Genomic DNA, 47,981 nt, shown 5'->3' on the forward strand with positions numbered 1-47,981 from the left:
GAGCCCGGGCGGTATATCGTCGCCGATGCGGGGCTCATTCTGACGACCGTCAACACGATCAAGGAGACCCCGGCAGCGACCGTCGTCGGCGTCGACGCCAGCCTCGCCACGCTGATTCGCCCGGCGATGTTCGGCTCCTACCATCCGATGCGGAACGTCACCGCGCCCGACCGCGCGGCCGACCCCGTCACTGTCGGTGGGCCGGTCTGTACGAGCGCGGACGTGTTTGCGACCGACCGTCCCATTGCACGTCCCGAGCGGAACGATATCCTTGCGATCGGCAACGCCGGCTCCTACGGCTACGAACTCGCCAGCCAGTTCCACTCCCAGCCGCGGCCCGCCGAAGTCGCGCTTGACGATGGTGATGACCGCGTCGTTCGACGACGTGAAACGCTCGACGATGTGACGCGAGTCGAACAGTGACCGCGGCAACGGCCGGCTTCGATATCGAAGCCTTCCACGCCAACGCCGTCCAAACCCCATCCGACGAGCGCGTTGATGAGATGCGCGACCTTCTCGTCGCGACGCTGACAGACGCAGGCCATCCGCCACGTGTTGATGATGACGGCAATGTCGTCGTCAGTCGCGGCGCGGGTGACGCTGTCGGCGACGACACAACCCGCGACGACCCGGCGAGCCCGCATCTCGTGCTTAACACCCACATTGATACTGTCGCTCCGCATATCGCCTACGAGCGCGACGGCGACACCGTCGGCGGGCGAGGTGCCTGCGACGCGAAGGGCCCGCTGGCAGCGTTGCTCGCGGCGTTTTTACGAGCCGACCCCGACGAGGGCACACTCACGCTGGCGATCACACCCGATGAGGAGACTACCCAACTCGGCGCGGCCGCCCTTGCCGACCGACTGTCGGCCGATGGCTTCATCATCGGCGAGCCGACCGATCTCGATGTCTGTATCGCCGCCCGCGGGCAGTGTGAAGCCGAGATCACGGTGTCGGGCGCCGGCGGCCACGCGGCCAGCGTTTCAGCCGACGACAATCCCGTTTTCGGCCTTAAACACGTGCTGGCGGGGCTTGCGAGTTACGACGATGTGGTTGCTCCCACCAGCCACGAGCTCCTTGGCGACCCGGAACTCACCCCGACGATCGTCACCGGTGGCGACACGCCAAACCGCGTGCCGGATGCGTGTCGACTCACTGTTGACCGCCGGAGCGTCCCGCCGGAAACAAGCGAAGACTTCGCGTCGTCGCTGGCGACACATCTCGCCGAACAGGTGCCCGACGAGCAGACTGTTTCAGTTGACCTCATTGACCCAGAGACACCGTTTCCCGATCCCTTTGTCACCGACAACGACGCCGCCATCGTCGACGCGCTCCAGACCGCCAGCGGCGGCGACGTGCGAGCCTTTGGGGCGGCAACGGAGGCCTCTCATTTTGCGCCGACCGCGCCGACGGTCGTTTTCGGGCCGGGCGTGTTGGCCGACGACGAGGGCGCGGTCGCCCACGCAGACCGAGAATACGTTCGCCTCGCCGATGTGCGGGCGGCCGCCGATGCCGTGACGGCTGCTCTCGACACGCTGTACTGAGACCGTCGCGGTCATCGCGTCGATCGTGTAGACACGCTTATTAGTAATCATTCAATACTTTCGACAATGTCAACGCTTCGCGTGCTGCATGTCGGGCCGGCTGCCCCACCCGACACGCTCACCAACGGGGCTGAGCCGGCGGCGGCCGACACCGATTTCTCGGTCGCCAGTGCCGACACGGCTGACGCGGGACTGCGTGCCTACGAGGCCGAGCATGCGGACTGTCTCGTCGTTGAACCACCGCTTGAGAATGATATCGTCGACTTTCTCTCTCGGATCCGCGAGCGCGATCCGGAGCTCCCGATTCTCCTCTTTGCCTCACCGGATGATATCGATGTTGTGAGCCAGGTGTTGGCTGCCGGGGCCGACTACGTACCGAAAACTGACGGCGACAGCGAGGCCGAACTGTTGGCCGCCCGCATCGAGACGCTGGGCGGTGTCGGCGGCGAGCATCACTCCGCGGATCCGTGGCGACAGTCGACGGCAGCGATCTCGCGGCTGTACTCGATTACGAACCAATCGGAGCTCTCCTTTTCTGAGAAGCTTAATCGCGCCCTTGCGGTCGGCACCGCTGAACTCGGCTACCCGTTTGGGTATGCGACCCGGATCGAAAACAGCGATGTCGAGGTGTTGGCCGTCGCCGGGGAGCACGACGACATCGCCGTCGGGCAGACGACCGCGCTATCCGACAACTACTGCCAACTGACGATCGCCGAAAACGAACCCGTCGCCATCGGCAACGCCGGCACCGACGACGCGCTCGCAGCACTTCCAGCGTACACCGAAATGGGGTTGGCGTGTTACGTGGGCGCGCCGATCACCGTCGACGGCGAGGTGTATGGCTCGCTGTGTTTTGCCGGCAACGACCCCCGCGATCCGAAGTTGATCGAAGCACAAAAGCTGACCGTAAAGACGCTGGCCCAATGGGTTGGCTACGAGCTCGAACGCAGCCAGCGCGAACAGGAGCTCAAACGCCAGATCGACCGACTTGAGGAGTTTTCCCATATCGTCTCGCATGACCTCCGAAACCCCCTGAACGTCGCCCAGGGTCGGCTTGAGATCGCCCAATCCGAATATGACAGCCCACATCTCGATACCGTGGTCGACGCCCTTGATCGAATGGAGGATATCATCGAGGATACGCTCATGCTTGCCCGGCAGGGGCAATCCGTCGACAACATCGAGCCCGTTGAGATCACCGACCTTGTCAACGACTGCTGGGATGTTATCGAAAGCCCCACCGCTGAACTCCGTGTGGTCGATGATTTCACCGTTCACGGCGACCGAAACCGGCTCTCTCACGTCTTCGAGAACCTCTTTCGGAACGCGATCGATCACAATGAGGGGTCGATCACGATCCGTGTTGGCCTGAAAAATGTGATGTACACAAACACGCGCGCGCCAGACAGCGGCACCTTCAGCTTCTTTGTTGAAGACGACGGCTGTGGGGTGCCGGAAGGCCGTCGGGAATCCGTTTTCGATGCCGGCGAGACGACCCGCAAGGACGGCACCGGGTTTGGCCTTCCGATCGTCAAACAGATCGCCGAAGCCCACGGCTGGGAGATTGGACTCACCGATAGCTTCGATGGCGGGGCGCGCTTCGAGTTTACAAGCGTCAGATGAGACTCTACGCCGTCGACTCGTCAGTGTCGTCGTCAGCGGTGTCGTCGTTGTCCTGCTTGTCTGCTGTCTCGTTTTCACCGTCGCCGTCGTTGTGGTCAGCTGCCTCGTCATCGTCGCCATCGGCAGCCTCGTCGACAGCGTTGGCCGTTTCCTCGGGTGTGTGGTCACCGTCGCCGTGATGTTTCGGTTCGGCTTCCGCAAGCCCGGCCTGCCCTTGAGCGTACACCGGCTTCGTCTTTTCATCGCCGGCGATCGCCTTTGCCGAGATATACGTCAGAATCGCTAGGGCGACGAATGGGACGACCATCAGTCCAAGCATCACGCCGGAGGTTCTGACGTTGAAGCCCCACGGTGTGACCACGACGAAGAGCGCGATGAAAAACAGAATAATCCCTAGTGGGATGAAGTTGACCACCAGATCGAGCATCGTTTCTCGATCGAAGATCTTGGCTTCCATACTATCTGATACCTTAGGACGCACAAATAGGTTTCCGGTTTGGATCGAGTTAGGCCGGCTGGCGGCGATTCGGAACGAGCAGCGTGCCGGCGATAACGCCGGCGAGTAGCACGGCTGCACTGGCCAAGACAGCGTAGGCCCGCATCGTCATGTCGGCTCCGACCCGTGGGTTGACATAGAGAATGGCCCCGCCGAGGCTGACCAGTAGGATAGCCATCACCCCAAGGGCACGCCACGGTGTTTCGATGTAACCGGCTTCTTGGAGCATCCCGGCGAGACAGCCACAGAACAGCAGTAATCCGCCAACGGCAATCGGCAACACGTTGAACACGAGCCCGATCTCGGAGATCGGCACGCCGAGGGCGATAAACAGCGGCCACGGGCTTGCCTTGCGGTACTGCTCGCTGAGTCCCGGCGTCTCGTCCATGGGTGTGTTAGTGGGTGCAGGCTAAAACGCGCTTCGGAAGCAACAGCGGGTGGTTGGAGCTACGGTAGTGTCACACCGTGTCGGCTCAGAAAGTCGCTGGCGGCTTTGATCTCGATGGGGCTGCCGATGATCCGGCACGGTTGGCCCTCCGGTTGGATAACAGTCACCGTGTGTTCGGCTTCGAGATCATCCTGAATCCCCTCCAGGGAACGACAGGGGAGTTCGATCTGCGTGCTGTCACGCAGTCGGGTTGGGTTCGGCATATCAGCTCATTTGAATGTTGGGCGGACAGCGTATAATGATACCGAAGTCGTTGTTTGTGCTCTCTCGTGTGGTTGAGTTGCTTTTGCGTACGCCGTGTTATCGACTGTACACAGTATTTCCGTTCGCACTCGCCGTTACTGTTTTTAATACACATCTAATACACACAAGTATGGAACGCAAGAATATTACAATCCGCGAAGATCAGGCCGCGTGGATCGACACCACCGACCGCAACCTTTCGCAACTTGTTCAAGCCGCGATCGATGACAAAATGGGGCCCAGTGACGACGAATTGGCTGCGGCGTATCAGGCCAACGCTGAGGATGCCGCCGAAACGGCCGAACAGTGGGCGACAGCCTCACGGGAGGCAACTGATCGTCTCGGTGAGCACCCGACCGACGGATGACACCTCATCGTGGGGATATCGTCCGCGTTGACCTCGGCGGCCCAGACGATGACGATACCCGGGGTAGTGAACTGTATAAATCGCGTCGAGCCGTCGTGATTCAAAACGATACTGGCAACAAGTTTTGCCCGACGACAATTGTTGCACCGCTCTCGAAAGGCCATACGGAGTACCCGTTTCACATCAACCTCCCTGGATCGATGGCTGAACTCGAAGTTGACTCCCATGTCCAACTCGATCAGATCCGGACAGTCGATATCGAGAACCGGATCACCGATCACTTTGGCCGTGTAACTGATAGCCAGCTGGCCGATATCGATGATGCGATTCGTGTGTCGTTGGGGTTGTTGGATCGCTGAGCCAGACCGCGACTCCCCGAATGAACAGCCTTTTCGACGGCGATAGTCCACTGATCGATAATGGGACTGGAGGAGGAGATCGAATCGATCCGCGAGGAGATCGCCGAAACCCCGTACAACAAGTCGACGGAGGCCCATATCGGTCGGCTGAAGGCGAAACTCGCCGAAAAGAAGGAAAAACTCGAAAACCAGTCCTCCGCCGGCGGCGGTGGCGGCTATGCCGTCGAGAAACACGGCGACGCGACCGTCGCGCTTGTCGGCTTTCCCAGCGTCGGCAAATCGACGCTTATCAACGCGCTGACCAACGCCGACAGCGAAACCGGCTCCTACGAGTTTACCACGCTGGATGTCAATCCCGGGATGCTCAAATATCGCGGCGCGAACATCCAGATTCTCGATGTGCCCGGCCTGATCGAGGGCGCGGCCGACGGTCGTGGTGGTGGCCAAGAGGTGCTGTCGGTCGTTCGTACGGCCGACCTTGCTGTGTTCATGCTTTCTGTCTTTGAGATCGACCAGTACGAACGCCTGCGTGAGGAACTCTACAACAACAATATTCGGCTCGATACGGAGCCACCGAGCATCCACATCCGGCAGCGACACAAAAACGGAATTCAGGTCAACAAAAGCGACAGCGTCAGCCTTGACGAAAATACGATCACGGAAGTGCTCCGACAGAACGGCTACGTCAACGCCGAGATCACGGTTCGTGGCGACCCTTCGATCGACGAGCTGGTTGACGGGATGATGGACAACCGGGTCTACATTCCCTCGATGGTGACGGTCAACAAAGCCGATCTGATCGATGAGGAGTACCTCCCGACCGTCCACGAGAATCTTCGGGAACACGACATTGACCCCGAGGAGTGTATCTTCATCAGTGCCGAAGAGGAGAAAGGCCTTGATGGCTTGACCGAGCGGGTCTGGGCTGAACTCGGCCTCGTTCGGATCTATATGGACAAACCCAGCCGCGGCGTCGACTACGACGAACCACTGGTGTTGCGAGAGGGTGATACTGTCGGTGATGCTCTCACCAAACTCGGCGGCGAGTTTGCGGATCGCTTTCGGTTCGCCCGCGTCAGCGGCCCGAGTGCGAAACATGACGAGCAGCAGGTCGGAACCGACCACGAACTGGCCGACGAGGACGTGTTGCGGATCATCAAGAGTCGGTGACGATTGTGGATCGCTTTTCGGTCGATCGTCGATAGACATAGGTATTTGTGTACACAATATGTGTCTATGAGCTCGAGTACTCGTGTCCACTTCAGAGCCCCTAAGCGGCTGATCGAACAGGCCGACGCACTTGCGGTCGCAGAGGACAAAAATCGAACCGATGTCCTCGTTGAGGCTCTTAGAACATATTTGTCCGAGGCGAGCGATGAGGAGCGTATCCAGCAAGCGATTGCAAACGCCTACTACGAGGATCGCCTCGATTTCGAGCAGACGAAAGCCATTGTTGGCATGGAGACAGCTCAGAATTTTCGGGTGCTCAAACAGCAGCTGTCGGATGACACGATCAGCGAGGAGCTTGCTGACGCCATCGACGAATGAAACTGGTTGCTGACACCTCCGGGCTCGTGAGTATCGCAAGCACGGCCGCAGCACGGCAGAAGCTATTGCCGTTGTTATTGGATAGCTACGAGGTGACGGTTCCACAGCAGGTCATCGACGAACTCGAGACTGTTGGGGGGTACGAGGATGAGCACGCGACCGCCGCGAGTGCTGTTCTTGATGACGAGGCCCGTCTCACGGTTGCGTCGATCGATCTCGATTCAACGTTCCCGCTTGATGATGGCGAAAACGCGGTCGTCCAGCTAGCGAACCGTCTCGATGCACCGTTTTGTTACTGTGACGAGTACAATCAGCTATCGTTGATCCATGCCTCTCTGTCGGAGACACAACTTGTGACAACGCCGCGGCTGCTCAAGGCGTTTGTCGCCCGCGGATTGATTTCGAATGACACCGCCGAAGAACTACTGGATGGCATCGCGACCGCTCGAAGTTGGGGTGGTAACGCCTACGTACAGCAGGCGACACAGCTCTTTGAGGCGTGATAATGCGACATTCATCGTCTTTAGGCTTAGTCGCCATCGCAACGCTGGCTGTCGTTCCGTGGGTTCTCCAACTCAACGGTGCCGGTGATCTCACAGCGGTGATGAGTTGGGGGCTGGTCAATACGAATCCGTGGCATGCGCTCCCTCTGCCGTCGTATCTCAATGCGACACAGGGGTTTTCGACGCTCCCGCAGTCATTGCAGGTGTGGCCGCTGGGCCTCGTTTTCTACGGTGGCGCGTTGCTGAGTGCGGCCATGGGTGTGTTCGCTGGGCGTGAGGATGTCCGCGTGACTGCTGGGTTGCTCGCGCTGTCAGCGATTACGTCTGTTGTAGTCTGGTGGGGCCTCCTCGGTCGTGGGGCTGCTAGGACGGTTCCGGTCGGTGTGATTGCGACAGCGATGGTGGCCTGGTGGTTTTACTATCCGGTGCTTGGATCGGTCGGCGCGCCACCGACCCGACCGCGGGAGTGACATGTGCTATCGTCGAGATTGTCGCTCTTGATGGCTTTTGTCCCTGTATTTATATTGGGGTCTCTCCTATATTAGGTATGACTTTCAACGGGCTCGACGAGCCGGTCGCCGATGCTGTTCGGGACGTACTTGCCGATCAGCCGGTTCGACTCGGTGTCCTCTTCGGTTCATTGGCATCGGGAACCGCTGGCAGTCACAGCGATGTCGATATCGCCGTCGAGTTCGAGTCTGACGTTACCGACGCCGACCGGTACCGTGCTCGACTGTCACTCGTTGTTGCCCTCTCGCAAGCCCTCGGGACTGATGATTTCGACCTCGTTGATCTCGAAACGGTACGTCCCGAAGTCGGGCGCTCGGCGTTGGAAGACTGTATCGTTCTCGTCGGTGACACCGAGCGAGTTACGCATCTCCTCGCAGCGTTCGAACGCCGAGCTGAACCGCCGACAGCCGATCAACGCCGTGCTCGCTTCGATGCGGCTCTTGAAGGGGTGGAGGAGCGCGTGTGATCGACGCGGAAACCGAGACTCGGATCGTCGAGAAAGCCGAATACATCGACGAGGCCGTTACCGTTCTCGCCCGTAAACAAGATCTCGATAGAGAGACGTATCTCGCTGACCGCGAGCAGCGTGCTGTCGTTGAACGCGAGTTCCAAACTGCGATCGAAGCGTGTCTTGATATCGCTGAACTCCTTATAGAATCTCAAGGAGAATACCTGCGACTTTAGGCGCAGGATGAATCCGACAACTCCTACCACATCCACTGTCGATAGCAAGGCCGGATATTCCACGCCAACCGATACTATTAACAAAACAGCGTTCATAACTGGTTATAAAGCCAGAAAATGAGTCGAACCGTCCGAACCTTCGAGGCCACAATCACGAACCAGCAACAGGTTCGTGACGACCTCGACCAGCTCGGATGGGCCGCCTCAAAACTCTGGAACGTCGGTCGCTACCACGCACAAGAACAGTGGGATGAAACGGGCGATATTCCCGATGACGGGGAACTCAAAACCGAACTCAAAAGCCACGAACGCTACACGGACTTGCATTCTCAATCCAGTCAGCGCGTTCTCGAAGAACTCGCTGAAGCGTTCAACGGCTGGTTCGAGAAGCGTCGGAACGGCGATGACCGTGCCCGACCGCCCGGCTACCGCAAAAACGGAGACGCCCACCCACGTTCAACTGTGTCGTTCAAACCGGCTGGCTTCAAGCACGACGCACAGTTCACCCGTGTTCGTCTCTCGAAAGGCCGTAACCTCAAAGAACACCGTTCGGACTTCATCCTGTGTGACTACCAGACTCGTCCTGATGTTGACCTGACCGAATGGTACATTCAACAGGTTCGCGCCGTCTACAAGCGCGACGAGTGGCGGCTACAATTCGTCTGCCGCACCGTCATCGACCCGGAACCGCCGGGGGATGAAGTGGCTGGTGTTGACCTCGGGATTTGCAACTTCGCCGCCGTCTCCTTCGGCGGTGAATCCCTGTTGTATCCCGGTGGCGCACTCAAAGAAGACGAGTACTACTTCACGAAGGAGAAAGCGAAGTGCGACGATTCCTCGTCGCGTGAGGCGACTCGTCTTGACCGGAAGCGAACTGGTCGCCGGACGCACTTCTTGCACGCACTCTCGAAAGCAATCGTAGAGGAGTCCGTCGAACGAAGTGTCGGTAGGCTTGTCGTTGGCGACCTCGGTGGCATCCGAGAGGACGACGAGAACGACGAACCGCAGAATTGGGGCGACCACGGCAACTTGGACTTGCACGGATGGGCGTTCGACCGCTTTACGACGCTTCTCGACTACAAGGCGGAAGCCGAGGGTATCGACGTGGAGTTGGTGTCGGAACATGACACGTCGAAGTCGTGTTCGGCGTGTGGCCACACCGACGACAATCAGCGTGTTGAACGTGGACTGTACGTGTGCGAGAGGTGCGATACGGTTGCGAACGCAGATGTGAACGGTGCGGAGAACATTCGGCAAAAGGTACTCCCGAGTCTCGCCACGGATGGCGGTGATAGGGATAACGGCTGGTTGGCACAGCCAGCGGTTCACCTGTTCGACCGTGGTGAGGGCGTTTTCGCCCCACAAGAACAAGTTCTGAACCGCGAACCCTAATATCCCAACTCAGCGGCGCGGTGCCGTGGGATTCCCGCGTCTTCAGGCGCGGGAGGATGTCAATACCGCTGCCGACAACGAGGTTCCGGCGACGAACGCTGCGACGTTTGCCAAGCTCGGTGAACTTGGCGTTCTCTCCGCTGACACCGCCGACACGATGCAGGACGCTGCCGGATTCCGTAACATCCTCGCCCACCAGTACGGCCACGATATCGATGACGAACAGGTTTACTGGCATCTGAAAGAAGATCTTGGCTGGTTCGCTACGTTTCTGCGAGAGATTCGTACTGATCTCGATAGCGATAGCGATTGAATGGCTACCAGCTTCTCGACCGCTTGACCGGACGCGATAGTAGCCAGCCCCTGTCCCGGTATCCTTTTCGCGTTGGCGATCCCATTTCGGATGTATGACTGGGACACTCGATCACGTCATGATGCGGGTCGCGGATCTGGAAACGTCGCTTGACTGGTATCAGACGCACCTCGATTATGAGGAGAAAGAACGCTACGATGGTGACGGCTTTACGATCGCCTATCTCGGCCCCGAGGATATGCACGAAGACGGCGCGATGCTCGAACTCACCGAGAACGATGATGAGGTCGACTATGAGGTCGGCGACGCGTGGGGTCACATCGCTGTTCGAGTCCCAGAGGGCGAGCTTGAGGACTACTACGAGCAACTGATGGACGAAGGGGTCGACGATTACCGAGATCCTGAATCCTGTGGCGGCTCGTATGCGTTCGTCAAGGATCCCGACGGCCACGAGGTCGAGATCGTCCAGCGGGATTACGGCGCGCTGTGGTCGCTGGATCACACGATGATCCGCGTCGAAGACGCCGACGAGGCACTTGGCTTCTGGGCCCGGAAGTTCGAGTACGTCGAGCCGCGCTCCCGATGGGAGGCTAGCTCCTTTGCGAACTACTTTGTGGCACCCGAAGACGACGCCGAGGAGGCGATGTGGCTCGAATTGACCTACAACTACGACGGCAGAGCGTACACGATGGGCGACGCGTGGGGCCATCTCGCCGTCCGCGTCGACGACCTCGAAGACGACTGGGAACAGCTCATGCTCCGTGAGGCCGATGACTACCGTAGTCCCGAGGACTGTGACAATCTCTATGCCTTTACGCGGGATCAGGACGGCCACGAGATCGAGTTGATCGACCGCGATCCCGAGGCCGATTCGCTGTTCCCGTTTTGATCGTTGTCCCCACAGCTACCGGTCGTAACTTCCGGGTTGGTGGTAGACACGTTGCGGTCTGATCAGCGCGGATTCTGCGGTTATTTCTGTGTTTCACCGCCGTCGACCGGAAGTGCCTGTCCGGTAATAAACGAGGCCTCATTGGAGCAAAGCCAGACAATAGCGTTAGCTACCTCTTCAGGTGACGCAGCCCGGTTCATCGGAACCGCATCGGTAATCGATTCACGCTCGGCTTCGGACATCGATTCCAGGGCCGCTGTTTCGACGATCGTTGGACAGACCGCATTGACACGGATCTCGTCGGTTGCGGTTTCCAAAGCAGCCGTCCGTGTCAACCCCACGACACCGTGTTTGCTGGCGGCGTACGGGGCTCGACCAGGGCTTCCACGCACCCCTGCCTTTGAGGACACATTCACGATCGCGCCACCGCCGGAATCAGACATCGCGGGGATCTCGTGTTTCATCCCGGCCCAGACTCCGGTCTGGTTGATACTGAGAACCCGATCCCACTCCGCTTCATCGATCTCTGAGAGCTGTGCCGGCGTGTTTCCAACCGCTGCATTGTTGACCGCGTAATCAAGCCGGCCGCACTGCTCAACTGTTGTGTCAATGAGATCCGCAATCGACTCGCTTTGGCCGGCATCAACCCGCTTGAACTGTGCGTCGCCGTCATCATCCTTGATCTGTCTGACGGTCTCCTCGCCGGCCTCTGTGTCGATATCAGCGACGACGACTGTTGCACCCTCAGTAGCAAACCGTTTGGCGGTTGCGCGACCGATCCCTGAGCCTGATCCGGTGATGACTGCGACATCGTTCTCGAAGTCGTACATTAAGTACTTATATTGAATAGTTAGTCAAGAATCTTCTGATACCGGGGGTTCTCCGCGAGAGACCTATTTACAGGCTGTCTGTGCGGTCATTCGCACCAAACTGTGGTGACTTTTGAGGAGACCACTGCCTCTCTACGAGCTAATCGCTGAAAGTCGATCAATATGGCTGTTTATCGCCGTTTTCATCGGCTCAATAGACTCATCCGGGTCGTATACCGTTAGCCGACGTGCACGCGTCCCGATAAGCAACGAGAGCAGTCCCTCTGCTTCGACGGCGATGTCCATATCAACGAATTCGCCCACCTCAATCCCGCGTTGAAGCATGTCCTCAAGCAATCTCTTAAGCTCCTCTTCGACCGCAACATACTGCTGACGAACGGCTTGATTGTGTGGGGCGTTCATCCGGAGTTCAAACATCGCTAGTGCCAATCGATAGGGCTCCTCGGTCGTCTTTGCTGGGAGAAGCCGGTCAATAAGCTCCTGAAGCTCCTTCCGTGGGGTCGTCTCTTCTGTTGGCAGATCGGCAAGAAAGCTATCGAGGATGTATCCAAGAAAATCAGCAAGCAACTGCTCTCGACCGGTATAATGGTAGTACAGAAGCGATTTGCTGCGGTCAAACTCGTCGGCGATGTGTTGCATGGTCAGGTCGTTGTATCCATGGTTTTTAACCGCGCTATGGGTCGCTTCCATGATCTCTCGTTTACCGGCATCCATACTATTGTCACCATTCCCAGTGCTCATAGCGGCACTTGCTGCTTCAGACATCCTGTTGCTTTTGATTCCCTCTACGCTGATCGCGGCGACCGATTCCCCGAACCTATTCTTTTTGCGCTGTCGCTGTGAGCACTCGGTATGCAACTGACCGTCTGTGGGGTCGGCGGCGCGGGCTGTCGGATCGCCGACCATCTTGTCGCGGCCGATTCCAGCCGATCGCGGTCGTTCGTTGCCGACAGCGTCGCGCTTGACACCGACCAGCGTGCTCTCTCGAACTTGGAGTCGATCCCGGACGATCGACGCCATCTTTACGGAGTCATCGAGGCCGAGGGAACCGGCGTCGAGGGCGACCGCAGCGTCGGCGCGGCGGCGGCCGACTCCGAGGCGACCGAACTGGCTAACGCTGTTGACGACGCTGTTTCCTCGCAGGCTGACGCGATCCTCTGCTGTGTCGGTCTCGCCGGTGGCAGCGGCGCGACCGCGCTGCCGCGGCTGGCCGATGAACTACGCCGTGTCTACGATATCCCGGTCTACGGGCTTGGGGTTCTACCAGCCATCGGGGCCACCAGCGACGATGGGTCGACGCCGCCGGCCGCACGCAACACCGGTCGCGCACTTGCGAACGTGACCGCAACGACCGACGCCCTGTTGCTGTTCGACAACCAGTTGTGGCTTAGCTCCGGTGACAGCGAGACCGACCCCGAGGTACGAACCGACCTCAACAAGACGTTGACAACGCGGGTCGCCGCGCTGTTTGCGGCCGGCGAGGGCGATCACGACCGTCAGATCGCCGAACGCGTTGTTGACGCCTCGGAGGTACAGAACACCTTCGGGGCCGGTGGGATCGCCACCATCGGCTACGCCAGTCAGACGATCGAGCGGCCGACCAGCTCACGGTTCGGGCTTGGCATTCTTGAACAAGAAGATGAGATCGACGATACGACCGCGATCAAGGCAATCGAGACGACCTCCCGACGAGCGGTTCGCGGCAAGCTCACCGTCGAGATCGACCGTGAGTCAGTTGAACGTGGACTGTTAATCGTTGGCGGGCCACCCGGGTGGCTGAATCGTCGCGCGGTCTCGGATGCCCGCTCGTGGCTGGCGCAAGAAACCGGCAGCGTTGAGATCCGCGGCGGTGACATGCCCGATCCCGACGGCGACGCGGTCACGATGATCGCGCTGTTAACAGGTGTTGGATCGTGCCCGCGCGTGAGGGCGCTTCGTGCGGCGGCTGATCGCGGGTAGACGATCAGTCGTCTTGCCCGGCGAACTGTGGCGTGCTGTTCGTCTGCTCGCTCAGCCAGCCGCGGAGCGAGCCACCCTGATCGTATCGCGCCCAGACGTAGGCCGCCGAAGGGAAGACAACGATCGCGGTGACAAACGAGTAGAAGACGCTGACCGCCATCAACAACCCGAACTGCCCGAGGATCGGCGAGATGGCAAGCACGAGCGCGCCGGTGCCGATCGAAGTGGTCAGCATGCTGCCGACGAGCGCGCCACCAGTCCCCTGAAGGGTAATTTTGAGGCTTTTATCGGTGCTTGCACCGGCAGTGTACTCGTCGATAAACCGGTGGGTCATATGCACCGAGTAGGCGACGCCGACGCCGACGGTGATCGAAAGGATCGTCGCGGTGACAGCGTTGAGTGATAACCCGAGAATCCGCATCGTCGCCAGCAACACCGCGACGGTCACGAGAATCGGGAAGACGTTAACCACCCCCAACAGCGGCTTTCGATCGAGCAGCCAGTAGACACCGACAAGGAAGACGCCGGTCAGCCCGATCGCGAGGAACAGGCTCTGGAACGCCGACTGGAAGATGAGGTCGGTGACCGCTTGGAAGACAACGATCGTTCCGGTTGGGGTGGCGGCATACCGGAAGTCCTCGGCGTACTCCCGTGAGTCGGCGGTGATCTCGCCCTGTGAGGCGTCGGACTCGACGGCAAACTCGACGCGGATCGATCGTCGATCCTCGGTGAGATACTCGTCGGCGCGGTCGGCCGCCGGTGAGGCCTCAAGGGCGTCGTAGATCTGCTCAAGGTTGCTATCCGGCACCCCGTTGTTGTTGCGGTCGTTGCGGGCGACGAGGGCGGCAAACTCGGGGTCACGATCGGCGTAGTCGTTGATGATGGTGATGATACTCGTTGTTTCGGCGCGATCGCCGGTGGTGAGATAGGTATCGGGTGGATCTCGTGTCGTCCGATACACCGTTTCAAGTGAATCACCGTTGGTGAATGGGCCCTGAATGTACATCGTGATCTCGTCGTCGTTGCCGGCATCGAAGTTGTCCTCGATGAAATTGATGCTGCCGGCGGCGGTGTACTCACTCGGCGCGAAGGGATCAGGAAGCCCTTCGATGTAGTCAGGCAGCTCCTCTGGCGGGAGGAAATCCTCCTGTTCGAAGCTTCGGTCGACACCGGCTCCGTAGGCGGCGGCACCGCCGGAGACGACCAAAAACAGCAGGATAAACGTCATCGGCGCACGCTTCGAGACGGTTGCAACGGCGGGCAACGCCCGTCCGAGCACCGACTCCTCGGTTGCCAGCGGCGAGGAGCCAAAGCTCGGGATGTTGAACCGTTTACGGTTGCGGTCGGCGATGATCTTTGCGGCGGGCAAAAAGAAGCTGAAGATGAGGAAGGTGAAGATGATGCCGACGCTGGCGACGATCGCAAAGTTGCGGGTCGGCGCAAAGTTACTCGTCAGATTTGCGCCGAAGCCAAAGACGGTGGTGACGGTGACGATCAGGAAGGCAACCGCCAGCTGACTGTTGGTGATCGTCATCGCCTCGCGGACATCGAACCCACGGCCCTTCTCCTCGCGGTAGCGGTTGACGATGTGTATCCCGAAGTCGATACCGACCGCCAACAGCAAAATTGGCACCGAGATCATGTTCTGGTCGAAGGGGATCCCGGCATAGCCGATGAAGCCAAACGTCCACAGCAACGACAACAGCAACGCGACCAGTCCAAGGATCAGATCGAATGGATCGCGGTAGGCAACGATCAAAAACAGCAGAATGAGGCCGAGCACCGCTGGCATAACAATCCCAAGTGAGTCGCCGATCACGTTGGCTGTCTCGCTGTTGGTGATACCAAGCCCGAAGACACGGATGTCGCCGTCACTTCGCTCAACAATATCTTTGACGCCGAGTTGCACCTCTTGGAGATTGTCGTCCTGTGGTGGGAACGAGTGTGTTAGCACTGTCAGCGACGCCCCAGCGGAGGCGGATCGACGGTTAAAATCATTGCCAACGAGTGACTGAAAGCCCGGTCGATCGGCGCTCTGTCTGACGGCGTTTCTGATCTCGGTGTCGCTGGCCCGACTGATCGCCCGGCGTTGGGCGTCGTAGCTGTCAGCCGACGGATCAAGCTGTTGGGCGATGATCGTCGCCGGGCCGGTAGCGTCGGTGAGCCGGAGCTCAGCGCGCTCATTTGTCTGTTCGATGACAGCCAGCGACCGCAGCAGTGACTGCCTGCTGAGCACGTTATCGCCTGATTGCAGCAGCTGTGTTGACTCATCATCGCCGCTGAACGACCCCCCAAACTCCTCGTTGACCGCATCGAGGGCCTCCTGGGCGGCGATATTCTCGGAGAACGCATCGGATTGATCCTCGACCGTCTCGATCATCCCGACTCCACCGCTCAGTAGCACCGTGACCGCCAGAAAGGCGGCGACGACCGCCAGCGGATGGCCGAGAATGATGCTGTTGATCGTGTTGAGCGTCGGTTCGAGATCGAGCCCCGCGTCGCTCATCTATTCGTTGTCGAGTCCGCTCACATCAGTTGTCTCACTGTTCCGCCGCCGCCAGAGGACGCCACCAACACCACCAACAACCACCAGTCCGATCACCAGTGGCCCAAGCGGGAGGCCGCCGCCGTCATCGCTCGGCTCGGTGACATCGATCGATAACCGATAGCTGTCGGTCAGCTTGCTGTCGCCGTCACTGTCGGTGTAGCGGAAGTCCATCGAGACGGGGTAGCTTTTGATTGTCGCGCCCTCGCTCGCGCTCAGATCGACCGTGACCGTCGTCGTCTCGTTTGGCTCCAGTGCTGTGGTGAACGTTTCGTCGTTTGCGCTGTCGAGTGGATCATCGACGAACAGCTTGCCCTCGATATCCTCAAGGGTCTCATCACGGTTGTTGGTCACGCGCAAATCAAGCGATTTTGTGCTGCCGGCCGCAACCGTCGGACTGACCGGCTCGACGATGAGGGTGTCCCGGCTTTCAGCGATATCGACGCGGAACGATGGGTCGTCGTCCTCGCCGCGAATGCCGGTGTCGGCGTTGCGATAGGAGACCGGAAGGTCAAACTCACGCGGGACAGCCTCGGCCTCGGTGGTCACCTCGACAGGGATGGAGAACCGTGCTGAGTCGCCGGCCGGGATGTCATCGACCGCGACCTCGTTCGTTGTGGCGATGACGGTATCGCTGTCGGGTGCGAACCGCACCTCAACGCTTCGTGCGTCGTCGGCACCGATATTTCGGAGCTGCCCGGTGATCTCGCCTTCCTCGCCGACCCGGAGTGTGCTATCGATCTCTTCGACCGCAAACCGTGGGTCGTCAGTGACCTGCACAACCACGTCTCGTGTTACCGTTCGGTCGTCCTGTGCGCTCTGTGCGACATCGCCTTGGCTTGTTCGGGCCTTGCTTGTATAGGTGTAGCTTAGCTTTGCGGTGAGCGTGTATCGGCCTGGCTCCGCGCTGTCAGGGATAACGATATCGAACTGTGGGGTTTTGATATCCGTTGTTGAAACCTCGCCGATCGTTTGTTGGCCTGTCTCGACGGTGATCGGCGTGCCACCGCCGTTCAGCGCGACAGAGACGCCCCGTGCTGTCGTCACGAAGTCACGATCACTTGCACTTCCGCTGACAAAGTTGCCCTCATTGCCGATCTGGACGGTGAGTGCCTCGTTTGTTCCGGCTGTTACCTCCTTGTCGGGTGCGAACGCGTTAAGATCAGGTGAGCCGACCGCATCAATCTCGCCGGCTTGTGCAACGCCGACCCCGGTGGCCCCGGTGAGAAGAAGCATTCCAGCAACCAGTAGTGTCGATAGTCGTGTCGTCATAGATTACCGTTCTTCGCCTCGGTCATTAGTCACACGGTGTGCTGCGCAACCAGGTGTGTGTCGCAGTTGACTGGGTGGCTGACCGACTCGTGGCTGTGAGCGGTTGTGCTGAGATGGCGTTGCCCGTAGCGTGGGAAGTAACGATGCGGTAGTCGTTACGCCAAGTGTCGTCATACGGTGACTCAACGCTCAACGGAGTATATGTATTGGGAAACTACGATTCTGTTTGTTCACGTTGTCCCGCCAGCGGTCTGGGTGTCGGTGCGATGTGCACTGAACTCGGTTGTTACAGTGACATCACGGATAGTCGCGTTGCTATCCGGTGATATCGATACAGTGAGGGTGTTATTCTTGATCGCTGTCGCATCGGTGACCGGGACTGACTTCCCGGTCGTATCGCGTGCTGTGGTCGTCCCCACCGCATCGACGACGACCTGTTCCGGCATCGCCATCGTGATCCGGTCGGGATCCCCGTCGTCGCTGACATTGTGAATCATCGCGGTGAGTGTGTGTGTCTGTGCTGTTCCGCTCACCTGTGAGGGGGTGATGGTGACGCTTGAGAGTTGCACCTGTGGCTCACCGATGCGTACCGTTTTGGTGTCGGTACCCTCGGGGCTGTGCAGTGTGATCGGCTGGGAGCCGGTGTCGGCTGTGGTTGTCTGGTAGCTGAGTGTCTCGGTTGTTTGCTCGCCGGGCGCGATGGTGTCGGTTTCAGTTGTCGCAACAACGGTGTTGTTGAGCCGAAGCGTGAGGGTGGCGGTTCCACGTTCCGTCCCGCGGTTGGTTGCAGTGTACGTGACTGTAAGCGCGCGTCCGGCTGTCACACGGTCTGGAGCGGCGGTGATCGTTGCGGTGATCGCTGGGCTAGTCGCAACAGCACCGACAGCAGCATCAGCGTCGACACGACCGGCACCTTGTCGATACTCCGGTGCGCCGATGTCGACGGCGGTGGTTTTCAGCCCGGTTTGAAGTTCGTCCGGCGAGCGATCGATGGCACATATAACCTGACCGCATACGGTGATGTTGGTGGCGGGGCAGCTGTGGTCACAACGCCGGTTGAGTTTACTGTCGACTCCACAACACCGCTTTCAGCCACCGTGAAACCTGACACAGTGGATGTCGGCACAACTACACCTGTCACTGTGACCGTTACCGAAGCCGGGTCTACGCAGCCAGTTCCAAATGCGACAGTGACACGGATCGATACGGTGACTACAATACCGGTAAACAGCTCCGGGCGCGCCGTTGTTAGACTCTCTCCCACAGAAACCGGAAGTGTCACACTTGACATTACTGCTCCTGGGTATGGCCTGGTGATAAAGAATGTGACTGTTGTGTCGGGAGATTCCGCTGTTGATCGGTTCGATTCTGATAACAATGGAATCGGACGCGACGACACAATCAACGCAATTGTTGCTTACAATAATGACAGCGAGATAGGCGGACACCCTGTCGATCGGGATGCTGCTGTTGCGGTGATCAAAGCGTACAAAGATAGATAACCGCTCAGACGTGTGTCGCCACCTCACTGCCTCTTACAACCTTTCTTGCAGCCGGTTGCATTACCCCAGATGCTAGCGGCTTAGACGAACGAGTTCCCGCTTCACAAAGTATTTACCAGACGCATCGGAATCAAGGATTGCACTCTATCGAAGGATTCAGTCACTGTTGTCACGTTCACTACCTATCTCTGGCGCAGTGATTAGGACTCCTCGATAGATTACACATCAAATCAAACATGACACAATCAACATCATATCGTGAACAGGGGCGTGCCGTGTTCCTGTCAGCGATTATGGTTCTGTCCATGGTCGCGGCGTCTGCAGCATTTGCAGGCGCGGCGGCTGCACAGGAAGCGAGCATATCAACAAGTACAGACGCCAACTTAGACAATGTCTCACCTGGTGACACATTCGACATTGATGTCACCGTTGAGAACACAGGCAGTAGCGATGCGACCGTCGTTGATGTCCGTGTTCAGGATGAGCCCAGCGGGGTAACTGCAGAAGATGCAGGACTCGGTCTCGACGCCCCTGCACCAGGCGAATCAGCGACAAAGACTGTCTCTGTGACGGTCGGCGATGATGTCGCATCAGGTGACTACTCAGTTGACATCTTTGCCGACCTCGGCAACGAGGCAACCTCAACCACACCGGTTGAGTTCACCGTGAGTGATTCTGACACTGGCGACGGTGACACTGGCGACGGTGACACCGGCGACAGCAGCTCAGTCACTCCGGCCATCCCGGATGGCGAATACGATGACGACATCGCCGATGTCGAAGCCACCCCGGCTGATCTCGACGGTACGGCCTACTACCAAGGCCAAGAGCTCGATGTGACGCTTACTGGTGAGGCTGGCTCCTCGGTGCAGCTCCGTAACGTCCAGTCCTTCGGAGCAGAGGACGGTAACACGCAGCTGTCACAACAGCTTACCGTCAATGACAATGATGTTGTCAACATCGATACGGAAGACCTGTCGAGCGGTGACTACTTCCTGACCGGTGTCCCTAGCCTCCCGAGCACGCAAGATATTCTCGCACGCAACGATGATACGTTCAGCGTCAACGAGCAGAGTCTCACCGCCGAGTTCGATGTTGATGATCGAACCAACGACGGTGTCAACTCCATCGACACTGACTTCGAGTTCGACTCCAACCGTGGTTCCTACCCGATCACGATCCACGCACAGGGCGACCTCGATACGGAAGACCTGACCAACATCTTCGTTGCACCGAACGACAACGTTGATCTCGCGTACACGCGCGAGGATGACGACGGTGAAACCGACTTCGACGAGATCGGTATTGTTCGAGATAACAGTGGTGTGACCGAACAAGCCGACCTCGCTGATGCTGGTATCACTGACGACGACACCTACAACGCTGACTTCGACGGTATCGACGCCGAGTCATACGAGTTCACCTTCACCGGTACTGACTCGACGGCAGTCGCAACCGACTCGATTGAGGTCACTGAGGCTAACGAGGCCGTTGACTTCGTTGGTGGCGTCGATCAGTCCGCAGCCGGTGACATCGCCGAATTCAATTTCACAATTGAGGATACCGACGACACGTACCTCCAGTTCGGTGATGAGGAGTCCGACTTCGTCGACGTGATGTACGTCGAAGTTGACGACGAGGACGAACCCGTCAACATCGAAATCAATACGCGACTCCTCGGTACCAGCGCAGGTGTCAATGATGTATACGATACGGACAACGTTGACACATTTGAGAGTGAGGTTCACTCAGACAATGGTGTCGAGACTCACCCAGCAGTTGGACTTTATGATGACGATGGAACCCCGATTGGTGACAACGGGAACGACTTCACACAGTACCTCGATGAGCTAGAAATTATTGATGCTAGTGCCGGTGAGGGCCCGACCGACCAGCTTATACGTCCGCTCCAGCCGACTGATTACAGTGTCATCGCTGCTGGAACGACGAGCGTCGACGACGGGGTCTTCGATGCTGACCCTGGCGGCGAGGCCAATGATGAACTCGGTAGCAAGGTACTCGAGCTAACCCAGCCTGAGATCGGTGACATCACCGTCCACAAGGCACCTGAGGAAGACGCCGACGACGAGGATAACGTTGCTGACCTCGTTGAGAAAGCAACTCCGAGCACTGACATCGCGATTGATGATCAAACGATCATTCAGGTTGAGGCCACCGGTATCTACGGTTCGATGGTTGCCGGCCCAGACGGTGAGGGCAACCTCAACACTGACTTCGACCGACTTGAAGACGGGATGTCGAGCAACGTGCTCTACAACATCGACGAGGAGATTGACACCCAGATCACCTTCGAGGCCGAAGCCGGTGACGCAACCGGAAACCAAGGTGCACTCGAAGTCGCTCTCCAAGGTCAGGACAACGGAGGCTCGGTAACTGACTCCGATGTCTTCGTCGTCCTCGACGAGGAGAACGGTCAGTTCTTTGTTGTTGTTGACACGAGCTCCGACGATGCCTTCGTCAACGGTGACGCGCCGGACGAAGAGACCACCTTCGATGTGCTCATGGAGTACGACGCGGACAACGAAGATGACCGCTTCGAGTTCGCAGACAGTAAGGATCCATACAGCTTCCAGGGTAATTCATTCCAGAACTACCCGTACCTGCAGCAGGGTGAAACCATCAGCAACAGTGCAAACTTCGAACTCTCGCCGCGGTCGATCGTCTTTGACAACCTGAACAGCGATCAGGTTGTTGAGGCGGCCGCCAGCGACAGTGCGGAGATCTCCGGATCGACGAACGTGGCACCCGGTTCAGATGCAACGCTCCGCGTCGCATCGACCAACGCCTCCTCGTCGTTCCGCATTGGCAACGATCTGAATGTCACTGAGGACGGCTCGGTGACGACTACCTTCGACCTGAGCGATCAGGAAGTCGGTGACGAGTTCGAACTCGTCTACCAGGTTGCTGGCTCCAGCACTGACACCGCCGACGGTGTCATCGTTGAGTCCGTCGACACGGGCGAGGACGAGCCTGCCGACGAGGACGAAGGAACGAACGAGACCGCTGATGACGGCGAGGATATGGACGACGGTGAGTCCGAACCTGCCGACGACGGTGAGACCAACGAGTCCACCGACGGCGGCTCCGCTGACGACGGTGGCTCCACCGACGACGGCACGCCCGGCTTCGGTGCAGTCGTCGCCCTTGTCGCCCTCATCGGTGCTGCCCTGCTGGCCGTCCGCCGTCAGAACTGATCTGACGCGCTGACGCCCATCTGGGTTTCACCTCTAACTACCGGCTGCACGCCGGCCCCTCATTTTCTATTCTTTTTCGACCACAGAGCTGCAGCAGGCGGTACTGACGCCATTTACAACGTTACAAGACGGATGCCACGGGGCTTGATGGGTGCGTTCTGATAGATTACAGCCACTCTGTCGTCACTGATTCAACACCGGAGATTTCGGATTGCTCATAGTAGACCGACATTTCGTGGATCACATCTGCAACCGTCGCTGGTGAGAGTGATAGATCTGGAATATACAACACGGCTTGGTAGCTGTCGCCATCAAAATCAATCACAAAGTCGTCGTCGTATGTCACAATCAGCCGATTCTCGCTGATTGAGTACTCCGCGATCCGTCCGTCGGAGATACCCTTTCCAAGTGACTGCACGAAATCAACGTGTTCGATGTCGTGGCCGTAGTTTTCGAGTCGAAACCCGATCTCGTGTTCGACATTCTCATCGCAGAGCAGGCGGTACACCATCTACTCGGCAGTTGGCGGGTGAAGTGATGATTTCTTGTCGGCCAACGCAGCTGCTTTGTCATGTCGGCGTTCTACCCGCATCATTATCTCTGGGTTTGCATGATAGTACGCGAGCGCCTCATACACTGACGCGATATCGAGCGAAAATCGGTTCGCAACTGTCGCCGGACTACAACCACGTGTTTCGACCCGGTCGTGAATCTCTCGTACTGTAACACGACTGTCCGGAAGATGTGGCTCCTTGTGCAACTCCGATTCTGAACCGGAGACGATCCGATACTCAGCAGTGGCCATATTAAACTTTATACGGGCCAATTGTTTGTACATATCGGTTACTCAGCAACCCACGACCGATACTGTACTATGATTTGAGTCATTGGATGTCGGCTTCCTCCACGGGGTCAAGCCCCGTGGTATCCGGCTCATCTCTGTGAAAGTTACTTTTTTGACCGTTGAGCTGCAGCACACGCAGAGTTAGACTAACCATTCTGCTCATATAAATCGACTCTACAGTGCTACCCCAGCACTGCGTCCCAACTCCCGATACCGAGCGACGCAGGATCTGCCCTTCCGAAAGATATATCGGGAACACAAAGAATATATTAGTTACTCGTAGAGAGTGGATTCTCCCACCTATACCAGCACACTAGGAGTACATCTATGGATGTCACACCCCCAGCTGAGTACGACGACGTAAACGCCGCGGCAGTAGCAGCGTGGACAGACGAAACAACCGCCCGAGACCGAGTCCGAGCGGTCGTCCAACGGATCGACGAGCCGACCCCAGCCGCTGAAATCGCAACGCGAGCACGAGCAAGCGAGCCAGTCGTCCGTGGTACACTCACTGATCTGGTTGATCTCGGCATCGTTGAGGCCGTCGATGCTGGACAGGGCTCACTATATAAACGTCATGACCAGATGTACATCTATCGGCAAGTCCTCAAGCTCCAGGCGGCGTATGACGAACGGGAGCTCCTCTCAGAACTCAAAACGCTCAAAACGACAGTTCAGGAGTTCCGAGATACCTACGGCGTTGAATCGCCAACAGAGCTTGCAGGAGTGCTCGATCCGGACGATACGGACGGCTGGGATGATCACACCACGTGGCAGACTGCCGAGAAAAACCTCTATCTCACAAAGGCTGCCCTCAGTTTTCATGACGCCACCTACTCAGCGAGGGAGTCCCGGCCTTCAGGCCGGGCGGGAATCGCGCCATGAGAACTATTTAACCGAACTGCATTGTGCTGACCGACTCACAAACACGTATAAATACGTAGTACCACATGTAATATGTAGATGGAGATTAATCGTACCGCTGTCGTCAAACTCTCTGTTCCCGACGACCGACGGGGCGACCTGAAGCAAACAATGGACACCTTCAGGGATGCCGCCCAGCGGTTCGTCAATCGCGGCTGGGAGGGCAACGACGACGGGTACGTAATCACATCTCGATCTCGCGTTCAATCTCTTGTCTACGACGATATTCGGGACGATACTGGCTTACACTCTGACCTCTGCGTCGGAGCCGCGAACCATGCCTCCGCAGCACTGCGTGGTGCTGTTGAGCAAATAAAGGACGGCGAGAATGACGACCCAGTTTCCAAGCCAGTGTTCACCTCTAACACGACCGTCTACAATACCAACGCCATCAGCTACTTTAACGGGTATTGTACGCTTGCCGCCTACGGTAGCGGTCGTGTGAAAGCCGAATGCGTCTATCCCGACGACTCCATCCAAGCCGACTACATGGAGTCAGATGAATGGGAGAAACAAGGGGCGAAACTCCGTTACGATACACAAACAGATATCTATTATCTTCACGTTTCAGTTGTCAAAGAACGCGAAGAGGTATCGTCAGAAGCCGGGGGCCAAACAGTCCTTGGTGTTGATAGAAACGTGGACGGGTATCTCGCTGTGACTAGCTCCGGTGCGTTCATCGGAAACGCCGACCTATTCAATCACAAACGCGGTGAATACGAACGGCGGCGTGGCAACCTCCAACAGCAAGGCACGCGGTCGGCACACCTCACAATTCAATCAATTGGCGACCGGTTCGCTAACTGGAGTGAGGATTATTTGCATCAAGTGTCGAAACGGGTAGTATCCGAAGCCGTCGCCAACGACTGCGATACCATCGTGCTGGAGGATTTAGAACAGATCCGCGACCGTATCTCAAACGCTAGTAAATTTCAACAGTGGGCGTTTCGGGAGTTAGGCCGACAAATCACCTACAAGGGCAAAGCCGAAGGGATCACCGTCGAAGTGGTGAACCCGGCTTACACCAGTCAACAGTGTAGCCATTCCGAGTGTGGCTTTACACACAAGCAAAACCGGGATGGCGACGTGTTCAAATGCCAGAAATGCAGCAAGGAGCTACACAGCGACTACAATGCAGCACGGAATATAGCGATGAAGTATCTCCAAGATCGGCGTAAGTCTGATCTTGGAGGAGCGACCAATCACCTCGCTCTAAAGTCAGGGACACTGAACGGGAGCGGCGATTTAACGCCCACCGCTTCACGCGGGTAGACCGGGAGTCCACTGACAAACCCCGGCGTTTACGCCGGTGGTAGGTGATACTAATGCAACTATCCTCATCTCCTTCTCCAAGCGGTTCGAAACGGATCGTGTCAACAACCCCTGTCACACTCTGTTTTTCCGCCAACTGTCACTCTGGGTGTATCCTCCCTAATAATTAAGACCCATTAGTAAAACAACTAGTCCGTATGTCGACTTCCCACACACAGATCAGCGTGAGCAGTCACGTGAAACTGGTACTCGACTGCTGTCGTCGCACGGATGAATCGTACAATGACTTCCTTGAGCGTGTGCTTATCGACACGGCGGGTGATCCCTTCGATGGGCTTGGCCGGGAGTCAGAGACCCAGTCTGATCCGGTTTCACTCCACCGCAAACGGGCGAAAATACGACGGAACGGATGGACTCGACAGCTGCCGTCCGACAGCACGGATACCGACGACTAACAGAGTTGGCAGTTCTCAACACCAACCAGTCGTTATGATATTGACGCCGATATACTGTGATCTCTGTCGCCTGATCTGTTCTTAGCTCGATTCGCCGCGTTCCTCGATCGCTGCCGCCAACTCCTTGCCGGCGGGGATCAGGATCCAAAACGCAAACGCCCCCAACAGGGCCGTCCAGAGGAACACGTCGATCAGGAAGATCGAGATCGCATCAAACACATTCCCCGGCTCCGGTGGCGGCGCGATCAGCTGGTTGGTCATAAAGAAACTTGGCGTCTGATACCAGCCCGCCAGCGTCATCCAGAGCAGTCCAGCCCCGGTTAGAATGCCGAACCCTTTGATGAACTCGTCGGCCATAGTTTAGATTTCGTCGGAATCCTCTTGAGCGTTTCCCATTCCCGGAGCCCGAAACCGGCTGCTGAGGACGAACACGCCGGTTCCGGCCGCCATCAGGCTCAGCCCAGCGATCGCCAACACCCCACTGAACAGCTCTTGATCGACGCCGACGCCGACGACTGCTAGCCCACGCAGCAACAGCCGTCGTAGCACACTCACCTGAAGCGTCGCCGCGTCGATGAAAATAAACCCACCCAGAATACACGCGGTTGCGATCAACGTTGAAAAGACGGTGATCGTCTTATACAGCCGGATCGGAACAACGATATCCCGTCGCCCGGTTGCCGCGTCAGCTGACCCCGTTGGCGACGACTCGTCGCTGTCGGGGAATGAATCGTCCATACAACACAAACGACGGCGGGCTATATTTATGCGGCGTTATCGAAAGCCAGGGTGAATACACCCGCCTTACCGTGAGGAACGAGCGTTACGACCGGCACGGTTGGAACCGAACAACGAACAGGCGGGTGATGAAACCGACATGAGCGAGCCACATCCACACCACGATAGCATGGCCGGCTATTCAACCGGTATTTTTAGTATACAAACTCACATAACGTATTATGCAGCTTGATGCTGGACACAACCCGCACATACGTCGCCAAAATCACGAATTACCAACAGGTTCGGGACGATCTCGACGCTTGTGGATTCAGTGTCGCCAAACTCTGGAATGTAGGCCGCTACTACATCCAAAAACAATGGGACGAAACTGGTGAAATTCCTGAGGAAGATGAGCTAAAATCGGAATTGAAAGAACACGAACGCTATAATGACCTTCACTCACACTCAAGTCAGCGAGTTCTTGAAGAGCTTGCTGAGGCGTTCACCGGATGGTACAATTCCGACGACGGCAACAACCCACCGGGATACCGAAAACGTGGTGACGACCACCCACGCTCAACGATCACATGGAAAAAGAAAGGTATCAGGCACGACGCAAAACACGGGCAGATCCGACTGTCAAAAGGCTTCAACCTGAAGGATAGTCGATCAGATTTCATCCTTGTCGAATACGAGACACGCCCCGACCTAACCGTTGAGAACATCCAGCAGGTGCGAGCCGTTTGGAACGGTGACCGCTGGGAAATCCACATTGTCTGCAACGAGCAAATCCCCATTGAGGACGCCCCCGGTGATAACATAGCTGGGATCGACCTCGGGATTAGCAACTACCTCGCCATTGACTACGAAAACGGTGGAAGTGAGCTATATCCGGGGAATACACTCAAAGAAGACAAACACTATTTCTCCCAAGATGAGTATCAAACTGAGGGTTCTAATGGCCCCTCAGACCGTGCGTTGAACGCTCGTCGGAAGCTTTCACGCCGGAAAGATCACTTCTTGCATACACTCTCGAAACACATTGTCGAACGGTGTGTTGCGGCAGGTGTCGGTGAGATAGCCGTGGGCAATCTGAGTGATATTCGTGAAGACGACAGCGGAGAGGCCCGCAACTGGGGGCAAGCAGGCAACAAGAAGTTGCACGGATGGGAGTTTGCCCAATTCACCGACCTGTTGGAGTACAAGGCCGAAGAATACGGGATACTAGTGACGCGAACGGATGAAGAAAACACCAGTAAGACGTGTTCATGTTGCGGGCAAATCCGCGATAGCAACCGAGTTGAGCGTGGGTTGTACGTCTGTGATTCGTGCGAAACGACAATGAACGCAGACGTGAATGGTGCAGTGAATATCCGTCGAAAGATAACTCAGAGTCCCCCAACAAGGGATATGAGTAACGGCTGTTTGGCACAGCCCGGAGTCTACCTGTTCGACCGCGAGAGCGGGTCGTTCAACACGAGAGAACAGGGAGTCTGCAAACCCTAATATCCCAACGCTCGGGATTCACCCCGCGTTTACGCGGGTGAGGATGTCAATTTGGTGGCCGCAGCATGTAGTACCGCCGATTGAGGCCGTACATGTATCCCTCACGCAGCGTCTTCAGCAGCGCGTAGGTCATCACACCGAGGACGACCGGGCCGATAAAGGCGATGTTAAGCTGCAGTGCCAGCGGAAGCGGGATCAGGTTCTGGACGGCGATCGCGGCGATCGTGATCGAGAAGAACGCGCCGCCGGCCCCGATCGCGGCCCAAAACGGCTGTTCGACCGGCCGCCGGGCACTCCCCTTGTTGAGGAACGGGAGGAAGGCGACCGCGCCGACGACGACGACGTTTGCCAGCACGCCGTAAAGCTGATCTGAGATCAGCTTCGAGCCATCGAGAACGGCCAGCCCAGGGTTCAGCGGGTTGAGCTTCAGCAGGCCGAACGACCAGTAGAGATACCAATCCGGCAGGATGATACTCGGTGTCGAACTCGGGTTGGCCGGCAGCTCAAGACTCGGCGGCAACGCTGCCGCGATCAGGATCATGATCCCGACGAAAAACAGCGAGATCGAGAGATTACGGATGATCTCGTGTGGCCATGTCGGGAAGCCCAACACGTCGCGTTCGACGTAGTCTGATTGCTGGCGGAGCTCCTGATCCTCACGCCGAGCCCGTTCAAAGTACTCGTAGGTGAGCTGTGAGAGCCCTGATTTACGCGTTTTTCGTTCCTGCCAGGTTGGTGTTTCGTCGTCCGGAGCGACGATGCCGGTCTCACCGCCGTCGGTGGCAGTCTCGCCGCCGTCAGTGCGTGTCTCGTTGGTGTCGTCTGTGTCGCTCATTGTCTTAGTGTGGTTCTGCGATGCCCTGCACCCAGACGATGCCGACGTGGAGCGCGATCAGTGAGGTCACCACGAACGGCAGGATGAACACGTGCAGGATGTACATTCTTACAAGCGTTGCCTGTCCCAGCGTGAAGCCACCGAACAACAACTGCGCGCCCCACTCGCCGACAATCGGGGTCGCAAGCGCCATCTCGACGCCGATCTGGCCGGCCCAGAAGGCAAGCTGGTTCCACGGCAGTAGGTAGCCGGTGTAGCCGAAGACCATCGAGAGGCTGATCAGGATGATGCCGAGCAGCCAGTTCAGCTCACGCGGTTCCTTGTAGGAGCCGGTGAAATACACCCGCAGCATGTGGAGGAACACCGCCGCCATCATGATCTGAGCGGCCCAGCGGTGGATGCTCCGCAAGGCGTAGCCGAACTGTACGTCCTGCATGATCATCTTCACCGACTGGTAGGCGACTGTCGGCTCGCCGGCCGCCGACGGGGAGTAGTAGAACCCAAGTAACGCCCCCGAGACGGCGGCGACGATGTAGGCCAGTACTGAGAAGAACCCTAAGGAGTACAACGGGTACCAGTACCAGAACTTGTTGTCGAGATCGTACTGTTCGGTGTGGCTCTTTGGCATCTGGAGGTTAACCTTGTAGTAAGCATCCTCCAGTAGCTCAAGATAATCGACGATACGGAGCCGTTTGTCGATGTAGATCAACGCGGTCAGAAAGACCGTTTCGATCGGCGTCAGATCCTTCCGCTTGAGCCACGTGCGATGGTCGAAGTCGTCTTGTTTCTCTAAGCTCATTGGTTATCGTTTGTAGTAGGGGTAGACCGCTCGTTTCAGCGTATCCCAGACCTGCTCGCCGTCGGTCAGCGAGACGCCGTCGACATCGTCGCTATCGATATAGAGATCCTCCCACTTCCGGCGGCGCTTCTTGACGATCATTACGTCCGGGAGGAACTCCTTGCGGTACAACGCGAGGATAAAGGCCAGATCAAGGAGAAGCAACCCTAAGATCGCGCCGACGAACATGTTGCCAAACTCCGTGCCCGCCCATCCGGAGACGAGCGCAAAGACGAACATGAACACGAAGACGACCTCAATCACCGTTAGCACGACAATGGCGATCGCCGCCGCCGTCGATTCTCTGGCGGGCTCATACCGGTGGATATCGCCGTATGTGGATCCGGATGACGACATTAGACACCACCCTGTCCGGTGTTCGGCGACTCGCCGTACTTCAGCACATAGAAGGTGAACACGAGGCTCACCGCGATGCCAAGGAAGCTGACGATGCCGACGTAGTGTTTCTGGATCGGAACGCCAACGTCGTGGGCGAACGCTTCGAGTTCGGTCGGCCAGCCACCGCCGCCCCCGCCGCCGACCTCAACGGTCGGCACACCCTCGCCGACGGCGACCGCCCCGAGCATGCCGAGCGAGGAGTGGGGCACACACTCGTAGTTCGTGATGCCTGTGTGTTCCTCGGTGAAGGTGAACTCGTAGGTGAAGCCGGCTTCGCTGACCGTTTCGCTTGCGAGGCCGGCTGGCCCATCGACGGTCTGTACGTTGTGACCGCCACCGTCGCCGGTCCATTCCCAGATAACTGTTGTTCCGGGATCGATCCAGATCCCCGCAGGGCCAAAAGCGAGATTGCCACCGTTGCCGCTGGCACCAACTTCGACGGTGACCTCACTTTCGCCGCGGTGATCCTCATAGCCGCCATCAGCGTCTGAGATGTGGCTCAGCTCGGGTTGTACCTCCTGAGCCGTGGCCATTCCGCTGCTCGCGGTGGCGGCCGTGGCGGCGGCGGTCGCCCCGCCCGCTGTCCTGAGTAGTTCCCGCCGTTTCATACAGCAAATAATGGATACGCAGCGGGCTTAAACCCACCGCTACACCCCTGAGAGCCGACCGATCACGAAGCCTCTGTCTCGTGGGTGTCGGCCCGCTGGGCGGGCTCACGCCCGTCGGTAGTCGTCCCATCGTCGCCCTCGATCTCCGGTCGATCGATGCCGCCGGCTTCGACGGCGCGGAGTCGGCTGCGGTACTGCTCGGCGCGGAACCGATCAGAAAGCCGCGCGTTGGCGACGAGGGCAAACAGCCCGATGCCGACGATCAGGAACAGCCCACCGACGACCGGCGCGACGACCGTTTCGACGAGTCGGAGAATGAACGCCCCAAGGAGGGCACTGCCGCCGATAACTTGGCCGCCGGCGATGAGCTGTATCATCAGATTGCCGAACTCGCCGGTCTGTTCGGGCACCTGGTCGGCTGCTGGCAACTCGTAGTTCGCCGGCGGTTCAGAAACCTCGTACTCGTCCATCGAACACATCGCAACCACCGGCTCAACATCGCGCCGAACGCCGCCTTCACCGTCGACGGTGCCGTCGGCCGACACCACGGCGTAGCCGGTATCGGCGTAGACCACAAGCTGGCTGTCGTCTCGTTCGACAACCGCGAAGATCTCTCGGGCGGCGATCTTTGATTTGAGATCTGATTCGACCCGATCAAGCAACCGTTTGCCGGTGATCCATGTCTCGGGGTCGAAGGCGGCCTCCCACTCGTCGCCGCTCATCTGGGCCATCTCTGCCGGCCCGAACTCGTCGAAATCGTACTTTTCCTCAACCGTTGCGCGAAGTTCGTCCAACTCCTCGTCGTTGTCGGTTGCGTCCGCTGTGTCTGTTTCTGCTTTCGCGTTGTCGGCTGTTTCCTCGTTGTTGGCTGCTGTTCCCGCCGGTGTGTCCTCGGCGGGCTCCTCGCTCGTCGGCGTCGTGCTGTCGCCGTCGGCTGAGGAATCCATACCGTAGAATAGGGTTGGCCGGGGTAAAGCACTTTCCGACTCCCGACCGCGTCCGGGCCCGTTATACCGTCGTAGCCCCAACCCCCGATGATGGTTGCCGATGCGACGATCGCAACGCTGACCTCCCTGTCGGTGACGGCGAGTCTCCCCTTCTTTCTGTACGGGGCCTGGATCATGCTCGACAGCGAGACGGTCACCTGGGACGTGCTCATCTATCATCTCAAGTTCATCACCGTCGGCCTGACGCTGACGACGGTGCCGATGGTAACATGGATGATGCCCCGGCTGTTGGATCAGTTGGGTGGGCTTTCAGCGCTACATGCCGTCCTTGGGTTGCAGGCGTATGCGATGTTGGTTTTCGCGCTGACAGGGATCGTTCGGATCTTTCAGGCGAAACGCGAGGCTGATCTCTACCGGAACCCCGATCAGGACGTCGGTCTCAACGATCTCCATGAGAATATGAGCGCCTGGCGTGGCCGCCTCCGGATCGGCGTCTTTGGCTACGTGATCTTCTGGTTTCTTGCGTGGGGCATTGGGCTGTATCGGTATGTATTGCGGTATTGGCTCTAATCGGTCGGTTGCTGCCCTGCTTCAGTCGTTTCGCCTACCACGCTTCGTTGGATGCCAGGTCAACATCGCTGTCAACCGTCGATGACGGACAGATATCCTCCAAGACGCACTCCTCGCAGTCAGGGTTGATCGCGGTACAGGTTTCTCGGCCGTGGCTGATCAACAGGTGGGTGTACCACTGCCAGTCGTCTTCCGGCACCAACTCCATCAGCTCCGCTTCGATCGCTTCCGGCCGTTCCTCCTCGGTGATGCCGAGTCGCCGTGAGAGCCGTTGGACATGGGTGTCGACGACGACGCCCTCGACAATCTCGTGGCCGTGCTGAAGAACAACGTTGGCGGTCTTTCGTCCGACACCCGACAGTTCGGTCAGCTCGTCCATTGTATCCGGCACGTCGCCGTCGTGGTCGTCGATGATAGTTTGGCAGGCCGACCGGATGTAGCTCGCCTTGTTGTTGTAGTAGGTCACCGAGTTGAGATCTGCGGCAAGTTCCTCTTGGTCGGCGTTCGCGTAGTCGGCCGGGCCGTCGTACTTTGCAAAGAGGTCGTCGGTGACTGTGTTCACGCGTTCGTCGGTACACTGTGCCGAAAGGATCACCGCGATCAACAGTTCAAGTCGACTCGAAAAGTTAAGCGAGATTTCGAGGTTTGGATAGGTGTCATACAGCCGGTCGATAACTTCCAGCGTCTGTGTATCGGTTGAATCAAGTGTGCTGCCCATACCAATAGGTGGATCGGCAGGGTGTTGAGTGATTCGAACTAGGGAAAAACAGCGGTCAGCGTCCGCTAGGCGAACGCCAGTGAGTTGCCGGTGTCGTCGGTTGATTCAAGCTGAATCTTCTCCCAGGCGTCTACGAAGTCATCGCGGGCGATCTCGGTGCGATCATCCCGGATGGCGAACATGCCGGCTTCGGTACAGACGGCTTTGATATCGGCTCCGGAAGCGTCGCCGGCGAGTTCAGCAAGCTCCGCGAAGTCGACATCGTCGGCGACGTTCATATCGCGGGTGTGGATCTGGAAGATGAGTTCTCGCCCCTCGTTGTTGGGTTTCGGCACCTCAATGAGCCGATCAAACCGTCCAGGGCGAAGAATCGCCTCATCCAGCATATCGAAGCGGTTGGTCGCCGCGATCAGCCGCACCTCGCCGCGCTCGTCGAAGCCATCCATCTCCGAGAGCAGCTGCATCATCGTCCGTTGCACCTCGGCGTCGCCGGAGGTTTTTGAGTCCGTCCGTTTCGAGGCGATGGCGTCGATCTCGTCGATGAAGATGACGGCTGGCTCGTTTTCCCGAGCAACCTCGAAGAGATCACGAACGAGTTTCGCGCCCTCGCCGATGAACTTATGAACGAGTTCGGAGCCGGCCATCTTGATGAAGGAGGCGTCGGTCTGGTTGGCGACGGCCTTTGCCAACATCGTTTTGCCCGTGCCCGGCGGCCCGTGCAGGAGAACGCCTGACGGTGGGTTGATCCCAACCTGGCCGAACATCTCCGGCCGATCAAGCGGCATCTCGACGGTTTCTCTGACCTCCTGCATCTGCTCGTCGAGGCCGCCGATATCGGCGTAGGTCACGTCGGGGCTGTGGTCGACCTGCATGACGCGTGCGCGAACATCCGTTTCGTCGTCGAGTCGCTTGACGATCGACAACGAGTTGTTGACCGCGACGCGCGAATCGGGCTCGATCTTCTCTCGGAGCTCGTCGGTGACCTCCGTGAGTGCCTCTTGATTGTTGCCGTGCTGTTTGATCACGACGCCATCGGGGGTGATCTCTTGGACGGTGGCGACAAACAGCGGCGACTGCTTGAGTTTCTTGTTTTCGTGTGTCAGCCGTTCTAACTTCTGTTTGTACTTGTTGTTCTCGGCGTTGGCATCGAGGAGCTTGTCCCGCATCTCCTCGTTTTGGGATTCGATCACGCCGAGTCGCTCCTGTAGCGATTCGATTTTTTCCTGTCTGGACGCCGTCTCATCGTATGGAAATTCGACGTCGTCCGCGGTGTCGCTCATCATTTTTTGTACGGCTGTCGGGAATAAGAGGCTTCGGGTCGTTGTCCTGCCTGCCGTGATAATGTCCATAGATAATATCGAATTATAGCAAGTATTATCATACAGCATTGACGAGTACCTCTCAGCATGAGCACACACGAGACCGTTTCGACTGATGACCCAGCTGATGGATGGGACGCCGTCCGTGACCTGCCGCCGAGTGCGAAACTTGTCGCCAAGGTGCTTGATTACAACGACACGCTGACACAAAGTGAGCTTGCCGACGAGACGCTGTTGCCGCCGCGGACAGTTCGGTACGCACTCAACCGCTTGGAGGACGCCGGCGTCGTCGACTCCCGGTTTTCCTTCTCTGATGCTCGCAAACGGATCTACAGCCTGACGATCTAACGGGGCCTGCTGTCGAACGGATCCTCTGTCTGCGTTTGTCTCCGTTGTTTTCGTTACTACCCGGTGTTCACCGTTCGCCCAGCTCTGCTGAGCGGCCTCTACGTCGATCCATCACAGGCTCCGCTCGCCTGCCAGTCGTTCCCACTCACGTTCGCGGAACCGATATACCACCCCGGCAACAACAGGATGGCAATGACACGGGTGCTACACACTGGCGACACCCATATCGGCTACCAACAGTACCACTCGCCGGAGCGGCGGGCGGACTTCCTTGCGGCCTTCGAGACCGTCATCGACGACGCCATCGAGATGGATGTCGATGCCGTCGTCCACGCAGGGGATCTGTTTCACGACCGCCGACCCGACCTTCCCGATCTGATGGGGACGCTGTCGGCCCTCCGTGAACTCAACGCCGCTGGAGTTCCGTTTCTTGCGGTCGTGGGCAACCACGAGTCGACCCGCGGCGGCCAGTGGCTCGATCTCTTCGAACGTCTTGGGTTTGCCACCCGACTCGGCAACGACCCGATCGCCATCGGCTCTACGGCCTTCTATGGTCTCGATCACGTTCCCAAATCCAGACGTGACGATCTTGACTATGATTTCACCCGCCCCTCCGACAGCGACCTTGACATCGAGCCAGCCCACCACGTCCTCGTCGGCCACGGTCTCTTCACCCCCTTCGCACACGCCAACTGGGAGACCGAGACCGTTCTTGCGGAGTCGACCATCGATTTCGACGCTGTCCTGCTCGGCGACAACCACGCGCCCGGAATCGAACGCGTCGACGACGTGTGGGTGACCTACTGTGGATCGACCGAGCGGGCGAGTGCGAGCGAGACGGACGAGCGCGGCTACAACATCGTTCAGTTCGACGCCGACGACCCTGCCCCCGCGGGCGTTGACATCCGTCGGAAGTCGCTGCCGACCCGCGAGTTCGTCTTTGTGACCGTCGATCTCGAACCCGGCGAAGGTGCCGAGCGTGTCCGCGAGAGGGTCGGCCAGCACGACCTCGCTGATGCTGTCGTCATCGTCGAGATCACCGGTGACGGTGGGGCTGTCACCCCCGGCGAGATCGAATCCGTTGCGCTCGATACCGGCGCGCTGATCGCCCGGGTCACCGACCGCCGCGAGATCGAAACCGAAACTGAACTCTCGGTGAGTTTCGCCGATCCCGATGCCGCCGTTGACGAGCGAATCGAGGAGTTGGGCCTGTCGGCTGCGGCCCTCGACATCGACGATGCCGTTCGGTCGCCCGACATCGCGGACACCAACCTCCGAGAGACAGTAAAAAGTCGGCTCACAGACCAGATCGAAAACGACCCTGCCGCGTTAGCACCGCCCGAGCGAGACAACAGCGACAGTTCCGAGGCAACCGACGAATCCGACAGTGATGCCGACGACGCAGCCGCCAGCGACGCGGTCGCCGATGCCGAAGGTGACGTTGACGACGCTGTTGACCGCGACGACGCCCCTGACGCTGTTGACCGCGACGACGCCCCTGACGCTGTTGACCGCGACGAGGGTGACAACGCGGAGAGCGACACTGATGATGGCGAACTCTCGACGATGGAGGATTTCCTATGAGATTCGATCGCCTTCGCCTCTCGAACTTCAAGCCCTACAGCGACGCCGATGTCGAACTTACCGACGGCGTCACCGTGATCCACGGGCTCAACGGCAGCGGCAAGTCCTCACTACTTGAGGCCTGTTTCTTCGCGCTTTACGGCTCGAAAGCCCTGCCAGGCACACTCGACGATGTGATCAGCAACAGCGAGGAGGCGGCCGCCGTCGAACTCTGGTTTACTCACGACGGCGTCGACTATCGTATCGAGCGCCAACTCCGCCGCAGCGGCGACCGCGTCAGCACCCGGAAATGCGTCCTTGAGGGCGACGACGGTAGCGGTGAACCAATCAGCCGGGACGGCGCGCGAGCGGTTCGGGAGTTTGTCACCGACCTGTTGCGGATGGATAGTGAGGCGTTCGTCAACTGCGCCTACGTCCGGCAGGGTGAGGTGAACAAGCTCATCAACGCCAGCCCGAGCCAGCGACAGGATATGATCGACGACCTCCTACAGTTGGGGGTCTTGGAGACCTATCGGGATCGGGCGGGTGAGGCGCGGCTGGCGGTCACCGACCTCCTACAGAACGCCCGTGGCTCGTTGGAAACCATCGACGAGCAGATCGAGACGAAAGAGGAACAGAACCTCCATGCGACACTCAACGAGCTTGAAACAAAGCGCGACGAGGTTGACGACGAGATCGACCACTATGAGGCCCAGCGCGAACAGGCCAAAGAGACACTAGCGGACGCTCAGTCGGTGCTCGACGAATACGAGGAACAGCAAGCCGAGATCGAGGAGCTGGAGACCGAAATTGACGGGTTAGAAACCGAGATCAGTGAGACAGCAGCCGAACGTGACGATCTCGGTGAGAAACGCCGCGAAGCCATCAAACAGCGGGGCGAGCTCGAAACCGAACTCGATGACAAACTTGCTGAGACCGAACTCACCGAGGCGACCGCGGAGGCCATCGCCAACCGCCGCGAGACGCTCACGGATCGCCACGAGAGGCTTGGTGACGAAATCGCTGACCTCCGAGTTGAGGCGACCGGCTACGAGAATCAGGCTGACAACCTCCGGGAGTCCGCCGACGAAGTTGACACACAGGCTGACGATGCTGCGGAGCGCGCTGATACGCTCACACGCGAAGTCGAGGAGGCCGACGCCAGCGCCGAGGAGTGCGAGGCCGAGCGCGACGAGATTGATGACGAACGCGAGGAGTTAGTCGAGCGATTCGACGCCGCCGAGCCGGATATCGAGATCGGGGAGGCCAACATTCATCGTGAGGAACTCCAAGCCGAGCGGCAGCAACGCGGCGAGGAACTCGCCGAGACACGAACGCGCCTCGAAACCGCCCGCGAGGCTGTCGCCGAGGCCGAAGACCTGCTCGCGGAGGGCAACTGCCCGACCTGTGGCCAGCCGGTTGAGGACGCCCCCCACGTCGATGATCTCGACGCAAAACGCGAGCGCGTCGAGAAACTGGAAGCCGACATCGAAAAACTAGAAGCCGGACGAGACACACTCGACGAGCGGATTGACACCGCCGAGCGACTGGTCGAGATCGAAGCCCGCATCGCCGAGATCGACAACGAACGCGAGCGACTCACCGAACGGATCGAAACCCATCGCGAGACCGCAGCCGAGAAACGTGAGCAGGCAGCCACGGAACGGGAGACGGCAACCGAGAAACGCGACGAGGCGGCCGACCGCCGTGAGGCAGCCGACGCGAAAGCCGACGACGCCACAGCGACCCGCGAGAGAATCGAGGCCAAAACCGACGACCGCGAGACGGTCAGCGACGCCCTCGACCGCCTCGACAGTCTCGATACAACGCGCGAAGCGATCGATGAGCTCGAAACCCGGATCGAGGATCTCACCGAGCAGCGCGAGACGCTCGCCGAGCGCAACGAGGAACGCCGCGAATGGCTGGCCGACAAACGCGAGCAGCGCGCCGACCTGCTGGATGCCTTTGAGGACGACCGCGTTGAAACCGCCCGCGAGCGAAAGGCAAACGCCGAACAGTATCTCGAGGATGTCGAACCCGAACTCGCCGACCTGCGGGAACGACGCGACGAACTCCAGAACGCCATCGGTGGCGTCACCGCCGACATCGAACAGCTCGAAAGCCTCCGGGAGGAACGCGAGGCAATCGCTGAACGCGTCGACCGCCTCGAATCAGTCCACGGCGAAACCGAGGCCATCGAGACGATGTACGGCGACCTCCGGGCTGAACTCCGCCGCCGCAACGTCGAAAGCCTCGAACGCATGCTCAACGAGACGTTCGATCTCGTCTACGGCAACGACGCCTACGCGCGCATCGAGTTGGACAACGAGTACGATCTCACCGTCTATCAAAAGGACGGCCAGCCGCTGGAACCCGGCCAGCTATCTGGCGGCGAGCGCGCGCTGTTCAACCTCAGCCTCCGGTGTGCGATCTACCGCCTCCTCGCCGAGGGCATCGAGGGCGCGGCCCCAACGCCGCCGCTCATTCTCGATGAGCCGACCGTCTTCCTCGATGCCGGCCACGTCGGCCGACTGGTCGACCTTGTCGAGGAGATGCGCGGCTTCGGCGTCCGGCAGATCCTGATCGTCAGCCACGACGACGAACTCGTCGGCGCGGCCGACGAACTCATCACGGTTGAGAAGGATCCGACAACGAATCGCTCGACAGCCAGCCGTGCGGCTGACCCAGATCTCGAACTGTTGGGGCAGGTCGCCGACGACTGAGCTACTCTGTCGTTGTCGACGCTGTGTCGCTGGACACACCGCTGGCATCGTTGCTGGCATCGGCCCCAATATCGGTCGTGTTGGTAACATCGTCCTTGCGGAGCTTGCTGATCGCCTGTGTTGCGAGTGTTGTCGCCGCATAGCCGCGTCGGCCGTCGCTGTCGGCTTCCTCGACGAGACCTGCCGCACGGAATTCGGCGAGCAGCCCGTGGAGATCGCTCTCACAGAGATCGTAGCTGTCGAGCAGCGCGACCGTCGACAGCGGGCCGCGGTCGACTAACTCGATCACCAGCCCCAACGACTGGTTATCGTAGGTTGCTGTCAGCAGCCGCCGGACGCCAGCGTCGATCCCGGCTGCGGCGGTTGACAGTGGTGACTCGTCGTCGACGACGGTAAGCTCGCCGTTGGCAACGTAGTGTTCGCCCCCGGTCTCCGGATCACGAACGAGGCTGCTGTCGCCGGACTGTTTGACCAACAGATAGTGACTGCCATCCGCATCTCGAACCGTTCGCATTAGCTGATCAAACGCCGTCCGGCCGGTTAGCCGTTGTGTCCGGCTTCGCCGTTCGTCCACCGTGTTGTCATCCGCCACCCACCTGTTGTCTTGTCTGTTTGTGGCTCCAGTATCGTTGTGCAGCGTGGGCGAAGGCGAGACAGCCGACGGCGATGAATCCACCACCAACGGCAAGCAGTCCCTGGAAGCCGATGATCAATAGGCCGATACTGACCAGCAGGATCCCGGCTTTGATCGAAACAACGATCCTAATGAACGCGGTTAGCAGATCGTCATCGATCTCCTCAAGGGCGTCGGCGAGTTCGGCGTCGGCGTCCGCTTCAGCATCGTTTTTGGGTTCGCCGTCGGCCTTGTGGGTGTCCGGCTTGTTAGCATCGCCAACATCGATATCGGGGACGAGTCTATCCATCACCCGCTGTTCGTAAGAACGGTCGTCCCTGTCACCTGATTCGGCCGCGCCGTCGGCACCCACATCCTCACCCGACGACTGATCGCCCGAGTCGCTGTTGGCGGCGATCTCTGTCGGTGGCTCAGACGGCATACAGTGATTCAATGGGCCGCCAGCAAAAGGATTCGGCTCTAGAGGGCTTCGGTGACCGGAATCGCCTCGGTGGTCTCAACCCACGCCAGCGGGTTTTCGGCATCGAAGAGCACCACCCCGTCGTCGACCTCATAGGATTCGACGGTTGCGACCCCAGCCGGTTCGGACGCTGCCGCGCTGTGCTCCCGTTGGTCGTCTGCGTGGGTAGACATGTTATCCCTTGGTAACTGATGACATAGTAAATAGTTTGGTATCGCACAGAAGCTTGCCGCGCTCCGTCACGCGGGGTTGTTTCCAGCAGCCTGCTCGATCGAACACCGGGACTTTTTATCTGAACGACGCAACCATTTGCTATGACACAGTCGGATCTCACGTCTTTCTCCCCTGCCGATGATGCCGACGACGAGGCGGATGCTGCGGACGCGACCGACCCTACCGACGCGGCAGCGGTCGTCGCTGGCAACGGTGGCGGCCGAATCAGCGAGGTCGTCGATGTCGAGGACGCGAAGTTTCCTGACTCCACGGGAACAGTCGAGCTGATGATCACACAGGTAGATTACACCATCGAGGGGGCTGGTCGCGAGGAACACCCCGTGATTCACGTCTTCGGCCGCCGCGAGGATGGCACTCACGAACACGTCCGCGTGCTCGGCTTCGAGCCCTATTTTTACGTCCCCACTGACTCACTCGATACACCCCCCGAGGAAGCGTACGACGTCATCGTCGACAGCCGGGAGGCTGGTTCTGACGGCGAGGGCTTCGAGAGTATCCGCGGCGAGCAGTTGACAAAGATCATCGGTCGCACGCCACGAGATGTGGGTGAGGTTCGCGACGAGTTCGACCACTACGAGGCCGACATCCTGTTTCCGAACCGCTTCCTGATCGATAAGGGGATCAACAGCGGGGTCAAGGTTTCCGAGCGGCGACTCGGAAGCGATGACGACACAGACGGCCCAGCAACGATTCAGGTTCCCCACACCGAGGCCGTTCCCGCCGACGTCGACAGTGATCTCCGGGTCAACATCTTCGATATCGAGGTCGATGATCGCCGGGGCTTTCCCGAGGACGGCGAGGAGCCAATCGTCTGTCTGACCAGCTACGACTCCTTCGACGAGCAGTACATCGCGTGGCTCTACGAAGCCCCTGACGGCGACGGTGAGATTCCCGACGAGCTCCCGAACTACGACCCCTACCAAGACGATATCGCCGTCGACGTGCGCACCTTCGACAGCGAGGCAGCGATGCTGGACGCCTTCATCGAGTATATCGACGACACCGATCCGGATCTCGCTAGCGGGTGGAACTTCGAGGATTTCGACGCGCCGTACTTCCTCGACCGGCTGGAAGTCGTCGACAAACGAACCGACCGAGACCTCTCGATCGACCGCCTCTCTCGTATCGACGAGGTCTGGCGCTCCGGCTGGGGTGGCCCCGATATCAAGGGCCGGGTCGTCTTCGACCTGCTGTACGGCTACAAGCGCACCCAGTTCACCGAACTCGACTCCTACCGCCTCGACGCCGTCGGCGAACTCGAACTTGGGGTCGGCAAGGAACGCTACGCCGGCGACATCGGTGATCTGTGGGAGGATGACCCGACACAGCTTCTCGAATACAACCTCCGGGACGTAGAGCTCTGTGTCGAAATCGACCGCAAACAGGGGTTAATCGACTTCTGGGACGAGGTGCGAAAATTCGTTGGCTGCAAGCTCGAAGACGCGCCGACGCCGGGCGATGCCGTCGATCAGTACGTGCTGCACAAGGCGTATGGAAAGTTCGCATTACCGACAAAAGGCAAACAGGAGTCCGAGGATTTTGAGGGCGGAGCCGTCTTCGATCCGATTACAGGCGTTCGTGAAAATATCAGTGTACTGGATCTCAAGTGTTTCAGTAGCGACACCGACGTACTCACGCCTTCGGGGCCGAAATCAATCACCGAGATCGAGGTCGGAGATACCGTCTACACGCTGAACCCAGAGACGTTCGAGTGCGAGATCTCGTCGGTCGCTGAGACACACGAGTACGACAACAAGTATGGTGAACTACACCATCTCAGCGGCAACACTCACGATTTCAAGATCACGGAGAACCATCAGTTCCTCGCGTCGAAAACGCGCGGCTGGGACGAGCAGACGCCCGACGATTTCGAGTTCACCGAGTATCGTGACCTGACCAACACTGAGCGGTACGCCTTCCCGCAGCATCAGCCCGTTTCGGGTCGCACGCCCGAGACGTTCGATCTCGCAGCCGACCTCGAAACCGGTCACGTCGCCGTCTACTGTGATGAAGACCTCCGCTGGTTCCGCAATCGGATGCCGGAGCCGGTCACCGAGCAGCTTGATCTTGCTCACGGTTCGTCGTCGGCGATGGGCGTCCAGCAGAAGGTCGGCAAGTATCTGCTTCCGATGTCGGTGTATCTCTCCCACCGTGAGACGATTGAGTCCCACGCCGACGGGGTGTTCCTGAAATACGACCGGGGACACGGCGAGCTGTCGACGCGGTTCGAGATGGCTGACTGGCTGGAACTGGTCGGCTGGTACGTCACCGAGGGCAGTCTCGATTCGGCCCGTGGTCGCGTTACACTTCACCAGTCGGATGCGGACGGTCGAGCGACGATCCGCGCGCTGCTCGACCGGATGGACATTCCCTACAGCACTGACGACCGCGGGTTCAACATCTCAAACCAACATCTCGTTAATTGGCTCGGAGCTCACTGTGGCCACGATGCCGCCAACAAACAGGTTCCGACGCGGGTCTTCGAACTCGACGGGGAGCTGATCCGTGGTCTCCTCGATACGCTTATTCAGGGCGATGGCAGTCGGACAGCATCTGGACTCGAAAGGTACTGGACGACGAGTGACACCCTCAAGAACGATATCGTTGATCTTGCTGTTCGCTGTGGCGAGAAGCCGACGGTATCCAAAGAATCCGACGACACCTGGTACATTTCTATCGGCAAGCGCGGCTCATTCAACAAATCGACGAACGCGACTACCGAACCCCACGACGGAACGGTACACTGTATCACCGCCGAGGACAATCACGTCATCCTTGCAGGGCGCAACGGCCACTATCAGTGGATCGGGCAATCCCTCTACCCGATGTGCATGGTAACGATTAACGCGGGGCCCGAAACCAAGGTCGACGACGACTACGAGGGCGAGACCTACCGCGCACCCAACGGGACGCAGTTCCGCAAGGAGCCGGACGGCATCATGCGCGAGATGGTTGACGAACTCCTGACGGAGCGAGAGGAAAAGAAGGAACTGCGAAACCAGCACGATCCGGACAGTTCGGCCTACGAGATCTACGACACCCAGCAGGCAGCGGTGAAGGTTATCATGAACTGCTTTACGCCGGATACGGAGGTGTTGACGCCGACGGGTGTCCGCGACATCACAGATCTCGCGGTCGGCGATCAGGTCTACTCGCTTGATCCGGAGACCCAGGAACTCGAAATCAAGCCGGTCACCGAAACCCACGCGTATCCGGACTACCGCGACGAACTCGTCGACATCGAGACGAGCAAGATCGACTTCCGGGTGACGCCGAACCACCGGATGCTCGTCCGGAAAAACGACCGCAATGGGATCACCGAAGACGGATACAGCTTCGTCGAGGCCGGCGACCTGGAGGACTACTGCAACTACGAACTCCCGCACGACTGGACCTACGACGACGGCGACCGCCTCGAAACGGTCGACCTCACCGAGTTCGTCGACGACTACGAGGTCTGGGTTCGACCCTCGGTGCATGGCCACACGTTTACCGCCGAACTCGGGTTCCAGCCGCGGCGCGTCCCGAAGGCTGACGTCGACCAGGTCGGCTACGTGTTCACGCCCGAGGAGTTCGAGGCCAACCGCGAGTATATCGAATCCGTCTGTGAGCGGAGTTTCATCCACACCGAATCCGGCCGGAAATGGATCCCCCGAACCTACGACGGCGACGACCTCCTCGCGTTCCTCGCGTGGTATATCACCGAGGGTAACGTCTACACATCGGGCGCCAAGGCGTTCGGCGACAACTACCGCGGCTCGGCGACGACAGTCAAAGTCGCACAGGAAGCCGTCGCCGATGGCGGCTCAGCTGAGGCCGACCACCACGCCGCTATCGGCGACCTGCTCGACCGAATGGGCTTCGACTACTACGTCGACGACCGCTCGTATCAGTTCACCTCGAAGCTGCTCGGCGACCTGCTTGACCGACTGTGTGGCGACGACAGCTTCTCGAAACAGATACCAGATCTCGTCTTCGAGGCGAGCACCGACCAGAAAGAGCGGTTCCTGTCGGTGCTGATCGATGGCGATGGCGACCGCCAGCCAAACTCGTGGCGATACAGCACGTCGAGCGAGGAACTCCGGGATGACGTGCTCCGGCTCTGTACGCATCTCGGGATCACGGCCAGCTACAACGCCGACAGCGGCACGTGGCGGATCTACGTTACCGAGGAGCCGAAGAACTCGTTCCGCATGCACCGGAGCGGCTCGCGGCGCACGGCCGACGACGGCGTCTACTGTGTGACCGTCGCCGACAACCACACGCTACTGGCGGGTCGCAACGGCAAATTCCAGTTCGTCGGACAGTCGCTGTACGGCGTCACGGGGTGGGATCGATTTCGCCTCTACGATAAGGAAGGGGCGGCGGCTGTCACGGCGACCGGCCGGGAGGTCATCGATTTCACCGAGACGGTCGCCAGCGAACTCGAATACGAGGTGGCATACGGCGATAGCGTCACCGGTGATCGTCCCGTCGTCGTCCGCGACCCTGACGGAATCGTTCGCGTACTCTCGATTGCAGACCTCTTCGAGCGCGCAACAGCGAGCACCGGCGACACGGTCGTCATCACCGCCGACGGCGGTGCGGTCGGCTCGGCTTCTGCCGGCAAGAATCGCCGCCGACTCGACGGTTGGGAGGCGTTGTCGCTGGCGGCTGACGGTGAGCCCGAGTGGCAACCGATCCAGCAGGCGATCCGCCACAAGGTCGACAAACCGGTCGTCAATCTCCAGCACAAGTTCGGTGAGTCGACGACGACGCGGGATCACTCGTACGTAGTCGACGACGACGGCGAACTCGTTGAAGCACCACCAGGCGATGTCGACAAACCGCTCCGGATTCCAGGAATGCCGGCTGTCGACACCGTCGAGACGATCGATGTCTACGAGGTGCTGGACGGCTACACCCGCGAGTACGAGGACGGCCGCAGCGTCGGCAGTGAGGATGCAGCGACGAAAACCAAGCGTGTCCACGCCAACGACGAGTGGGTTTGGTTCGGCCACGACCACCACAACGAACTCTCGAAGTCTGTCAAAGTACAGCGCTACATCGACATCGACTCCGAGGACGGGGCTTCCCTGCTGCGATTGCTGGCGGCCTACATCACCGAGGGCAGTGCTTCGACGATCGAGACGACCGAGTCACGGTTCGGCGCAAGCATCGCTGAGTCACGAGAGGAATGGCTCGATGGACTCCAGTCGGACTACTACCGACTGTTCGAGAACACGTCAGTGAGTGTGATTGCCTCCGATAGCTCCGGTGATCGCACCGTCGAGTACGAGACCACCGACGGTGCGCAGTCGATCACCTACGACGACACGACGCACAAACTCCAGTTGATGAACGAACTGTCGGCGGTGTTCTTCCGCGAGTTCGCCGGCCAGACCTCACGCGGCAAGCGGATTCCCGGCTTCATCTTCAATCTCTCTGCTGACGCACAGGATCTCTTCGTCGATACGCTCATCGAGGGCGATGGCTCCCGTGAGTTCCCGCGGTACACCGACGAGTATTGCGAGCGACACTTCGATTTCGAGACGACGAGCCGCGAACTCGCCGCCGGGCTTTCGATGTTGCTGACACAGCGTGAGCAGAAACACTCGCTGAAATATCGGGATGGGAAAGACAGCTACACGATCCGAACCTGTGACTCCTACCGGAGCGGCCGCGATCCGGTTCTCACGGATGTGGATCACGACGGCTACGTGTATGATCTGAGCGTCGCCGAAAACGACAATTTCGTTGACGGTGTCGGTGGTATCGTCCTCCATAACACCGACTCAGTCATGCTCGAACTCGACGATGACGTATCAAAATCCGAAGCAATCGAGCAATCCTTTGAGATCGAGGAGTACATCAACAGCCGTTACGACGACTTCGCAAGCAACGAACTCAACGCCACTGAACATCGGTTCCAGATCGAATTTGAGAAGCTCTACCGCCGATTCTTCCAAGCGGGCCGCAAGAAGCGATACGCCGGCCACATCATCTGGAAGGAAGGGAAGGATGTCGACGACATCGATATCACCGGATTCGAGTACAAACGCTCCGATATCGCACCGATCACAAAGCGTGTTCAGAAAAGCGTGATCGAAACTATCGTCACCGGCGACGACATGGAAGCCGACCGCGAGGCGGTTCGAACGTACCTGACGACAGTTATCGAAGAGTTCCGCAACGGCGAGCGGAGCGTCGAGGAGATCGGCATCCCCGGCGGCATCGGCAAGCGACTCGACGCCTACGAAACGCCGACCGCACAGGTACGAGGCGCGCAGTATGCTAACCTCTTGCTCGGTACCAACTTCGACCGCGGCTCGAAGCCCAAGCGGCTCTATCTCGAGGATGTCCACTCCTCGTTTTTCCGCCGGGTGGAAGACGAACAGGGGCTTGACCCGCGGCAAGATCCCCTCTACGGCGAGTTCAAGCGCGATCCCGACGTGATCTGCTTCGAGTACGCCGACCAACTCCCCGAGGAATTCGAGATCGACCTCGAAAAGATGTTAGAGAAGACGCTCAAAGGGCCGATCTCGCGGGTGATCGAAGCACTCGATATGTCGTGGAATGAGATCAAAACCGGCCAAACCCAGACCGGCCTCGAACAGTACTGGTAGCCGCCACACCGTCGGTGTTTTGTTGAACGGAAACTTTTCTTTTTGCTCTTGTATTGTTCAGGGGGTAAATGCGAAACCATTATGGGCGTAACCCACCATCATTTGGATACGAGGTAACGAATCATCAATGGCAACACTTGAAATCAGCAATCTTCACGCAGCAGTCGCAGAAGAGGACGGCGAAACAATTCTCCGCGGTGTCGACCTCGAGGTCAACTCCGGTGAGATTCACGCCCTGATGGGGCCTAACGGCTCCGGGAAGTCGACGACGGCAAAGATCATCGCCGGCCACCCGGCCTATGAGGTCACCGACGGCGAGATCCGCCTCCATCTTGAGGATGAGGATGTCGAGGATATCGACGCCGACATCGACGACGAGGATCTCTCCTGGAGCCTTCTTGATCTCGAACCAAACGAGCGAGCCGCCCTCGGCATCTTCCTTGGCTTCCAGTATCCGGCCGAGATCGAGGGCGTCACGATGACGAGCTTCCTTCGACAGGCGCTCAACGCCAAAGCCGAGGAACGCGAGGAGCTCTTTGAGGACGAAGACGAGGACGAAGCTGCGGCCGACGAAGACGACGAGGGGTACGAAACCTCCCCGATGGAAGGCCCCGAAGACGACGGCGAGGTCAGCGTCGCCGAATTCCAGCAGATCCTCTCGGAGAAGATGGATCTCCTCGACATGGACGAGGAGTTCATGCACCGCTATCTCAACGCCGGGTTCTCCGGCGGCGAGAAGAAACAAAACGAGGTACTCCAAGCCGCCCTGCTTGAGCCGTCGGTTGCGGTGCTCGACGAGATCGACTCGGGGCTCGATATCGACCGTCTACAGGATGTCTCGAAGGGCATCAACGCCCTCCGCGACGAGCAGGGCACCGGGGTTCTCCAGATCACCCACTACCAGCGCATCCTTGACTACGTCGAGCCTGACCACGTTCACGTCATGCTCGACGGCGAGATCGCGAAAAGTGGCGGCGCCGAGCTTGCCGCAAAGCTCGAAGACAAAGGGTACGACTGGGTTCGTGACGAAGTCTACGAGGCCGCGTAACGCTAATCGATTACACACAGTACTATAAGCAAGCAGACACAATAATCACACATGAGTTCAAACGAAGAAATCCAAGAGACCAACACCGAAGCCCGATTCGAGTTTAAAAAGGAGGAGGCCTCTGCGTTCAAAAGCGAAAAGGGACTTGACGAAGAAACCATCCGCGTCA

Annotated in this window: 48 protein-coding genes and 1 pseudogene (1 of these 49 cut by a window edge); 27 read left to right on the top strand and 22 right to left on the bottom strand. The window is 58.8% G+C overall.

Features of this window, described 5'->3' with window-relative positions; genetic code table 11:
- The 3 genes from lysA to DP106_RS09135 all read left to right on the top strand — a co-directional run.
- Positions 1–423 carry the end of a diaminopimelate decarboxylase gene (lysA, locus tag DP106_RS09125; protein WP_120084839.1) on the top strand. Its footprint begins 813 nt before the window's first position, so only the last 423 of its 1,236 coding nucleotides appear in the window; its start codon lies off the left edge, out of view; its stop codon occupies positions 421–423.
- Positions 420–1,544 carry a M20/M25/M40 family metallo-hydrolase gene (locus DP106_RS09130; RefSeq protein ID WP_120084840.1) on the top strand — a complete coding sequence of 375 codons (1,125 nt, stop codon included), beginning with the start codon at positions 420–422 and terminating at the stop codon, positions 1,542–1,544. The genes lysA and DP106_RS09130 overlap by 4 nt, the downstream gene beginning before the upstream one ends.
- A 66-nt stretch (positions 1,545–1,610) precedes the next feature.
- A complete protein-coding gene (locus tag DP106_RS09135) occupies positions 1,611–3,167 on the top strand; it encodes a GAF domain-containing sensor histidine kinase (protein ID WP_120084841.1) in 1,557 nt (518 codons plus the stop codon).
- A gap of 4 nt (positions 3,168–3,171) precedes the next feature.
- On the opposite strand, the gene DP106_RS09140 is transcribed toward DP106_RS09135, so the two are convergent.
- From DP106_RS09140 to DP106_RS09150, 3 genes are read right to left on the bottom strand one after another with little or no spacing between them, the layout of a single operon-like run.
- Positions 3,172–3,624: a DUF6684 family protein gene (locus DP106_RS09140; protein WP_240625378.1), complete on the bottom strand. Its 453-nt coding sequence runs from the start codon at positions 3,622–3,624 to the stop codon at positions 3,172–3,174.
- A gap of 49 nt (positions 3,625–3,673) precedes the next feature.
- The gene (locus DP106_RS09145) at positions 3,674–4,051 is read right to left on the bottom strand and encodes a DUF7541 family protein (protein WP_120084843.1); all 378 of its coding nucleotides are present in this window, start codon (positions 4,049–4,051) and stop codon (positions 3,674–3,676) included.
- Between the two features lie 59 nt (positions 4,052–4,110).
- Positions 4,111–4,314 (bottom strand): VNG_1110C family protein, encoded by a 204-nt coding sequence (locus tag DP106_RS09150; RefSeq protein ID WP_120084844.1) that lies wholly within the window; start codon positions 4,312–4,314, stop codon positions 4,111–4,113.
- A 170-nt stretch (positions 4,315–4,484) separates the two neighbouring features.
- Here DP106_RS09150 and DP106_RS09155 point away from each other — a divergent pair, with 170 nt between their 5' ends.
- From DP106_RS09155 to DP106_RS09205, 11 genes are all read left to right on the top strand, one after another.
- Positions 4,485–4,721, top strand: coding sequence for a hypothetical protein (locus DP106_RS09155; protein WP_120084845.1), 237 nt, complete (start codon positions 4,485–4,487; stop codon positions 4,719–4,721).
- Complete coding sequence (locus tag DP106_RS09160; RefSeq protein WP_120084846.1) at positions 4,718–5,080, top strand: type II toxin-antitoxin system PemK/MazF family toxin; 363 nt, start codon at positions 4,718–4,720, stop codon at positions 5,078–5,080. The genes DP106_RS09155 and DP106_RS09160 overlap by 4 nt, the downstream gene beginning before the upstream one ends.
- Positions 5,081–5,140: 60 nt before the next feature.
- Entirely contained in the window at positions 5,141–6,250 is a 1,110-nt protein-coding gene (locus DP106_RS09165; RefSeq protein WP_120084847.1) for an OBG GTPase family GTP-binding protein, read from the top strand.
- Between the two features lie 66 nt (positions 6,251–6,316).
- Entirely contained in the window at positions 6,317–6,628 is a 312-nt protein-coding gene (locus DP106_RS09170) for a hypothetical protein (protein WP_120084849.1), read from the top strand.
- On the top strand, positions 6,625–7,131 hold the full coding sequence (locus tag DP106_RS09175; RefSeq protein WP_120084850.1) for a hypothetical protein: 507 nt from the start codon (positions 6,625–6,627) through the stop codon (positions 7,129–7,131). The genes DP106_RS09170 and DP106_RS09175 overlap by 4 nt, the downstream gene beginning before the upstream one ends.
- A 2-nt stretch (positions 7,132–7,133) precedes the next feature.
- Positions 7,134–7,601, top strand: coding sequence for a TIGR04206 family protein (locus DP106_RS09180; RefSeq protein WP_120084851.1), 468 nt, complete (start codon positions 7,134–7,136; stop codon positions 7,599–7,601).
- Between the two features lie 77 nt (positions 7,602–7,678).
- On the top strand, positions 7,679–8,107 hold the full coding sequence (gene mntA / locus DP106_RS09185) for a type VII toxin-antitoxin system MntA family adenylyltransferase antitoxin (RefSeq protein ID WP_120084852.1): 429 nt from the start codon (positions 7,679–7,681) through the stop codon (positions 8,105–8,107).
- Entirely contained in the window at positions 8,104–8,325 is a 222-nt protein-coding gene (locus tag DP106_RS09190) for a HepT-like ribonuclease domain-containing protein (RefSeq protein ID WP_120084853.1), read from the top strand. The genes mntA and DP106_RS09190 overlap by 4 nt, the downstream gene beginning before the upstream one ends.
- Before the next feature lie 117 nt (positions 8,326–8,442).
- Positions 8,443–9,717, top strand: a complete 1,275-nt coding sequence (locus DP106_RS09195; protein WP_120084854.1) for an RNA-guided endonuclease InsQ/TnpB family protein — start codon at positions 8,443–8,445, stop codon at positions 9,715–9,717.
- 25 nt (positions 9,718–9,742) lie between these two features.
- Positions 9,743–10,030 (top strand): type VII toxin-antitoxin system HepT family RNase toxin, encoded by a 288-nt coding sequence (gene hepT, locus DP106_RS09200; RefSeq protein WP_120084856.1) that lies wholly within the window; start codon positions 9,743–9,745, stop codon positions 10,028–10,030.
- 94 nt (positions 10,031–10,124) lie between these two features.
- Positions 10,125–10,919, top strand: a complete 795-nt coding sequence (locus DP106_RS09205) for a VOC family protein (RefSeq protein WP_120084857.1) — start codon at positions 10,125–10,127, stop codon at positions 10,917–10,919.
- 80 nt (positions 10,920–10,999) lie between these two features.
- Here DP106_RS09205 and DP106_RS09210 read toward each other — a convergent pair whose 3' ends face one another.
- Together DP106_RS09210 and DP106_RS09215 are read right to left on the bottom strand one after the other, a co-directional pair.
- Complete coding sequence (locus tag DP106_RS09210) at positions 11,000–11,749, bottom strand: SDR family NAD(P)-dependent oxidoreductase (protein ID WP_120084858.1); 750 nt, start codon at positions 11,747–11,749, stop codon at positions 11,000–11,002.
- A 132-nt stretch (positions 11,750–11,881) separates the two neighbouring features.
- Positions 11,882–12,490 (bottom strand): TetR/AcrR family transcriptional regulator, encoded by a 609-nt coding sequence (locus DP106_RS09215; protein ID WP_394343454.1) that lies wholly within the window; start codon positions 12,488–12,490, stop codon positions 11,882–11,884.
- A gap of 111 nt (positions 12,491–12,601) precedes the next feature.
- Between DP106_RS09215 and DP106_RS09220 the strand changes: the two genes are divergently transcribed.
- Positions 12,602–13,708 carry a tubulin/FtsZ family protein gene (locus tag DP106_RS09220; protein WP_120084859.1) on the top strand — a complete coding sequence of 369 codons (1,107 nt, stop codon included), beginning with the start codon at positions 12,602–12,604 and terminating at the stop codon, positions 13,706–13,708.
- A 4-nt stretch (positions 13,709–13,712) separates the two neighbouring features.
- Here DP106_RS09220 and DP106_RS09225 read toward each other — a convergent pair whose 3' ends face one another.
- From DP106_RS09225 to DP106_RS09235, 3 genes are all read right to left on the bottom strand, one after another.
- The gene (locus DP106_RS09225) at positions 13,713–16,214 is read right to left on the bottom strand and encodes an efflux RND transporter permease subunit (protein WP_120084860.1); all 2,502 of its coding nucleotides are present in this window, start codon (positions 16,212–16,214) and stop codon (positions 13,713–13,715) included.
- Entirely contained in the window at positions 16,215–17,525 is a 1,311-nt protein-coding gene (locus DP106_RS09230; protein ID WP_133305125.1) for a COG1361 S-layer family protein, read from the bottom strand. It lies immediately after the preceding gene.
- 230 nt (positions 17,526–17,755) lie between these two features.
- A complete protein-coding gene (locus DP106_RS09235) occupies positions 17,756–18,547 on the bottom strand; it encodes a CARDB domain-containing protein (protein WP_321167549.1) in 792 nt (263 codons plus the stop codon).
- Here DP106_RS09235 and DP106_RS09240 point away from each other — a divergent pair.
- Positions 18,491–19,027 carry a hypothetical protein gene (locus DP106_RS09240; RefSeq protein WP_133305126.1) on the top strand — a complete coding sequence of 179 codons (537 nt, stop codon included), beginning with the start codon at positions 18,491–18,493 and terminating at the stop codon, positions 19,025–19,027. The genes DP106_RS09235 and DP106_RS09240 overlap by 57 nt on opposite strands.
- A gap of 305 nt (positions 19,028–19,332) precedes the next feature.
- On the top strand, positions 19,333–22,242 hold the full coding sequence (locus tag DP106_RS16245; protein ID WP_240625382.1) for a BGTF surface domain-containing protein: 2,910 nt from the start codon (positions 19,333–19,335) through the stop codon (positions 22,240–22,242).
- A 166-nt stretch (positions 22,243–22,408) separates the two neighbouring features.
- Here the strand turns inward: DP106_RS16245 and DP106_RS09250 are convergent, their stop codons facing one another.
- Positions 22,409–22,753 (bottom strand): DUF5615 family PIN-like protein, encoded by a 345-nt coding sequence (locus tag DP106_RS09250; RefSeq protein WP_120084866.1) that lies wholly within the window; start codon positions 22,751–22,753, stop codon positions 22,409–22,411.
- The gene (locus DP106_RS09255) at positions 22,754–23,047 is read right to left on the bottom strand and encodes a DUF433 domain-containing protein (RefSeq protein WP_120084868.1); all 294 of its coding nucleotides are present in this window, start codon (positions 23,045–23,047) and stop codon (positions 22,754–22,756) included.
- A 366-nt stretch (positions 23,048–23,413) separates the two neighbouring features.
- On the opposite strand from DP106_RS09255, the gene DP106_RS09260 reads away from it, so the two are divergent.
- The 3 genes from DP106_RS09260 (at position 23,414) to DP106_RS09270 (ending at position 25,737) form a co-directional block, all read left to right on the top strand.
- On the top strand, positions 23,414–23,971 hold the full coding sequence (locus tag DP106_RS09260) for a DUF7342 family protein (RefSeq protein WP_120084869.1): 558 nt from the start codon (positions 23,414–23,416) through the stop codon (positions 23,969–23,971).
- A gap of 78 nt (positions 23,972–24,049) precedes the next feature.
- Positions 24,050–25,282: an RNA-guided endonuclease InsQ/TnpB family protein gene (locus tag DP106_RS09265; RefSeq protein ID WP_120084870.1), complete on the top strand. Its 1,233-nt coding sequence runs from the start codon at positions 24,050–24,052 to the stop codon at positions 25,280–25,282.
- A 197-nt stretch (positions 25,283–25,479) separates the two neighbouring features.
- On the top strand, positions 25,480–25,737 hold the full coding sequence (locus DP106_RS09270; RefSeq protein WP_120084872.1) for a hypothetical protein: 258 nt from the start codon (positions 25,480–25,482) through the stop codon (positions 25,735–25,737).
- Positions 25,738–25,818: 81 nt separating this feature from the next.
- On the opposite strand, the gene DP106_RS09275 is transcribed toward DP106_RS09270, so the two are convergent.
- Positions 25,819–26,094 carry a DUF7314 family protein gene (locus DP106_RS09275; RefSeq protein WP_120084873.1) on the bottom strand — a complete coding sequence of 92 codons (276 nt, stop codon included), beginning with the start codon at positions 26,092–26,094 and terminating at the stop codon, positions 25,819–25,821.
- Between the two features lie 3 nt (positions 26,095–26,097).
- Entirely contained in the window at positions 26,098–26,475 is a 378-nt protein-coding gene (locus DP106_RS09280) for a DUF7315 family membrane protein (RefSeq protein ID WP_120084874.1), read from the bottom strand.
- A gap of 231 nt (positions 26,476–26,706) precedes the next feature.
- Between DP106_RS09280 and DP106_RS09285 the strand changes: the two genes are divergently transcribed.
- Positions 26,707–27,963: an RNA-guided endonuclease InsQ/TnpB family protein gene (locus DP106_RS09285; protein ID WP_120084876.1), complete on the top strand. Its 1,257-nt coding sequence runs from the start codon at positions 26,707–26,709 to the stop codon at positions 27,961–27,963.
- 46 nt (positions 27,964–28,009) lie between these two features.
- Here the strand turns inward: DP106_RS09285 and DP106_RS09290 are convergent, their stop codons facing one another.
- From DP106_RS09290 to DP106_RS09310, 5 genes are all read right to left on the bottom strand, one after another.
- Positions 28,010–28,798, bottom strand: a complete 789-nt coding sequence (locus tag DP106_RS09290) for a cytochrome b family protein (protein WP_120084877.1) — start codon at positions 28,796–28,798, stop codon at positions 28,010–28,012.
- A 4-nt stretch (positions 28,799–28,802) separates the two neighbouring features.
- A complete protein-coding gene (locus DP106_RS09295) occupies positions 28,803–29,597 on the bottom strand; it encodes a cytochrome b (RefSeq protein ID WP_120084878.1) in 795 nt (264 codons plus the stop codon).
- Positions 29,598–29,600: 3 nt separating this feature from the next.
- The gene (locus DP106_RS09300; protein WP_120084880.1) at positions 29,601–29,993 is read right to left on the bottom strand and encodes a DUF7318 family protein; all 393 of its coding nucleotides are present in this window, start codon (positions 29,991–29,993) and stop codon (positions 29,601–29,603) included.
- Complete coding sequence (locus tag DP106_RS09305; RefSeq protein ID WP_120084881.1) at positions 29,993–30,643, bottom strand: halocyanin domain-containing protein; 651 nt, start codon at positions 30,641–30,643, stop codon at positions 29,993–29,995. Before DP106_RS09305 ends, DP106_RS09300 begins: the two co-directional genes overlap by 1 nt.
- Positions 30,644–30,705: 62 nt before the next feature.
- Entirely contained in the window at positions 30,706–31,590 is an 885-nt protein-coding gene (locus tag DP106_RS09310; protein ID WP_120084882.1) for a DUF7319 domain-containing protein, read from the bottom strand.
- 90 nt (positions 31,591–31,680) lie between these two features.
- Between DP106_RS09310 and DP106_RS09315 the strand changes: the two genes are divergently transcribed.
- Positions 31,681–32,160 carry a DUF7321 family protein gene (locus DP106_RS09315; protein ID WP_120084899.1) on the top strand — a complete coding sequence of 160 codons (480 nt, stop codon included), beginning with the start codon at positions 31,681–31,683 and terminating at the stop codon, positions 32,158–32,160.
- Positions 32,161–32,194: 34 nt separating this feature from the next.
- Here the strand turns inward: DP106_RS09315 and nth are convergent, their stop codons facing one another.
- Positions 32,195–32,878 (bottom strand): endonuclease III, encoded by a 684-nt coding sequence (nth, locus tag DP106_RS09320; protein WP_120084883.1) that lies wholly within the window; start codon positions 32,876–32,878, stop codon positions 32,195–32,197.
- A 65-nt stretch (positions 32,879–32,943) separates the two neighbouring features.
- Positions 32,944–34,158 (bottom strand): proteasome-activating nucleotidase Pan1, encoded by a 1,215-nt coding sequence (gene pan1 / locus DP106_RS09325; protein ID WP_120084900.1) that lies wholly within the window; start codon positions 34,156–34,158, stop codon positions 32,944–32,946.
- Positions 34,159–34,284: 126 nt separating this feature from the next.
- On the opposite strand from pan1, the gene DP106_RS09330 reads away from it, so the two are divergent.
- The 3 genes from DP106_RS09330 to rad50 all read left to right on the top strand — a co-directional run bounded on the left by DP106_RS09330 (position 34,285) and on the right by rad50 (position 38,831).
- Entirely contained in the window at positions 34,285–34,545 is a 261-nt protein-coding gene (locus tag DP106_RS09330; RefSeq protein WP_120084884.1) for a MarR family transcriptional regulator, read from the top strand.
- A gap of 192 nt (positions 34,546–34,737) precedes the next feature.
- On the top strand, positions 34,738–36,129 hold the full coding sequence (mre11, locus tag DP106_RS09335) for a DNA double-strand break repair protein Mre11 (RefSeq protein ID WP_120084885.1): 1,392 nt from the start codon (positions 34,738–34,740) through the stop codon (positions 36,127–36,129).
- Entirely contained in the window at positions 36,126–38,831 is a 2,706-nt protein-coding gene (gene rad50 / locus DP106_RS09340) for a DNA double-strand break repair ATPase Rad50 (RefSeq protein ID WP_120084887.1), read from the top strand. Before mre11 ends, rad50 begins: the two co-directional genes overlap by 4 nt.
- Before the next feature lies 1 nt (position 38,832).
- Here rad50 and DP106_RS09345 read toward each other — a convergent pair whose 3' ends face one another.
- From DP106_RS09345 to DP106_RS15850, 3 genes are all read right to left on the bottom strand, one after another.
- The gene (locus tag DP106_RS09345) at positions 38,833–39,345 is read right to left on the bottom strand and encodes a DUF7346 family protein (protein ID WP_240625384.1); all 513 of its coding nucleotides are present in this window, start codon (positions 39,343–39,345) and stop codon (positions 38,833–38,835) included.
- Positions 39,346–39,412: 67 nt separating this feature from the next.
- A complete protein-coding gene (locus DP106_RS09350; RefSeq protein ID WP_120084888.1) occupies positions 39,413–39,886 on the bottom strand; it encodes a DUF7322 domain-containing protein in 474 nt (157 codons plus the stop codon).
- 38 nt (positions 39,887–39,924) lie between these two features.
- Positions 39,925–40,098, bottom strand: coding sequence for a DUF7331 family protein (locus tag DP106_RS15850; protein ID WP_165857862.1), 174 nt, complete (start codon positions 40,096–40,098; stop codon positions 39,925–39,927).
- Between the two features lie 369 nt (positions 40,099–40,467).
- Here DP106_RS15850 and DP106_RS09355 point away from each other — a divergent pair.
- Both DP106_RS09355 and DP106_RS09360 read left to right on the top strand, forming a co-directional pair.
- Positions 40,468–46,764 (top strand): annotated as a pseudogene (locus DP106_RS09355) (DNA polymerase domain-containing protein); the annotation flags it as partial.
- 127 nt (positions 46,765–46,891) lie between these two features.
- Positions 46,892–47,812: an ABC transporter ATP-binding protein gene (locus DP106_RS09360; RefSeq protein WP_120084891.1), complete on the top strand. Its 921-nt coding sequence runs from the start codon at positions 46,892–46,894 to the stop codon at positions 47,810–47,812.
- Positions 47,813–47,981: the final 169 nt, after the last annotated feature.

This window comes from Halonotius pteroides (assembly GCF_003605635.1).
GTDB classification, from domain to species: domain Archaea; phylum Halobacteriota; class Halobacteria; order Halobacteriales; family Haloferacaceae; genus Halonotius; species Halonotius pteroides.

What these genes read in the sequence shown, in the direction of transcription:
- DP106_RS09265 (WP_120084870.1), top strand. Translation starts at nt 24,050, where the DNA reads ATGGAGATTAATCGTACCGCTGTCGTCAAACTCTCTGTTCCCGACGAC.
- DP106_RS09310 (WP_120084882.1), bottom strand. Translation starts at nt 31,590, where the DNA reads ATGGATTCCTCAGCCGACGGCGACAGCACGACGCCGACGAGCGAGGAG.
- DP106_RS09160 (WP_120084846.1), top strand. Translation starts at nt 4,718, where the DNA reads ATGACACCTCATCGTGGGGATATCGTCCGCGTTGACCTCGGCGGCCCA.
- DP106_RS09295 (WP_120084878.1), bottom strand. Translation starts at nt 29,597, where the DNA reads ATGAGCTTAGAGAAACAAGACGACTTCGACCATCGCACGTGGCTCAAG.
- DP106_RS09275 (WP_120084873.1), bottom strand. Translation starts at nt 26,094, where the DNA reads ATGGCCGACGAGTTCATCAAAGGGTTCGGCATTCTAACCGGGGCTGGA.
- DP106_RS09215 (WP_394343454.1), bottom strand. Translation starts at nt 12,490, where the DNA reads ATGAGCACTGGGAATGGTGACAATAGTATGGATGCCGGTAAACGAGAG.
- DP106_RS15850 (WP_165857862.1), bottom strand. Translation starts at nt 40,098, where the DNA reads ATGTCTACCCACGCAGACGACCAACGGGAGCACAGCGCGGCAGCGTCC.
- DP106_RS09280 (WP_120084874.1), bottom strand. Translation starts at nt 26,475, where the DNA reads ATGGACGATTCATTCCCCGACAGCGACGAGTCGTCGCCAACGGGGTCA.
- pan1 (WP_120084900.1), bottom strand. Translation starts at nt 34,158, where the DNA reads ATGAGCGACACCGCGGACGACGTCGAATTTCCATACGATGAGACGGCG.
- DP106_RS09210 (WP_120084858.1), bottom strand. Translation starts at nt 11,749, where the DNA reads ATGTACGACTTCGAGAACGATGTCGCAGTCATCACCGGATCAGGCTCA.
- DP106_RS09135 (WP_120084841.1), top strand. Translation starts at nt 1,611, where the DNA reads ATGTCAACGCTTCGCGTGCTGCATGTCGGGCCGGCTGCCCCACCCGAC.
- DP106_RS09330 (WP_120084884.1), top strand. Translation starts at nt 34,285, where the DNA reads ATGAGCACACACGAGACCGTTTCGACTGATGACCCAGCTGATGGATGG.
- DP106_RS09290 (WP_120084877.1), bottom strand. Translation starts at nt 28,798, where the DNA reads ATGAGCGACACAGACGACACCAACGAGACACGCACTGACGGCGGCGAG.
- DP106_RS09205 (WP_120084857.1), top strand. Translation starts at nt 10,125, where the DNA reads ATGACTGGGACACTCGATCACGTCATGATGCGGGTCGCGGATCTGGAA.
- DP106_RS09155 (WP_120084845.1), top strand. Translation starts at nt 4,485, where the DNA reads ATGGAACGCAAGAATATTACAATCCGCGAAGATCAGGCCGCGTGGATC.
- DP106_RS09250 (WP_120084866.1), bottom strand. Translation starts at nt 22,753, where the DNA reads ATGGTGTACCGCCTGCTCTGCGATGAGAATGTCGAACACGAGATCGGG.
- DP106_RS09150 (WP_120084844.1), bottom strand. Translation starts at nt 4,314, where the DNA reads ATGCCGAACCCAACCCGACTGCGTGACAGCACGCAGATCGAACTCCCC.
- DP106_RS09305 (WP_120084881.1), bottom strand. Translation starts at nt 30,643, where the DNA reads ATGAAACGGCGGGAACTACTCAGGACAGCGGGCGGGGCGACCGCCGCC.
- mntA (WP_120084852.1), top strand. Translation starts at nt 7,679, where the DNA reads ATGACTTTCAACGGGCTCGACGAGCCGGTCGCCGATGCTGTTCGGGAC.
- DP106_RS09285 (WP_120084876.1), top strand. Translation starts at nt 26,707, where the DNA reads ATGCTGGACACAACCCGCACATACGTCGCCAAAATCACGAATTACCAA.
- DP106_RS09165 (WP_120084847.1), top strand. Translation starts at nt 5,141, where the DNA reads ATGGGACTGGAGGAGGAGATCGAATCGATCCGCGAGGAGATCGCCGAA.
- DP106_RS09145 (WP_120084843.1), bottom strand. Translation starts at nt 4,051, where the DNA reads ATGGACGAGACGCCGGGACTCAGCGAGCAGTACCGCAAGGCAAGCCCG.
- DP106_RS09260 (WP_120084869.1), top strand. Translation starts at nt 23,414, where the DNA reads ATGGATGTCACACCCCCAGCTGAGTACGACGACGTAAACGCCGCGGCA.
- DP106_RS09170 (WP_120084849.1), top strand. Translation starts at nt 6,317, where the DNA reads ATGAGCTCGAGTACTCGTGTCCACTTCAGAGCCCCTAAGCGGCTGATC.
- DP106_RS09350 (WP_120084888.1), bottom strand. Translation starts at nt 39,886, where the DNA reads ATGCCGTCTGAGCCACCGACAGAGATCGCCGCCAACAGCGACTCGGGC.
- DP106_RS09180 (WP_120084851.1), top strand. Translation starts at nt 7,134, where the DNA reads ATGCGACATTCATCGTCTTTAGGCTTAGTCGCCATCGCAACGCTGGCT.
- DP106_RS09175 (WP_120084850.1), top strand. Translation starts at nt 6,625, where the DNA reads ATGAAACTGGTTGCTGACACCTCCGGGCTCGTGAGTATCGCAAGCACG.
- DP106_RS16245 (WP_240625382.1), top strand. Translation starts at nt 19,333, where the DNA reads ATGGTCGCGGCGTCTGCAGCATTTGCAGGCGCGGCGGCTGCACAGGAA.
- DP106_RS09270 (WP_120084872.1), top strand. Translation starts at nt 25,480, where the DNA reads ATGTCGACTTCCCACACACAGATCAGCGTGAGCAGTCACGTGAAACTG.
- nth (WP_120084883.1), bottom strand. Translation starts at nt 32,878, where the DNA reads ATGGGCAGCACACTTGATTCAACCGATACACAGACGCTGGAAGTTATC.
- DP106_RS09315 (WP_120084899.1), top strand. Translation starts at nt 31,681, where the DNA reads ATGGTTGCCGATGCGACGATCGCAACGCTGACCTCCCTGTCGGTGACG.
- DP106_RS09300 (WP_120084880.1), bottom strand. Translation starts at nt 29,993, where the DNA reads ATGTCGTCATCCGGATCCACATACGGCGATATCCACCGGTATGAGCCC.
- DP106_RS09255 (WP_120084868.1), bottom strand. Translation starts at nt 23,047, where the DNA reads ATGGCCACTGCTGAGTATCGGATCGTCTCCGGTTCAGAATCGGAGTTG.
- DP106_RS09345 (WP_240625384.1), bottom strand. Translation starts at nt 39,345, where the DNA reads ATGCGAACGGTTCGAGATGCGGATGGCAGTCACTATCTGTTGGTCAAA.
- mre11 (WP_120084885.1), top strand. Translation starts at nt 34,738, where the DNA reads ATGACACGGGTGCTACACACTGGCGACACCCATATCGGCTACCAACAG.
- DP106_RS09230 (WP_133305125.1), bottom strand. Translation starts at nt 17,525, where the DNA reads ATGACGACACGACTATCGACACTACTGGTTGCTGGAATGCTTCTTCTC.
- DP106_RS09195 (WP_120084854.1), top strand. Translation starts at nt 8,443, where the DNA reads ATGAGTCGAACCGTCCGAACCTTCGAGGCCACAATCACGAACCAGCAA.
- DP106_RS09140 (WP_240625378.1), bottom strand. Translation starts at nt 3,624, where the DNA reads ATGGAAGCCAAGATCTTCGATCGAGAAACGATGCTCGATCTGGTGGTC.
- rad50 (WP_120084887.1), top strand. Translation starts at nt 36,126, where the DNA reads ATGAGATTCGATCGCCTTCGCCTCTCGAACTTCAAGCCCTACAGCGAC.
- DP106_RS09225 (WP_120084860.1), bottom strand. Translation starts at nt 16,214, where the DNA reads ATGAGCGACGCGGGGCTCGATCTCGAACCGACGCTCAACACGATCAAC.
- DP106_RS09360 (WP_120084891.1), top strand. Translation starts at nt 46,892, where the DNA reads ATGGCAACACTTGAAATCAGCAATCTTCACGCAGCAGTCGCAGAAGAG.
- DP106_RS09220 (WP_120084859.1), top strand. Translation starts at nt 12,602, where the DNA reads ATGCAACTGACCGTCTGTGGGGTCGGCGGCGCGGGCTGTCGGATCGCC.